Source organism: Mesorhizobium sp. L-8-3 (genome assembly GCF_016756615.1).
Taxonomy (GTDB): Bacteria; Pseudomonadota; Alphaproteobacteria; order Rhizobiales; family Rhizobiaceae.
The window spans coordinates 4,956,804-5,014,474 of the sequence record NZ_AP023262.1; the positions used below are offsets into that span (position 1 = coordinate 4,956,804).

A 57,671-nucleotide genomic window follows, 5' to 3' on the forward strand; every position below is an offset into this window, starting at 1 on the left:
AGCCTATCATTTCGACACGGCCGCCGGCCGCTACATCGTGCTTTGCTTCTACGGCTCGGCCTCCGATGCCGGCGGCCAGCAGATGCTCCGCATCCTGCAGGAGGAACGTGCGCTCTTCGACGACGACAGGGTCTGCTTCTTCGGGGTCGGTGTCGACCCGGCTGACGAAGCCGGCGGGCGCTTGAAGGAGCAACTCCCCGGCATTCGTTTCTTCCTCGACTACGACGCCAAGGTGAGCCGCCTCTATGGTGCCGCGCCCGTCGACGCCGCCCCGGGAGGGACGGTTCAGATCCGGCGCCTCTGGGCCGTGCTCGACCCGACGACGCGGGTGCGCGCCGTCTTCCCGAACCGACCGGACGGAAGCGAGCGCCACGAAGTGGCGCGCTTCCTCAAGGGGCTTCCTGCGGTCGACTCGCATGCGGGCTTCAGCGTCCAGGCGCCGATCATTGTGCTGCCCGATGTCTTCGAACGCGATTTCTGTGAGCATCTGATGGGGCTCTATCGAACGCATGGCGGCGAGGAATCGGGTTTCATGCGGGAGGTCGACGGTAAGACCGTCGCGGTCGTCGATCCCAGGCACAAGCGCCGGGCCGACTATACGATCGAGGACGAAGCGCTGAAGAAGCTGATCCAGCAGAAAGTGGTGCGGCGCGTCGTCCCCGAGATCGAGAAGGTGCATCAGTTCAAGGCTACACGCATGGAGCGCTATATCGTCGCCTGTTACGACAGCGAGAATGGCGGCCATTTCCGCGCCCACCGGGACAACACCACCAAGGGCACCGCGCATCGCCGCTTCGCCGTGTCGATCAACCTCAACAGCGAATTCGACGGCGGCGAGGTGAGCTTTCCGGAGTATGGCCCGCGGTCGTTCAAGCCGCCGGTGGGCGGAGCCGTGATCTTCTCCTGTTCGCTGCTCCATGCCGTCTCGCCGGTGACGCGGGGCAAGCGTTTCGCATTCCTGCCGTTCCTCTACGACGATGCCGCGGCGGCGCTCCGCGAGGCGAACAACAAATATCTCGACGAGAGCGTCGGCGCTTACAGCAGGCAGGCGTGACGGCCGGCGTCGTGCGCCACCCTTGACCTCGTCGCGCGACGCCTTTCATTTTGCACAATCCTTTGACAAGAAGCCTCCGAACGAGGCGGAAGGATTCGCATGCGCGCGGGAAGACTGGCGTTCGTCGTTGTCGGCATCTGGCTCGCCGCCATGGCCGTGGCGGTGAGATCATGGGCTCAGGAGGAGCCGAAAGGCGAGGGGCTGAGTGAAGTCCTGACCGATATGCTGCGTGGCGCGGAAGACGCCACCAACCCGGCAGTGGAGGGACTGGAGAAGCGTGTCCCCTTCGGTCGCGAGGACATGCAGCTCTCTTTCGCGCCGCTGGTCAAGAACACGGCGCCTGCTGTCGTCAATGTCTATGCGTCGAGCAAGGTGCAGGCGCGCTCGCCCTTCGAAGGCGACCCTTTCTTCGAGCGCTTCTTCGGCGGGCAGATGCCGCCGCGTGTCCAATCATCGCTTGGCTCCGGCGTGCTTGTGGACCCGTCGGGCATCGTGGTCACCAATTTCCATGTGATCCGCGACGCCGACGAGGTGAAGGTTGCGACGTCGGATGGGCGCGAGTTCGCAAGCAAGGTCTTGCTCAAGGACGAGCAACTCGACCTCGCAGTGCTCAAGATCGAGGCCAAGGATCCGTTCCCGGTGGTGCCGTTCGGCGATTCCGACGCGCTTGAGGTAGGCGATCTCGTTCTGGCCATCGGCAATCCGTTCGGCGTCGGCCAAACGACCACCAGCGGCATCGTGTCGGCGCTCGCCCGCACCCATGTCGGCGTGTCGGATTTCGGGTTCTTCATCCAGACCGACGCGGCCATCAACCCGGGCAATTCCGGCGGCGCCCTCATCAACATGGGCGGCCAGATGATCGGCATCAACACGGCGATCTACAGTCGCAGCGGGGGGTCGATCGGCATCGGTTTCGCCATTCCTTCCAACATGGTGCGCGCCGTGGTGGAGTCGGCGAAGAACGGCAGCGACTTCTTCGAGCGGCCCTTCATCGGCGCCGCATTCGAGGAGGTCGACGCCCAGATCGCGGAATCGCTGGGCATGGAACGCCCGTCGGGCGCTCTGGTCGGGTCGGTGACGTCGAACGGGCCGGCCGCTCGCGCCGGATTGAAGCCGGGTGATGTCGTTCTGTCCTTCAACGGTGCCGCCATCGAGCATGTCGACGCACTTGGCTACCGGCTGGCGACCCAGGCGATCGGCAACGTGGTGAACCTAGAGATCCTGTCCCAGGGCGACCGCAAAACCGTCGAGGTGGCGCTCGAGCGCGCGCCGGAAGGTGCGATCACGACGGAATTCACGATCGAGGGCCGCAACCCGTTCGCCGGCGCCAGGGTGGCAGCGCTGTCGCCGCGGCTGGCCCAGCGCCTGGGCATGGCCACCGACACTACAGGCGTGGTCATTATCGACATTGCCCGCAACTCGCCGGCGGCCGGTTTCGGCTTCATGCCGCGCGACATCGTGCGCGAGATCAATGGCGAGACGATCGATACGGCGGACAAGCTCCGTCAGGTCGCCGGAGTGAACACGCGCTGGTGGCGGTTTACGATCGAGCGCAAGGGGCAGATACTGCGCCAGATGCTGCGTTACTGACCCGAAGCCATGGCCGATCTTTTCAGCTCCGACCAGCCGGAACGGGCGCCGCCCGGACGGCCGCTGGCCGACCGGCTGCGGCCGAAAAGCCTCGGCGAGGTCGTTGGCCAGGAGCATCTGACCGGCGGCGATGGGGCGCTGACGCGGCTGATCCGGTCGGGTTCGCTGGGCTCGATGATCTTCTGGGGACCACCCGGCACGGGCAAGACCACGGTAGCGCGGCTGCTGGCGGGTGAGACCGGGCTCGCCTTCGAGCAGATTTCGGCGATCTTCTCCGGCGTCGCCGATCTGAAGAAGGTGTTCGAGGCGGCTCGTCTGCGCCGGCAGAACGGCCGCCAGACGCTGCTCTTCGTCGACGAGATCCATCGCTTCAACCGCGCCCAGCAGGACAGTTTCCTGCCCGTCATGGAAGACGGCACCGTCGTGCTGGTCGGCGCGACGACGGAAAACCCGTCTTTCGAACTCAACGCCGCCTTGCTTTCGCGCGCCCGTGTCCTCGTCTTCAAGTCGCTCGGGCCGGAAGACGTGGAGAAACTGCTGGCACGGGCCGAAGAGACGGAAGGCCGGAAGCTGCCGCTCGACGAGGACGCGCGGGCCGTCCTGATCCGCATGGCCGACGGTGACGGACGCGCTTCGCTCACTCTCGCCGAAGAGATATGGCGGGCGGCGAAACCGGGCGAGGTTTTCGACGCGGCGGCCCTGCAGCAGGTGGTTCAGCGCCGCGCGCCGATCTACGACAAGGGGCAGGACGGCCACTACAACCTGATCTCGGCGCTGCATAAGTCGGTGCGTGGCTCGGATCCTGACGCCGCACTTTATTATCTGGCCCGCATGTTCGACGCCGGCGAGGATCCGCTTTATCTCGGCCGCAGGCTGGTGCGCATGGCCGTGGAGGACATAGGGCTCGCCGATCCGCAGGCGCTCGTCGTCGCCAATGCGGCGAAGGATGCCTACGATTATCTGGGGTCGCCGGAAGGCGAACTCGCCTTCGCCCAGGCGGCCGTCTATCTCGCGACGGCGCCGAAGTCGAACGCCGTCTACACTGCCTTCAAGGCGGCGACCGCCGCAGCCAAGCAGCATGGTTCGCTGCTGCCGCCCAAGCACATTCTCAACGCGCCGACCAAGCTGATGAAGGATGAGGCCTACGGCGCCGGCTATCGCTATGATCACGACGAGCCCGACGCTTTTTCCGGTCAGGACTATTTCCCCGAAAAGATGGGCCGCCAGACCTTCTACGACCCGCCCGACCGCGGCTTCGAGCGGGAAATCAGGAAGAGGCTGGACTACTGGGCCAAGCTCAGGAAGGAGCGAAGCGAGGGGTAGCGCGTCCAGGGGCCGGCTAAATCGAAGCATTCTGCCGACGATCGATTTGGGGGATCGCTCCGGCCTCACCAAGAATTCAGTCGCCGGGTGCTGGCGCCCGGCGGCTGTGTCCCGTAGAGATCGCCGACTTATTTCAATCTTCCCGCGAGGTCCAAATGGACAAGACGTCTCTCAAGGCCTTCCGCAGGATCGGCATCGCGGTGCTGGTCCTGGCAGTCGCATTCTATTTCGTCCCGATCATAACCACGGTGTTCATCCTGTGCGGCCTGATCGACGTCCTGCGCAACGACCGCAAGGACCAGCGGCTGTTCAGCCTCTATTTCCTAGGCAACGGAATGTTCACGTGGTTCCTGTCACCTTTCAATCTCTTGGTCGATCTCGTTTCCTACAAGAACTGGGGCGTGTGGAAGCTCGACCAGTTTCCCGACGACTATCGCCGCGAGATCGACGAGGTGCTCGACATCTTCAAGACCAGGCAGGCGGAAATCATCGCAGACATCGACGCCAATTTTGAGAGCGGCCGCCGCGGCATGTATGTCTACCAGTGGTACGGCAAACCGCATATCGACAACGTGCCTGAATTCACCAAGCAGTTCAAATACATCCGCACCATCGCCGTGTCGGTGTTCAGCGGCCGGGAATCGACGTCGTTCCATTTCGGACCGCTGCGGCTCACCCTGCGGGTACTCTACAATCTGATCCCTGTGAAGACGGACCAGATCTTCATCGAATGCGGCGACGTGAAGAACTACTGGCATGAGAATCCGCTTTTCATCTTCGACGACACGCTGCTGCATCGCTCGGTCAACGAGCATGACGGCCGTCGTTATTGTGTGTTCGTCGATGTCATCCGTCCGTCCCCGGTGCCAGGGCTGCTGTCGGTGCTGCTGTCGGCCATCTCGGCCGGCGTTGCCCATGTGAAGGCCATCTTTTACAAGAACTGGAAGATGATCGATTCCCGCAAGCCAAAGGCCAGCCCGGCGAAATAAGGCCGCTATCGGTTAACCGATCGGCGGCCGTCCAAGCAGTTCGAGCAGTCGCCGGCGTCCTCGTTTGAGTCGCGGGTAGAGCCAGGCCGACCAGGAGGCGTCGCCTGTTGCCACAAGTATCGTGCGGCGTGCGATGCCGTGGTCCTTTCCGAGTCTGGCCATCATCCGGACGGCGTCCGCGCCGAAGTGGATCTTGCCGCCGATGTCGAGGATGATCCCCTCGTTGACATCAAAACCCTGGCTGCGCATTGCCGCGACGAGCAGCGGCTCGTGGCGGGCGTCGAGAACCTGGAACGACGGGTGAAGCTTTCGCAGTGCCGCGACCGCGACATAGGCGCTGCAGGCGGGACAGTCGCCGTCATAGAGCAGATAGTTGGTTTTCATCGCGGGCCCATTCCCCTTCGATATCGTCGTTCGCCGCCCCGACCGCAAGGCTCGGCGTGTATGAGTCACGGCGGCCGGGACTGAAAGCTTTGCCCCATCGGATCATACGCCGGCGCTTCACGCGGCAGAATGTTGCGGTGAGCACGGTCGGCAGATTCCGGGTGCGGTCTGCCCAGAATGCCCCATTGCAACCCCGCCCACGACGATCAGGGCCCCGCCTTCCCGCTCGATTTGCTGTGCTGTGGGGAGCAAGGCATTCCCTTTCCCTGCTTTGGCCTACGCATTGGCCAGCCTTGCCGGTTCGTTGCTCGCCCTGTTTGTGGGATTGTGGCTCGCGCGAAGCGCCGGCTGATGCTATCAGCGCCGCTTTGGAGCGGACGCATCGAAAATGGCAGGTGTCGAACAGATCACGGTGGAGGCCGGCGAGGCGGGCATGCGGCTCGACCGCTGGTTCAAGACCCATTATCCGGGACTGGGCTTCGGGCATCTGCAGAAGCTCTTGCGGTCGGGGCAGGTCCGTGTCGACGGCAGCCGGGCCAAGGCCGATACGCGCATCCAGCCCGGTCAGGTGATCCGTGTCCCGCCTCTCGAAGTGGATCGCCGCGACACCACGCCGCTGACGGCGCGCACGATGCGGTCCCGCCCCGACGCCGACGTGCTTTCCCAGATGCTGCTCTATGAGGACCCGAAGGTCTTCGTCTTCAACAAGCCGGCGGGGTTGGCCGTGCAGGGCGGCTCCGGGGTCACGCGCAGCGTCGACGACATGCTGGAGGCCTGGCGCAACCAGAAAGGGGAGAAGCCGCGGCTGGTGCACCGGTTGGATCGCGACACTTCGGGCGTGCTCGTGATTGCCCGTACCCGGCACGCCGCGATGAAGCTCGGCGAGGCTTTTCGCGAGCGCGAGACGAAAAAGACCTATTGGGCCCTGGTGAAGGGCGTGCCGAGGAAACGAGAGGACAAGATCTCGACCTGGCTCGTAAAAGACCAGACCCCCGACGGCGACCGCATGCGGATCGCCAGGCATGGCGAGGACGGCGCCGATCACGCCGTGTCCTTCTATCGCGTCGTCGAACAGGCCGGCCAGTCGCTCTCCTGGCTCGAGATGGAGCCCTATACGGGACGAACGCATCAATTGCGCGTGCACGCCGCCCATATCGGCTGTCCGATCATCGGCGATCCCAAATATTTCGAGGCCGACACCAACTGGGAGTTCCCCGGCGGAATCCAGAATCGGCTCCATCTCCATGCCCGGCGCATCATCATTCCTCACCCCGATGCGGGCGTCGTCGACGTGACAGCACCCCTGCCGCCGCATATGCGCCAGAGCTGGAACCTGCTTGGCTTCGACGAGGCGGCGGAGCGCGGCGCGTGAGCAGCGCCGCCGTCAAGCTCGAGCAGCACGACGCGATCGACACGGCCGCGGTCGCGCTTATGCTGCTGCTCACCTTTTCCTGGGGGCTGAACTGGGTTGCCGGCAAGGTCGCCAACACCGGCTACAATCCCGTGTTCCTCACCGTCGCGCGCTCAGCCATCGCTGCGGTCCTCGTGTTCCTTTGGTGCCGCTGGCGCCGTATTCCGCTGTTCGAACGCGACGGCACGCTCTGGGCCGGGCTGCTGGCCGGGCTGCTGTTCGGCGCGGAGTTCGTGCTGATCTTCCTCGGCCTCGACTACACCACCGTGGCCCGCAGCGCCCTGATGGTGAACGCGATGCCGTTCTGGGTTCTGGTCGGCGGCCATTTCCTGCTCGGAGAACGTATGTCGCTCGGCAAGCTGGCTGGGCTGGTGCTCGCCTTCGCCGGCGTGGCGGTGGTCTTTTCCGACGAACTCAGCCTGCCGGGCCCGGAAGCGATCAAGGGCGACCTTATGAGCCTCGCGGCGGGCATCTTCTGGGCCGCCACCACAATCGTCATCAAGGCCACCAGGCTCGGGCGCGCGAGCGCGGAAAAGATGCTGCTCTATCAGCTCGCGGTTTCGGCCGTTGTGATCCTGCCGCTCGTTCCGCTCGCTGGCCCGGTGCTGCGCGACGTGTCGTCGCTCGCCACCGCGGCGCTGCTGTTCCAGGCTGTCTACGTGGTCGCCTTCACCTATATCCTCTGGTTCTGGCTGATGCGGCGCTATCCGGCCGCGGGCCTGTCGAGCTTCGCCTTCCTGACGCCGGCATTCGGTGTTCTGCTGGGCGGGCTGCTGCTCGGCGAGCCGCTGACCGGCAGGCTGTTCCTGGCGCTCGGCCTGATCGCAGCCGGGCTGGCGATCGTCAATCGGCCGCAGCGGCCGAAGGAGGCATGAGATGCGCGATCTGTTGAGCGACCTTGAGGCCGGGAATCACCTGTCCGACCCCGACCCTGTGAAGCGTGCCCAGAACCAGATGAGGACCCCGCTCGCCAAGCGGTTCTATGAGAGGGTCGACGTGTGGGAAGGGCCCGAGGGTTTTGCCGTCCATCTCGACGGCAAGCCTGTGCGTACACCCGGCAAGGCTATGCTGCTCCTTCCGACCGAGCGTGCGGTGAAACTCGTTGCCGACGAGTTCTCCGCCCAGGGCGCGAGCATCGATCCCGTCACGATGCCGGTCATGCGGCTGGTCAACACGGCCATCGACGGTGTCGCGACCGATCCTCAGGCGGTGCTGGAGGATATATTGCGCTTCAGTTCGTCGGACCTTCTCTGCTATCGGGCCGACGGGCCAGAGAGGCTGGTCGAGCGGCAGGCCGAAGCCTGGGATCCGGTGCTCGACTGGGCGCGGAGCCGCCTGGGTGCGCGCTTCTTCCTGGCCGAGGGCGTGATGCATGTCGAGCAGCCGCGCGAGTCGATAGCGGCGGTCGGCATCCACCTGCGGCAGCGCGAGCAACCGCTGAAGCTGGCCGCCCTTCACGTGATGACGTCGATCACCGGTTCGGCGCTGCTGGCGCTGGCGGTCGAGGCCGGGTATCTGGATGTCGAGGCCGGCTGGCTGGCCGCGCATGTGGACGAGGATTGGAACGCGGAGCAGTGGGGCGAGGACTTCGAGGCTGCCGCCCGCCGCGCGAGCCGCAAGCGTGACTTCATCGCGGCTGCCGATCTGCTTGAAGCGCTTGCATGATCGGCGCTTCAAAGAGGCGGCGGTCCGACCTGTCTCAGCGGTTGTAGGGGCCGTTCGGATCAAGCACGGCGCCGTCGTCCGGAGTGCGGATCGCGTTGATGAAGCCTTCGACCTCGGCCGATGGCCCGCGGGTCACCACGGACACGATCACGATCGTCAGCAGGCCGGCCGGCGCTCCGAAGGCGGCGGCCGAAAGGCTTTTCACCCCCCACCAGTCGGCGATTGTCCGGGCATGCTCGTTAAGCTCGACCCGGGCCGCGGCCTTCGCGTCGCCGGCAGCCGCTAGCCAGGCCGCCTTCAACCGGGAGAACTCCGCCGCCGCCTCCGGTGAGGCGGAGGAGAAGCTGCTCCATATTTCGTAGAAGCCGACCGCTCCGTAGTGCGTGGCGAGCAGATAATAGAGGCAGACGCCGAAACCGACGAGCATGCCGGCTACGGCCCCTGCGGTCGTCGCACGCTTCCACCAGATGCCGAGCACCAGGGCGGGAAACAGGCCTGACGCGGCAAGCGAGGAGGCCCAGGACACCAGCGACACCACATCCGACGGACGGCTCGAAGCGGTGTGTGCGGCGAGAACGGCGGCGGCCAGCAGCATGACCCGCGAGACGACCAGCCGGCGATCGGGGGATGCCTCGCGGTCGATCATCTTGTGATAGACGTCATGCCCGAGCGCGTTGCCGATGGCCAGGAGCAGGCCGCCGGCCGCGGCGAGAGTAGCGGCCAGCGCGCCGGCCCCGACCAGCGCCGAAGCGACATAAGGCATGCCGACCATATCAGGCATGGCCAGAACGATCATGCCGGGAGCGAGCCTGATGTCGCCGGGGCCGATCGTCGAGACGCCCCGCTCGGCGCAGGCGATGACGACCGCGGCCGCGTCTGTGGCCGGGCTTCCGCAGATCTCGACCAGGCTAGGATCGATCGACGCCCACCGCATCAGCCAGGCCGCCTTGACGGGCAGGTTGTCCGGCGTGAGTCCCGAAGCGACGAGTTCGAGCAGCGCCCATCTGGCGAAGGCGGCGTAGGCCGGCGCGGCGGCACAGATGAGGAGGACGAACAGCAGTGCCCAGGCGGCCGAAAAGCGGGCAGCGCCGACCGAAGGCGTCGTGAAGCTGCGCATCAGAAGATGCGGCATCGATGCTGTTCCGACAGCGAGGCAAATGACCGGCAGCAGGAAGTCTTTCGCGTCGTGGCCCGGCGGCCCGAATGGTCCTTGCACGACCGGCTGTGCGGTCTCCATCAACCCGATCTGCCGGAGCGCCTCGCCATAAGCGAAATACGGCACCGGGTTGCCCGTCTTCGCGGTCGACATCCAGATCGCCGGCACGAGGTAGGCGAGGGCGAGCACGACATATTGCGCGACCTGGGTCCAGGTCAGGGCCCGCATCCCGCCGAACATCATGCAGGAGAGCACGACGCCCAGCCCGGCATAGATCGCGACATCGGCATCCATGCCGAGCACGAGCCCTGCGACGAGGCCGGCGGCGTGAAGCTGCGCCGCCGCAAGCAGGAAGCAGCAGCAGAGGAGCACGACGACACCGACCAGCCGTGCCGGATTGCCGCCATAGCGGGCGGCAAGGAAGTCGGGAACGGTAACTGCGCCTGATTTGCGAAGATAAGGCACCAGCAGGGCGGCGGCGAGCACGAAGCCTGCCGCCCAGCCGAGCATCAGGACGAGACCGTCCCGGCCGAGCAGGTAAAACGAAGCGGCGAGGCCCAGGAAGCCGCCGGCAGCCAACCAGCCGGCGGCGGTCGCCATGCCGTTGTAGACGGCCGGTATCCTGCGCCCCGCGACAAAGAAATCGCCTGCCTGCATAGTGCCGTTGGCGAGGCCGATCACGGCGAAGGCCAGGAGCGTGGAACCGATCAGCAAAGGGCCGACGACGCGGTCCGGCAGACCGATCGCGCCGAGCAAGGCCAGCAAAAGCGCGAGGGAGACGAAGCCCACACAATAGAGCAGGAAAGCGCCATTGATCTTGTCGCTTGAGCCGCGGCGATCGCCCAATTTCTTGCTCCTTTCAGTCCACACCGTGCTTCTCGTCGATCGAAGCCTGACTATCCGCGAACCAGAACAACGATACGACGAAGATGAGCGACAGGCTCTGAACGGTCATGTGGAAGGCAAGCGCAAAACCCGGCATGACGACCCGGTCGAGCCGCGGTGCAAGGACGATGCAGCCACGACGACCAGCGCCAAGCCTCGGCTGCGTTGCCAGTATGCGCTGCGGTCCGACGCTGCCATGACGGTCCCCCTTTTCCGCATGTCCCGTTCCGTCGTGCCGTCGGGAAGAGCTTCGACCTTCTGGACGGCGGCGACTCGCGAGACCAGCCCAGTGATACCATGTCGGCGAGGGAGCGGCACCGGAATGGCTGTCGCCTGTCGTGCGCCGGAATCCATCGCCTCGATAGTCAAGCGAGACTGAATGTCTCGCTGAAAGCGGCAATATCCATATTTATCAAAAGGTAATCTGGCTGTCGTGAACTTTCGCGTGATCTGAACCCGGCAGCTTGCACAGACAAAAAAACCCCGGCGCGATGGCCGGGGTCTTTCCTGGGTCGAGGTAGCCTTCAGACCGAGTAGTACATGTCGTACTCGACCGGGTGCGGGGTCATCTCGAAACGCATGACCTCGGCCATCTTCAGCTCGATGAAGGAATCGATCTGGTCGTCGTCGAAGACGCCGCCGGCCTTCAGGAAGCCGCGATCCTTGTCGAGGCTCTGAAGCGCCTCGCGCAGCGAACCGCAGACGGTCGGGATCTTCTTCAGTTCCTTCGGCGGCAGGTCGTAGAGATCCTTGTCCATCGGCTGGCCGGGGTGGATCTTGTTCTTGATGCCGTCGAGGCCGGCCATCAGCATGGCGGCGAAAGCGAGATAGGGGTTCGCGCCCGGATCGGGGAAGCGGACCTCGACACGCTTCGACTTCGGCGACGAACCGAAGGGGATGCGGCAGGAAGCCGAGCGGTTGCGCGCCGAATAGGCGAGCAGCACCGGGGCTTCGTAACCCGGAACCAGACGCTTGTAGGAGTTGGTCAGCGGGTTGGTGAAGGCGTTGATCGCCTTGGCATGCTTGATGATGCCGCCGATGAAGAACAGGCAGGTCTCGGAAAGACCGGCATATTCGTTGCCGGCAAAGGTCGGCTTGCCGTCCTTCCAGATCGACATATGGACGTGCATGCCGGAGCCGTTGTCGCCGAAGACCGGCTTGGGCATGAAGGTCGCGGTCTTGCCGTAGGCATTGGCGACCTGATGCACGACATACTTGTAGATCAGCATCTTGTCGGCATTGCGCACCAGGGCGTCGAACTTGATGCCGAGCTCGTGCTGGGCGGCGGCCACCTCATGGTGATGCTTCTCGACCCGTACGCCCATCTCGGCGAGCACCGTCAGCATCTCGGAGCGCATGTCCTGGCAGCTGTCGACCGGAGGAACCGGGAAGTAACCGCCCTTGATGCGCGGCCGGTGACCCATATTGCCGGTCTCGTAATCGGTGTCGTCGTTCGACGGCAGCTCGGTGGAGTCGAGCTTGAAGCCGGTGTTGTAGGGATCGGCCTTGTATTTGACGTCGTCGAACACGAAGAATTCGGCTTCCGGGCCGACATAGATCGTGTCCCCGATGCCTTCCGCCCTGAGATAGGCTTCGGCCTTCTTGGCCGTACCGCGCGGGTCGCGGTTATAGGCTTCGCCCGAGACGGGATCGAGAATGTCGCACAGGATGACCATCGTCGACTGCGCAAAGAACGGGTCCATATGGACCGTATCCGGATCGGGCATCAGCACCATGTCGGATTCGTTGATGGCCTTCCAGCCAGCGATCGAGGAGCCGTCGAACATAACGCCGTCGGCGAACATGTCTTCCTCGACCTCGGAGACATCCATGGTGACGTGCTGCAGCTTGCCCTTGGGATCGGTGAAGCGCAGGTCGACGAATTTCACGTCGTTGTCCTTTATCTGCTTCATGATGTCTTTGGCTGTCGTCATGTCATTTTCCTATCGTGATGACGTTTGAACAAAATAACTGGCCCGGCTGATGCGATCAGATCGCGTCGATGCCGGTTTCTCCCGTGCGGATGCGGACCACTTCCTCGATGTTCGAGACGAAGATCTTGCCGTCGCCGATGCGGCCGGTCTGTGCGGCCTTGCGGATGGCTTCAATCGCGGCCTCGACGGAATCGTCGCCGAGCACCACTTCGATCTTCACCTTGGGCAGGAAGTCGACCACATATTCGGCACCCCGATAAAGCTCGGTGTGTCCCTTCTGCCGTCCGAAGCCTTTCGCTTCGGTGACGGTGATGCCCTGCAGGCCGACTTCCTGCAGCGCTTCCTTCACCTCGTCGAGCTTGAACGGCTTGATGATCGCTTCGATCTTTTTCATTCGGAATTGGCCTCCATAAGGGGTCAGAACGGGTTGTAGAACCCCGCTTCCGCCTGTCTTAAGCATGAACCGTGCCAGTTCGGCCGACTGGGGGCGCAGGGCGTGATTTCTTGCTGCTGCCGCGAAAAAGTGAGCTTTGCACTGCCGCCTTTTGCGGCAGCGGCGAGCCGGCTGCACCTTGGTCGAAAAAGCGCCTGTACACAATTGCATAAATCTTGGGCAAGTTGCTTTTCAGGCGGGCAGGCATTTCTCTGGCCTGCAAGAGGCGAGCGGCCAATCTGCGCAAGAAACCAGATAGGCGTTTTGGGGTTCGATGCCCTATTGTCAGGCAAACAGGCGAAGGCGCATGGCGAACGAGATCCTGACATCGCGAGAGATGACGGAGACGGACCGCACTGCGATCGCCGCCGGTCCCTTGAGCGGCATCGCGCTGATGCGCAATGCCGGGAGCGGCATCGCGCAGGCCGTTCTCGCGCGCTACCCGCAGGCGTTGCGGGCACACATCCTGTGTGGTCCCGGCAACAATGGCGGCGACGGCTATGTGGTGGCGTGGCTGCTGCTGGAAGCGGGGTGGGCGGTGACGATGTGGGCGGACGCGCCGCCGCGCGCGGGAAGCGATGCGGCGATCGCCGCCGGCGAGTGCCCGGCGCCGGTGAGGCCGCTCGCCGAATTCGCGCCGGAGGCCGGGACGGTCGTGGTCGATGCGCTGTTCGGAGCAGGGCTGTCGAAGCCGGTCGAGGGCGCGGAGGCCCGCGCCATCGAGCTTTGCGCGCAAAGCGGCGTTGCCGTCGTTGCCGTCGACCTGCCCTCCGGCGTCTCGGGCGACACCGGCAAGGTGCTGGGGACGGCCTTCAAGGCCGATCTGACAGTGACCTTCGTGCGAAAGAAGCCCGGCCATCTGCTGCAGCCCGGCCGCTGCCTATGCGGGGAGGTCGAGCTTTGCGATATCGGAATATCCGATGCGATCGTCGCCAAGGCAGGGTCGCGCTGCTTTGAAAACGGACCCGACCTCTGGATCGAGCGGTTTCCGGTGCCTGATGTCGACGCCCACAAATATCGCCGTGGGCATGTCGGCGTGTTCTCGGGCGGGCCGTCGGCGACCGGCGCGGCAAGGCTGGCGGCGATGGCCGCCGCGCGCGCCGGCTCCGGCGCGGTGACCGTGCTCTCCCCCGGCGCCGCGCTGGCCGCGAATGCCGCGCATCTGACGTCGATCATGCTTCGAAAGGCCGATACGCTGGTGGAAGCCAAGGCCTTCCTCAGGGACCGTCGGCCCGACGCCCTGGTCTTCGGGCCTGGCCTCGACCCGGGCGCCGCTACCGCTGCCTTCGCGGTCGGCCTGATCGACGCGGCCGCCGGGGTGCCAGGCGCGCTCGTCGTCGATGCTAGCGCGCTGACGTCATTGGCACGGCAGCCGGCGGCCTTCTTCGCCGCGGCCCGGCGACCCGGAGTTCCCGTCGTCGTGCTCACGCCGCATGAGGGGGAATTCGCGCGGCTCTTTGCCGATATCGCCGGGGACGAGGCGCTGTCCAAGCTGGAGAAGGCGAGGGCGGCCGCGAAACGGGCTGCGGCGATCATCGTCTTCAAGGGGCCGGACAGCGTCGTCGCGGCGCCGGACGGGCGCGCCGTGATAAACGCCAACGGCACGCCGCTGCTCGCCACTGCGGGTTCCGGCGATGTTCTCTCCGGCATCGTGGCGGGGCTCGCCGCGCAGGGCATGCCGGCTTTCGAAGCCGCCTGCGCGGCCGTCTGGCTGCATGCCGAGGCGGCGCGGCGCTTCGGACCGGGCCTGATCGCCGAGGACCTGCCGCTGGCGCTGCTGCCGGTCCTGCGGGATCTCGTCACGTCGACGGCGGAACGGTCCTGATGCGATTGATCCCCGCTCTCTTCGCGCTGTTCCTCGCCGTCCTCGATGCGCGCGCCGGACAGCCGCTGATCTATCTCGACGATCCGGGACTGATGGCTCGGCTCGAGGCCAAAGGCTATGGCTTCGCCGCGGTTTTCGGCAACGGGGCCGCCGCCGACCTCGAGACGCTTTATCGCGAGGCCCCGGCCTATCGGCAGATCGTCGACGCAATCGCGGCCGACGTCGGCGACCTGCGCGCCGAGATGAAACGAGGCGGCCGGGAACTTCACGAAGTTACTGACGGCAATGTGGGGCGCGTCATCGACATGCGCTGGCTCAAGGCAGCCGCCTCGCGCTTCCGGCTCGTCGGTGTCGTCAACCGGCTCGACCGCCGCGATTTCGCGGCCCTGCGTGCGGAGCAAGGCTGCGGCGAGGTGCGCTTCATCTATCGGCTGGCTTACGCCTTCAAGCGGAAGGGCCGGCTGATCGCTTCGCGGCTGCCCTTCAACTTCAACGCGGTACACACGACGCGGCCGGACGCCGACGGCGGCTGCACCGGCGTGGCCGGTCGATGGAGCCCGATGATCGACGAAAGCGTCGATGCCGGCTGGCTCGCCGGAGGCCCCCTCGATCGGGATGGCCTCGCATTCAAACAGTTGGAACTCAATGCCCAGGTGGTGCGCTTCCCATCCGGCCAGGAAACGGAGTTCGGCGGCCAGGCCGCCTATCTCATGCGGATCTTCGGCATCGAAGGCGGCACCGCAACCGAAAGGCCGTTGGAGAACACGCCCGATGCAGAGAGACTTATTGGCGACGCCGCACTGAAAGCGCGGCTCGCCGCATGGCTGCGCGGCAATCTCGCGGCGATCGACCTCGGCGTCTATGACATGCCGGACGAGTTCCTGGCGCGCAAGGCGATCTCCTACTCGACCTTCGGCAGCGTCCGTTTGGCAAACCGTCCTTTCACGCCGCTGTTCGGGCCTGAGGACTTTTCCGGCCTGGACTTCTCAGGGCTCCGCCTGCTGCGTTCGCCGGAAGCTCTGGTCGAACGGCTGGACAATGGATCCTGCCAGGGATGCCATCAGGCAGGCTCCACCGCAGGCTTCCACTTCATCGGACTCGACGACGAGACGACGTCGCCGCTGAACCGCATAGAGGTCGGGATATCACCGCATCTGCGCGCCGAACTGCCGCGCCGTCAGGCCTATGTCGCGGCCGTTGCCAGGGAGCGCGAGCCCGACAGGTTCCGGCCCCTGTCCCTTGCGCCGCCGGCTGATTGGAACGGTGCGGTCGAATACCGGCCGGCAGGGATCGCCATGCCGTGCATGATGCCAGAGCAGGCGGGCCGGTTCGGCCAGGTCTGGCAATGCGCGGACGGTACCGTCTGCACGCCGGTGGCTTCCGCCTCGGGGGTCGGGGTGAAGCTTGCCCAATGCCTCTTGCCCTCCGGCGACAAGAGCGGCGCCATGTTCTCCGGCCATCCCTGCCTCGCCGGAACCATCGCTTCCGAAACGAAAGCGCCCTTCAACGACCGCATGACGATATCGGGGCAGTTCGCGGCCTTCGACAAGTACATCTCGCGGACCGGCTATACCTGCCGCCCGCCCGAGATCGGCGTGCCCGCGGGCCTCGCCTATCGCGGCTGCGACGAAAGGGACCGAAACTTTGCCGGCTTCAGACCCGGAAAGTCGATGCCGAACGAGATCTGCGGGCTGGTCGGCGGCAAGCGTTTCGATCTCTGCGTCGCGACCAATGATGTCGACCAATGCCTCGGCGGCGCCGTCAATCGCGGCAACAGGCAGGCATGCTCGGCCGACCATCACTGCCGCGAGGATTACATGTGTCAGTCGTTGCCGGCCGGTACGCCAGGCGCCGCGAAGGTCAAGGACATAGGCTTCTGCTCGCCGACATATTTCATCTTCCAGATGCGCATCGACAACCACGCGACGCCGTGGCGGAGCGAGGTCCGCCAGGAATAGACGGCAACGCGCCGGCGCGCGGAAAGGCCCTGCCGAAGGCTGGATATCACTCGTCCGGAAGATCAGGTGGATGGGCCTTGCCGCCCTTGCCGAATGTGTAGCCGGTTTCGACGGCCTTCTTGCCGAACTTCTCCCGGAGGCTGTCGATCGCCCCCTCGGCCATGGCGCGCTTGCGCGACCGGACGTCCACGAGATCGGGCGGATCGGCTCGGTCGGCATCGGTCAGATCGCTGACCCCGATGCCGAGCAGGCGATAGCGTGTGCCGTCGGTTTCCTTGTTCAGGAGCTGAAGGCCGGTCTGGAAGATCCGGTCGGCGAGTCGGGTCGGATCGCCGAGCTGGCGGTTGCGGGTGCGGAGCTTGAAGTCCTGGGTCTTCAGCTTGAGCACGACCGTGCGCCCGGCGATGCCGCCCTTCTTCAGCCGCGAGGAGACCTTTTCCGAAAGCGCGCGTAGCACCGGCACGAGATCTTCCGAAGAGGCGAGATCGGTGTCGAAGGTGGTTTCCGCCGAAACGCTCTTGGCCTCCTGGTCGGCATGGACGCCGCGATGGTCCTGGCCGCGCGACAGATGATAGAGCCGGTCGCCCATGGTGCCATAGCGGCGTATCAGTTCCCCGCGCTCCATCTTCTGCAACTGGCCGACCAGGCGGATGCCGTCGCGTTCCAGCGTCGCGGCGAACACCTTGCCGACGCCCCAGATCAGCGTCACCGGCTGGTCCGACAGGAAACCCATCGCCTCGGACTCGCCGATCACGGCAAAGCCGCGCGGCTTGCGGATGTCTGAGGCGACTTTGGCGAGGAACTTGCAATAGGAGAGCCCGACCGACACGCTGATGCCGATCTCCCGTTCCACGTCGAGGGCGAACTTGCCGAGCACCAGCGCCGGCGGGCGGCCATGCAGCTTCTCGGTTCCGGCGAGGTCGAGGAACGCCTCGTCGATCGACAGCGGCTCGACCAGCGGGGTGAGCGCCTGCATCATGGCACGGATCTCGCGGCCGACACGCACATATTTTTCCATGTCGGGCCGCAGGACCACGGCTTCCGGACAGGCTTCGAGTGCCTTGAACATAGGCATGGCCGAGCGCACGCCATGAATGCGGGCAATGTAGCAGGCGGTCGACACGACACCGCGCTTGCCGCCGCCGATGATCAGCGGCTTGTCCTTGAGCTCGGGATTGTCGCGTTTCTCGACCGCCGCATAGAAGGCGTCGCAGTCGATATGCGCGATGTTCAGCCCATAGAGTTCGGCATGGCGGAGCAGGCGCGGGCTGCCGCAGCGTGTGCAGCGATGCGTCTCCCCAGGCTGCAGGGCCAGGCAGTCGCGGCAAAAACCATGCTCGGGATTGTTGACAGCAGCTGCCATTGTTGAGAACATAGAGGGAACATCCCGAATGATACGCGACCGCGCCGAGCCGGGCAACGGCCAGCGAGGAAGAGAGCCATGACTGTTGTCAAACCGCTGACGCCGGATCTGTGGCCGGCATTCGAAGACCTGTTCGGCAAGCAGGGCGCCTGCTACGGCTGCTGGTGTACCCATTTCAGGCTACCGCCCGCGGTCCGCCGCGACAATGATCGCGGCCGCAACAAGGATTTCATCAAGGCGCGCATCGAGGCCGGGCCGCCGCCCGGCTTGCTGGCGTTTGACGGCGACGTTGCCGCTGGCTGGATGCAGATCGGGCCGCGCGCCGACGTTCCCGAATGGAACAATGCGGGGCGCGTCTCGGCGCCGCTGGAAGAGGGGCACGCGACAGATCCTTCGGTCTGGGCGATCTCCTGCTTCTTCGTGCGAACGAAGGCGCGCGGCAGCGGTCTTACGCACCGTTTGGTTGCCGCCGGCATCGACTTTGCCCGCGACGGCGGCGCACGCCTGCTGGAGGCCTGCCCGATGGACCATTCGAAGGATTCGCGCTCGGTCGGCCTGTTCGTCGGCTCCACGCGCGTCTTCGAGAAGGCCGGCTTCCTGCCCGCCGCGAGCCGGAAACCTGGCAGGCCGCTAATGCGGCTCGTGCTGTGATGGCGTATAAAGGCTCGCTGAATGCGCCCTGAGGGCCCGTCAGATGCCGAGCGCCTGGGCGATTCTGGGACCGGCGTCGCGCCAGCCTTCGACCACGATCGCTCCCTCAGGCGGCGGAGGCAAAAGCGCGCGCAGCGAATTGTCGGCCATCAGATGGAAGAGATACGCGTCGGCGACCGATTCCTGCGCCGAGGCGAGGTTCGTCGGCTGGTCGTCGACAAAGGCGACGGGGCGTCGCCCGGCGCCGCGCAGGGCGGCGATCGCCGGCCCCTTCGCCATTTCGGTGGTTAGCAGCGGATAGGCCAGGCCGAGCGCATCCAGATGGGCGCGGCGCGCTTGGCGATGGCGATGCGGCATGGCCGTCAGAAGCACGACCTCGGCGCTGCCGGACAGGCCGGCGATGGCCTCGGCAGCACCCTCGATCACTGTCTGCCAATCAGCCTGCGCCTGGAAGAAGGCATCGATCAGGGTAGAGACCTCCGCCTGTTCGGGAATGCGGCCGCTGGCCCGTTCGGCGATGTTGCCGGTCAGCCGGAACGAGGCGAGCTTCAGTTCGAAGCCCCGTGTTTCGAGATAAAGCGGAAAGGGCCGGACGAACTCAAGCAGCACGTCGTCGACGTCGAGCACGAGGAGCGGACGGTCGTCGAGCGACAGCTCGGCGATCTGGCGGGCGGTTTCTGGGTCGTCACTCATGTCGAAGTCTCGTAGCGCTCGTCGCCGTTCGGAAGTAAGCGTCGCGCCGCCATCACCTGCGCGGGGTCGTGCCCGCTCGCCTCGGCGAAACGCATCAGCGTCGGCTCATGCGCAAGCACGAAGTCGAGCACGCCCGCCAGGAATCCCGGCTCGCCGGCGGCGGCGCGGATCTGTTGGGGGTCGATCCCCGTGACCGCCAGGAAACGCCCCATCAGTTCGGCGTCCGACGCCACGAAGCCCAGCGCGGCGATCGCTGTTGCCTCGGCGTCATGACGTGTTACTTTCCGGCTTGTCACAGGCGGCATCGGTTGGACGGTGTGGAAGTCTCCATGCCGCAAGTAGCGTTTCGTTCGCGTTGCCGCAAGCATGTCACAGGGTCGCGGGCCGAAGGGAAGGCCGGTGAGGGGCACGAAGGATTACCGTTTCGTCAATCATCTCGCGCTATTGTCGAGACTGGGATTCGTGCTCCGTTGCGGGGGAGCACGCGGCAAGCGACGCGGTGTGACGGTTAGGATTGCCGCAGCCGGGCAGGGCGAAAAGTGATGCCGAAGAAGGTTATGATCGTCGAGGACAACGAGCTCAACATGAAGCTCTTCCGCGACCTTATCGAGGCGAGCGGATACGAGACGGTTCGTACGCGCAACGGGCTGGAGGTGCTGGAGCTTGCCCGCACCCATCGTCCAGATCTCATCCTGATGGACATTCAACTGCCTGAGGTTTCGGGGCTGGACGTTACCAAATGGCTGAAGGAAGACAGCGATCTGCATGTCATCCCTGTCATCGCCGTCACCGCTTTTGCCATGAAGGGGGACGAGGAGCGCATCCGCCAGGGCGGGTGCGAGGCCTATATATCGAAGCCGATCTCCGTACCGCGCTTCATCGAGACCATCAAATCCTATCTGGGCGACGCATGATGCGCCCCGCCACTTTCGCCCGGAGCCGTGCATGACCGCCCGCATCCTCGTCGTTGACGACGTGCCCGCCAATGTGAAGCTGCTGGAGGTCCGGCTGCTGGCGGAGTATTTCGATGTGCTGACTGCAACCAGCGGGCGGGAGGCGCTCGAGATCTGTGAGGGCGGCAAGGTCGACGTGGTGCTCCTCGATGTCATGATGCCCGGGATGGACGGCTTCGAGGTATGCCGCCGGCTCAAGGACGACCCTTCGACGGCCCATATTCCCGTGGTGATGATCACAGCGCTTGGCCAGACCGCCGACCGCGTGCGCGGATTGGAGGCCGGCGCCGACGATTTCCTCACCAAGCCGGTCAACGACCTGCAACTGATGACGCGGGTCAAGAGCCTGGTGCGCCTCAAGATGCTGACGGACGAGCTGCGCCTGCGCGCCGCCACCACGCGCAATATCGGCATCGAGGAGATGCTGAGCCGGCGCGGCGTGGCCGACGACTCCCGGCCGAAGGTGCTCCTGATCGACGAGCGCGAGGCTTCGTGCCGGCAGATCGAGGCTATGCTGGCGCAGACCATGACGCTCGACGTGGCGACCGACCCGCAGGCCGGTTTCTTCAAGGCGGCGGAAGCCGGCTATGAATGCGTCATCGTGTCGACCGTTTTCTCCGAATTCGATCCGCTGCGTCTCTGCTCGCAGCTGCGCTCGCTCGACCGCACGCGTTTCGTGCCGATCGTGCTGATCGCGGAGGAGGGCGAGGAGGCCAGGGTCATCCGCGGTCTGGAGCTCGGCATCAACGACTATCTGGTGCGGCCGATCGATCAGCAGGAACTGATCGCACGGCTGCGGACCCAGGTGCGGCGCAAGCGCTACAACGACCAGCTCCGGGCGAGCGTCACCCATACGATCGAGATGGCCGTGACGGACGCGCTGACCGGGCTGCACAATCGCCGTTATCTCGACAACCATCTGGAGACCCTGTTCAACCGCGCGGTGACGCGCGAGCGGCCGCTGTCGGTGATGATCACGGATCTCGACCGCTTCAAGACGGTCAACGACACCTATGGCCATGACGGCGGGGACGACGTGCTGCGCGAATTCGCCAAGCGGCTGCGACGTAACGTGCGGGGGATCGACCTTGCCTGTCGCTATGGCGGCGAGGAGTTCCTTGTCGTGCTGCCCGACACGGAGGGACATGACGCCGAGAGGGTGGCCGAACGAATCCGCGCCGAGATCGAGCGCACACCTTTCATCGTCGGTCGGGAAGGGATTTCCGTCAGCATCACCATCAGCGTCGGCGTCTCCTGCGTGAAGTATCCGCCTGACAGCGTCGAGGCTCTGATCAAGCGTGCCGACGTGGCGCTCTACGAGGCCAAGAGGGGCGGGCGCAACCGCGTGGTCGCCAAGGCGGCCTGACCGGGAGCGCAGAGTCGCGACCTCGATTCGGGTCCGGATGTCGAGCGCCGTTTACCTTAATCGCAGCGATTCGCTGGCGGTTGGTTAAGAAACGGTTGATTTTCAAGCGCTCTTGCGCAAATGTCATTTTCAAGAAAGACGACAGGCCGGGTGCGAGGGCGAAATCCGGTCCGTTGTTCGACACCCCATGATGCTCAGGTCCGCCGCATCTCCTGGGTCCGTGGGGTCGGCCGGCCGGCGCTGGCGCATAGTGGCCTCCTCGTACCGCTGCCAGACTGCCGACCGGCCCCCTTCGGGGTTGCGGCAATTCATCGCTTCAGCTCGAACGCTGCCAGGGTTTCGCTACCCAAAGGGGTCTTGAGGGGCTGATCTCGCTGACGAATTCTTCGATGGTCACGCGTCGGCGGTCGATTGCTCGCGGACCCGTGTCGTCGCGACAGAAGAAGACTGGGTATTTCTGGCAGGTCGGTTTGACTATGGTGACACGATCACGGTGACAGTGCGCGCTGTATTCGCGGTTCCTACGGCGCTTGGCATCCGGTGACGGCTCGCATCGCACGCATCGTCGTTGCCGGTCTGTCGCATCATGTCACCCAACGCGGCAACGGCCGCGCAAGGGTGTTCTTGTCAGATGGCGACTACACGCCTTGTCGCGACCTGCTGGTGGTGCATTGCGCCGCTGTCTGCGTGGCGATCCGGGGCCGGTGCCTCATGCCGAACCATGTGCATCTGATCTTCACGCCGGTGGACAGCGATGGCCTGCGCCGCGCTTTGCGCGAAGGTGCACCGCACTACGCCGGCATCATCTACGCGCGGCACAAGAGCGCGGTCACGCCAACGAAAAAGCCCGCTGCCGGGAGGAGGTGGCAGCGGGCTCTGATTTCAAATGCAGTGCGGGAGGAGGTGCACCGCATTCGCTGTGCCGGCATCGCATCTGGGAGGAGTAGATGGCCGACACCCAGACACTTACCTAGACCGAACTGATTCTGCAATGCACAAAAATTTTATCGCAAGTGCGAAATAGACCTTTCGATCCGCCGTCACACACCGGATTCAACACGCCATATCGTCATTTTCGGCAACAAGTCCGGTTATGGTTGTCGTTATGCTGGAATGCGGTGACGATAATAGAAACGATAGCTTCAGATGAAAAAACGCCGCCCGATGGGCGGCGTCGATCTGCGTCGTGTCGGAAACGAGGACTACTTGATCTTCGTTTCCTTGAACTCGACGTGCTTCTTGGCGATCGGGTCGTATTTGCGGAACGACAGCTTCTCCGTCTTCGTGCGGCTGTTCTTGCTCGTCACGTAGAAGAAACCGGTGTCCGCGGTCGACAGAAGCTTGATCTTGATGTTCGCAGCCTTGGCCATGATTCTCGTCCGTTGTTTCTTGAGTTTCGTACCGCTTGAGCACGGGAACGAAACCCGGACGCGGAAAACGTGGCGCGACTGATATAGAAGGCGGCCGAAAAGTCAAGTCCGGGACCGCGACGCGGCCAGCCTCCACGCGACCAAGGCGACATAGGCGGCGAAGAAGAGCGCCAGCGACCAGGCGAAACCCTGGTCGCCCAGGATGTCCATGCCGATGCCGATCGCCTGGGGGCCGAGCACCATGCCTAGCCCGTAGCAGAACACGAAGGCGGCGTTGGCTGAGGCGAGCTCATGGCCGGATAGGCGCGCGCCAAGATGGGCAAGCCCGATCGTGTAGAGGGCGGCGACTACGCCGCCCCAGAAGAACAGCAGAACCGCCAGCACATACCAGTTCCCGGCGAGATACGGCAAAGCAAGCATTCCGGCCAGACCGGTGAGCGCGCAGCCGAGCAGCAACTGGCGGCGGTCGCGTACGCGGTCGCTGATCATGCCGAGCGGCACCTGCATGACGACGTTGCCGAGGCCGATCATGCTGAGCAGCAAGGCGGCGTCGCTCTCCGAATACCCCATGCGGGCGCCGTAGACAGGGAAAAGCGCGAAGCCGCCCGTTTCGACCGCGCCGAAGACGAGCACCGCGGCGGTGGCTGTCGGCACCAGCCAGATGTAGCCGGCAAAGCTGCGCGATTCGTCGTCGGAGCGCTTGATCGCGGGGCTTTGCCGCCAGGCCGCGGCCACCGGGATCGCGGCGATCATAGTGACGGCGAAGGTCACGCCGAAGGGCAGGAACCCTTTGCTCCCGATCTGCGAGAACAGCCAGGGGCCGGCCGCGAAGCCGAGTGACAGCACCGTGGCATAAAGGCCCAGCACGAAACCGCGCCGGTGCGGCGGCGCCGAGACCGAAATCCAGAACTCCGACAGGATGAAGAGCACGGTCAAGGCCACGTGAAGGGTGACACGAAGCGGGAACCACATCCAGAAATGGGGCGCGAAATAGAAGCCGACGAAGGCGGAAGCGCCGGCCAGGATCATCGCCAGCATGGTCGGCACGACGCCGAAGCGCACCGCGAGCGGAATGGCCAGCGGCGCGGCCGCGATCGAGGCGACGCCGGCAACCGCCGTGTTCAGGCCGATCATCGAGGCCGAATGCCCACGGCTTTCGAGGATGACGCTGAGCAGGGGAATGCCGAGGCCGATCGCGATGCCGACCACGCTGATCGAGGCGATCGCGGCCGTGATCGCCAGCCAACGCGTATGCGCCAGCGCTGCGCTCTGGTGCGGCGTGTGCATGCCCGCCGACGCTGCCTAGACGATTTCCCGGCGGAAGCGGTTGTGCAGCATCCGGTAGAACGGAACCGGGCCGCCCGGGCCGAGTATCGGGTCGTCGGCCAGGCGCTGTTCGAGTTCGCCCAGGATCGTCCGGGTGATGGTGGGGATGTCGGCCTGCTTCGCCTCCTGCAGTGGCAGCCACACGAGTTCCTCGAGCTCGTTGGTCGGCCCGCCGTCGGGCAGGGCGACGGCGACATCCTCCCGCCACGCGGCGAGGAAACGGGTGTCGAAGCGGCGCACGCGTCCGGGCGGGGTGATGGCGCGGGCGATGAAGCGCAGCTTCTCCAGCGACGGACACACGCCCTGGCGCACGAATTCCTGCCACTCCGCCTTGGCCGTCGAGAAGGGGCCCTTGCGTCCGATCAGAAGGCCGGCTTCCTCGTAGGTCTCGCGGATCGCCGAGAGCGCGATGGCGCGGGCGCGGGTGGAGGAGGCACGATGGCCGGTGCCCGCCAGCCTTGTCTCTTCGGCAGGGTGGAGGCCCTCGGCGACGGGGATGCGGCTGTCCGTGGGATCGGTGCGGCCGCCGGGAAAGACGAATTTGCCCGGCATGAAGGCGTGCCGCGCATGACGCCTGCCCATCAGAACGAGGAACTGGTCGCGGCGACGGTCGAGCAGGATCAATGTTGCGGCGTCGCGCGGCCGCATCGGCTTGCCGCCCAGCGCGAAATCCTTCGATTCGGCCTTGTCGACCTCGGCCCTGGTCAGTCCTTCCATCGAGCTACCTCGATCCTTTCGTCAGGCTTCCGGATGTGCCTCGATGGCGTCTTCCTCGCCGCCGAAGCCGTGCATATAGAGCGCCCATTGCAGCCCGACGACAGCTCCCTTTACCGGGCGTATCAGCACCAGCGCGGACAGCACCGTCAAGGGGATCCAGATGGCGAGATGCTGCCATGTGGACAATGTGCTGGTGGCCTCGAAGGCCATGAAGGCGCCGACGATGATATGGCCCAGGATCACCACGACGAGATAGGCCGGCAGGTCGTCGGCGCGATGATGGTGCATTTCCTCGCTGCAGACCTCACAGCGATTCACCGTCTTGAGGAAAGAGGCGAACAGCCGGCCTTCCCCGCAATGGGGGCACCTGTTGCAGGCGCCGCGCAGCATGGCATCCCGGACCGGCCGGGCCGGCCGTGCGGATTTCTTTTGGCCGCCGAAAACCTGCTGTTCCATATTCATCTCCTGCCGCGGGGCCGCGGCTTTGCCGCGCGGCTGCGCGCCTTGCCTTTTGCCTTGTGGAACGACCGTCGCGAACCGGAAAGCGGCTTGGGATCGGTCAGCATCTCGAAACGCATCGCGCCCGCGAGCGGCGCGACTTCGACGAGGCGAACCTCGACGCGATCGGCGAGCTGATAACCCTTGCCAGTGCGCTCCCCATAGAGGGCGCGGGCGGTCTCGTCATAGATATAGTAATCACCCTCCAGGGACGACACCGGTATGAAACCGTCCGCGCCGTAGATGGGCAACTGGACAAAAAGCCCCGCCTTGGTGACGCCCGAAATACGGGCATCGAAGGTTTCGTCAACCCTTTCAGATAGATAGGATGCTATCAAGCGGTCGACCGTGTCGCGTTCGGCCGCCATGGCGCGGCGTTCCGACGCAGAGATGAGCGCTGAGGTCTCGTCCAGGCGTTCTTCCTCGCCGCGCGTAAGGCCGTCCGGCCCGAAACCGAGCGCAGCAATGAGGGCGCGATGCACGATCAGGTCGGAATAGCGGCGGATCGGCGAGGTGAAATGCGCGTAGCGTCGCAGATTGAGGCCGAAATGGCCGATGTTGTCGGGCGCGTATTCGGCCTGGCTCTGCGAGCGCAGCACCACCTCGTTGACGAGCGCCTCGTTGTCGGCGCCGCGCACCCGGTCCAGGATCGCGTTGAATTGCGCGGGCCGGAGCTGGGCTCCGCGCGCCAGCGACAGGCCGAGCGAAGCGAGGAACTCCCGCAACGATTCCTGCTTGGCGAGCGAAGGGCCGTCATGGATCCGATAGACCAGACGCTGGCGCTTCGCCTCGAGGGTCTCGGCCGCCGCGACATTGGCCTGGATCATGAATTCCTCGATCAGCTTGTGTGCATCGAGGCGTTCGGGAACGACGACCCTGTCCACGGTCCCGTCGGGCTTCAGCAGGATCTTGCGCTCGGGCAGGTCGAGTTCCAGCGGCTCGCGGGCCTGACGGCCGCGCTTGAGCACGGCATAGGCCTCCCAAAGCGGCTTCAGCACCGCTTCGAGGATCGGTCCGGTTCCGTCGTCCGGGCGGCCGTCGATCGCCGCCTGGGCCTGGGGGTAGGCGAGGCGGGCCGCCGACTTCATCATCACCCGGTGGAACGAGTGGCGGAGTTTCCGGCCGTCCGCGGCGAAGGCCATCTTGACGGCGATCGCAGGCCGGTCGACGCCTTCGCGCAGCGAGCAGAGGTCGTTGGAGATGCGCTCCGGCAGCATCGGCACGACCCGGTCGGGGAAATAGACCGAATTGCCGCGTTTCAGCGCTTCGCGGTCGAGAGCTGAGCCCGGGCGCACATAAGCGGCGACGTCGGCGATCGCGACGATGACCATGACACCGCCCGGGTTGTTCCCGTCCGGGTCGGGCTCGGCAAAAACGGCGTCGTCATGGTCCTTGGCGTCGGCCGGATCTATGGTCACGAGCGGCACGTCGCGCCAGTCTTCCCTCCCGGATAGCGTCGCGGGTTTGACGGCGTCGGCCTCGGCCAGCACTTCAGGCGCAAAGATGTGCGGGATCTCGTGGGCATGGATGGCGATCATCGAGACCGCCTTCTCGCTCGTGAGCGAACCGAGCACGGTCAGGATCCTGGCGCGCGGCAGGCCGTATCGTCCCGTCCGCGAGGGCTCCACCTCGACGAGATCGCCCGGTTTGGCGCCGTTCAGGAAATCAGGCTCGACCACGAGTTCCGGCTGGCGCCGCTCGGCCGGCTCTATGCGGAAACTGCCGTCGTCCGCCTGGCGCAGGACGCCGAGCACCGCCTCGCGCTGCCGGTCGATAAGCTTCATGACGCGGGCGGTGTAGGCCGGCCCTGTGATTTCCCGCGTCGGAAAGACCTTGGCCAGCACGCGGTCGCCGATGCCGGGCACCGGGCCCTTCGGCGCGCGCGGCAGGTTGATCGCAACGACAGGATTGGTGTCGTCGTCCTGACCGGCGCGCTCGACGGCGCGCGCCAGCAGGCCGCCGTCGGGGTCACGCCCGAAGATCTCCAGCACCACGACATGGGGCAGGGCGCCCGGCGTGACAAGCCGCTTGCGGTCCTTCTGCAGCAGGCCTTCATCCTGAAGGTCGCGCAGCAGGTCCTTCAGCCAGACACGGTCGCCGCCTTTCAGCCCGAAGGCCTTCGCGATGTCGCGCTTGCCAGCGAGATCGGGGTTTTCCGAAACGAAGCGCAGTATATCGTCGCGTGACGGCCGGAAGTCGACGCCTGCCGGCTTGTCGCCACGCGCCGGGGCCCCCTTGCGCCCGGATATGCTGCGCGCCAAATCGCTATTCCTTCTTCCTGGCGGCGGACTTCTTGGCCGCCGGCTTCTTCGCCGAAGCCTTGCGGACAGGCTTCTTTCCGTCGCCGCTTTTCGCCGCCCGTTCAGCGATGAGCGCAAGCGCCTCGTCGAGCGTCACGGACTGCGGGTCCTTGCCCTTGGGCAGTGTGGCGTTGATCTTGCCATGGTTGACATAGGGTCCGTAGCGCCCGTCGCGGACCGTCACGTTGCCTTCTCCGTCGGGGTGCGGTCCGAGGTCCTTCAATGCGGCCGGCGTGCCGCCGTTGCGACCGCCCTTCGCCTTGGACTGTTTCTCGGCGATCACGGAGACCGCACGGTTGAGGCCGATCGAGAAGACGTCCTCGACGCTTTCGAGATTGGCGTAGGTTCCGTCATGCAGGACGAAGGGACCATAGCGCCCGATGCCGGCCGAGATCATCTTGCCGCTCTCGGGGTGTTTCCCGACGTCGCGCGGCAGCGACAGCAACGCCATCGCCTTCTCATGGTCGATGGAGGCCGGGCTCCAGCCTTTCGGCAGGCTGGCACGCTTGGCGTCCTTGCCGTCGCCGCGCTGCAGATAGGGGCCGAAGCGGCCGCTCCGCAGCGTAATCTCCTCCTCGGTGTAGGGATCCTTGCCCAACACCTTGGTGCCTTCCTCGAGTCCGGCGGCGTCGTCGCCGCCGTTCGCCGGGCCGAACTGGCGGGTGTAGCTGCATTCGGGATAGTTCGAGCAGCCGACAAAGGCGCCGTTGCGCCCGAGCCGGAGCGACAGGTTGCCGGTGCCGCATTTCGGGCAGGTGCGTGGATTGCCGCCGTTCTCGCGCGCCGGGAACACGAGGGGCGCCAGTTCCTCGTTCAAGGCATCGAGCACGTCGGTGATGCGCAATTCCTTGATGTCGTCGACGGCTCCGGAGAAGTCCCGCCAGAAGTCGCGCAGGACTTCCTTCCAGGCGAGCTTGCCGTCGGAAATCTCGTCGAGCTTCTCTTCGAGCGAGGCGGTGAAGTCGTATTCGACATAATGCTCGAAGAAGCTCTCGAGGAAGGCCGTCACCAAGCGGCCCTTCGGTTGGGGAATGAGCCGCCGCTGCTCGATCTTCACATAGTCGCGGTCCTCCAGCGTCTTGAGCGTCGCGACGTAGGTGGACGGCCGGCCGATGCCGAGCTCCTCCATCTTCTTGATGAAGGTGGCCTCGGTGTAGCGCGGCGGCGGTTCGGTGGTGTGGTGGGTGACGTTGATGACCTCGCGCAGAAGCTGCTCGCCCGTGCGGATCTCGGGCAGGCGCCGGCTCTCCTCGTCCTCGTCGTCGTCCTCCTTCTGCTCGGTATAGGCGGCGATGAAGCCGTCGAAGCGGATCACCGAGCCCACCGCGCGCAGGCCTGCCGAGCGCGGTCCATTGACGGCTTCGATCTCGACCGTCGTCCGCTCGATCTCGGCCGGCTGCATCTGGCTGGCGATCGCCCGCTTCCAGATCATGTCGTAGAGCTTCTGCTGGTCGGGATCGAGATATTGCCGGATCGAGGCCGGGGTGCGCGTGAAATCCGTCGGGCGGATCGCCTCGTGGGCTTCCTGCGCGTTCTTGGCCTTGGTTGAGTAGTAGCGCGGCTTCTCCGGCAGGTACTTCTCGCCGAATTCCTTCTGGATCGCTGAACGCGCCGCGCCGATGGCTTCCGGCGCCATCTGAACGCCGTCTGTACGCATATAGGTGATGAGACCCGCGGTCTCGCCGCCGATGTCGACGCCTTCGTAGAGGCGCTGCGCGACCTGCATGGTGCGCGCCGCCGAAAAGCCGAGACGAGACGATGCCGCCTGCTGCAGGGTGGAGGTGGTGAAGGGCGGAGCCGGATTGCGCTTGGTCGGCTTTGCCTCGACGGAGAGCGCCCGGAAAGTCGCGCCGTCGAGCATCGCCTTGATGTCGTCGGCCTGCTCCTGGCTCGAAATGTCGAGCTTCTGCAACTTCTTGCCGTCGAAGGTGGTGAGACGCGCCTCGAACGTGTCCTGGCGCGGCGTCGCCAGGATGGCGGCCACCTGCCAATACTGTTCGCGTACGAAACGCTCGATCTCGGCCTCGCGGTCGCAGACGAAGCGCAGCGCAACCGACTGGACGCGCCCGGCCGAGCGGGCGCCCGGCAGCTTGCGCCACAGCACCGGCGACAGAGTGAAGCCGACGAGATAGTCGAGCGCGCGCCGGGCGAGATAGGCGTCCACCAGCGGCGGATCGATCTCGCGCGGATTGGCCATGGCGTCGAGCACGGCCTGCTTGGTGATGGAGTTGAAGACGACGCGCTTGACCGGCTTGTCCTTGAGCGCGCGTTTCTGCTTCAACACCTCCAGCACGTGCCAGGAGATCGCCTCACCCTCGCGATCGGGGTCGGTGGCGAGAATCAGGCCGTCGGAATCCTTGACCGCCTTCGCGATGTCGGTGAGCCGCTTGGAAGAGGGGCCGTCGACGTCCCAGGACATAGAGAAGTCCTCGTCGGGTTTGACCGATCCATCCTTGGCCGGCAGATCTCGGACATGGCCGAAGGAGGCGAGAACCTTGTAGTTCCGCCCGAGATACTTGTTGATGGTCTTCACCTTGTTCGGTGATTCGACGACGACGACTTCCATGAATTCTCGATTTTCCCCGCGATGCGCCGGAGCTTTGCGGTCGGCAAATTGCTTTTCAGTCGGCCCGTCAAATGGCTGCGGTTTTCAATCTGGTCAAGGGCAAGGGTTGAAATTGCTTCTCCGTGCCGCTGGTCGAAACAAGATCGGACTACCGATTTTTCCTATTCTCTGGCTGGTCTCTGCGCCCGATCTTGCACCGGGAGACGTCATCGACCGCCGTCCGGCAGCAGTGAAACCGCGCCGCCGGCGTGGCGCTCCAGGCGTCCGGCAAGGTCCAGTTCCAATAGGATCGTGAATACCTGAGCCGGATGCAGTCCGGAATGACGGATGATCTCGTCGAGGCTCACCGGCGTAGGGCCGAGCGCTTCGACGATGCCGGCGCGATCGTGATCGCCGGGTGGTGGCGCCGCCGAGTGGTCAGGCGGTTCCGCGAGACCGGCCGGCTGAGGTACGCTGTTCGAGAGAAGCGGCGTGATTTCCGCGACGATATCGCTGGCTTCGGTGACCAGTGTGGCACCCTGCTTCAGGAGCCAGTTCGTTCCGGCGGCGCGTGGATCGAGCGGTGAACCGGGCACGGCGAAGACCAGCCGGCCCATTTCTCCGGCGAGCCGGGCGCTGATCAGGGAGCCTGAACGATGTGCCGCCTCGACGACGACCAGCCCCAACGCCAGGCCGGCAATGATGCGGTTGCGTCGGGGAAAATCCCTGGCGCGCGGCTCCCAGCCGAACGGCATCTCCGAAACGACGGCGCCGCCCCGGGCCGCTATCCCGGCGGCGAGCTCTATGTTCTCCGGCGGGTAGGGCCGGTCGAGTCCGCCCGCCAGCACCGCGATCGTGCCGGTCGCGAGGCTCGCCTGATGCGCGGCCGCGTCGATGCCGCGCGCCAGTCCGGAAACGACCGCGTAGCCCTGGCCCCCAAGCTCGGCGGCGAGCATGCGCGCCATCTTGATGCCGACGAGAGAGGCGTTGCGCGCGCCCACGATCGCCACCGGCGGGCGCCGGAAGACGGATGGCTCGCCCCTGATTGCGATCAGTGGCTGAGGCTGGTCCATGCGTCGCAGCATGGGCGGATAGTCCGGCTCGCCGATCGCCACCAATTGCGCCCCGGCGCGACGCGCGATGTCGAGCTCGGCCTCGGCTTCGGCGACCGAGGGGATGCGCGGCAGGCGTCTTGCGCCGCCTGATATCACCAGTTCCGGCAGCATTTCGAGCGCCGCCTCGGCCGAGCCGAAGCGATCGACCAGGCCGCGAAAGGTGGCGGAACCGACATTCTCGGTCCGGATCAGCCGCAGCCAGCTTATGCGCTGCCGATCGCTGAGACGCCCATCCTCAACGGTCATTCCTTGGCCCCGATCTTCGCTTCCGTGCCCGCCAGCAGCCGCGATATGTTGGCGCGGTGCTTGATGACGACGATCAGGCTGAGAACGGCGAAGAGGGCGGCCACCTGGCCGTGTCCGAGAAGATAGAGCGCGATCGGAACCACGACGGCCGCGACGAGGGCGGCGAGGGAAGAGTAGCGCGTGGCAAAGGCGATCGCCAGCCAGACGGCGGCGAAGACCAGCGCCCCCGACCAGGCGAGCCCGATCAACACGCCGAGATAGGTCGCCACGCCCTTGCCGCCCTTGAAGCCCAGCCAGACCGGGAACAGGTGGCCAAGGAAGGCGCCAAGCCCGGCGGCGACGGCGTAGTCGACGCCCCACCGTCCGGCGACCAGCACGGCGGCAGTGCCCTTCAATGCGTCGAGCAGGAGCGTCAGCGCCGCCAGACCCTTGTTGCCGGTGCGCAGCACGTTGGTGGCGCCGATGTTGCCCGAGCCGATCTTGCGCACATCGCCGAGGCCCGCCGCGCGGGTGATCACCAGGCCGAACGGAATGGAGCCGAGAAGATAGCCGAAGGCCAGCGCGGCGATAAGATAGGGCAGGACAGCCTGCCATGTCGTTGCGTCAGCCACAGCGCCCCTCCCGCTGGTTCAAGCCGAAAACACTGTGCGGCCCGCCACCATGGTTTGCAAGACCTTCCCCTGCAGCCGGGCGCCCTCGAAGCAGGTGTTCTTCGAGCGCGAGCGGATGCTGGCTTCGGTGACCACCCAGGGCTCGCCGAGATCGACGACCGCCAGATCGGCCGGCGCGCCGGGCCTAAGCGTGCCGCCTGGCAGCCCGAACAGCCGCGCGGGCGCGGTGGACAGAAGCTCGACCAGCCGCAAAAGCGGCACGTCGCCATTGTGATAGAGCCGAAGTGCGGCGCCGAGCAGCGTCTCCAGGCCGATCGCGCCCGCGGCGGCGTCCGCGAAGGGCAGCCGCTTGGTGTCGACGTCCTGCGGGTCGTGTGAGGAAACGATGATGTCGACGGTGCCGTCCCTGACGGCTTCGATCATGGCCAGCCTGTCGTCCTCCTCCCGCAGCGGCGGCGACAGCCGGAAGAAGGTGCGATACTCGCCGACGTCGTTCTCGTTCAGCGACAGATGGTTGATCGACACGCCGGCCGTGACCCTGGAGCCGTCCGCCTTGGCACGGGCGATCGCCGCGGCCGACATGGCTGTCGAGACCTTCGCGGCATGGTAGGTGCCGCGTGTCAGCCGCGCCAGCGCGAGATCGCGCTCCAGCGGGATCGCCTCTGCCTCGCGCGGAATTCCGGAAAGACCGAGCCAACTCGCATAGAGACCTTCGTTCATGACGCCCGAGGAGGCGAGGTCGGCATCCTGCGTCTCATGGGCGACGACCGCCCCGAAGTCGCGCGCATAGGTCAGCGCGCGGCGCATGACCAGCGCGCTGGAGATCGTGCGGCGCCCGTCGGTGAAGGCGACCGCGCCTGCCTCGCGCAGTAGGCCGAACTCGGTCATCTCGCGTCCTTCCAACGCCCTGGTGATCGCCGCCGCAGGGAACACGTTGACCGAGGCTGTTTCGCGCGCCGTGCGCAGCACGAACTCGACCAGCGCGATGTCGTCGATGACGGGGTCGGTGTCCGGCATCATAACGATGGAAGTGACACCGCCGGCCGCCGCCGCGTGACTGGCCGATGCGATCGTTTCGCGATGTTCGGCTCCGGGCTCGCCGATGAAGACGCGGCCGTCGACCAGGCCGGGAATGATGGCCTTGCCGGAGCAATCGATCACCGTGGCGCCCTCAGGAACGCCCTGATTCCGGGCCGCGGCGCCGGCTGCGGCGATCTTCTTGCCCTCGACGACGACGCTGCCGGTCTCGTCGAGGCCGCGGGACGGGTCGACGACGCGGGCGTTGTGGAAGACCGTGACCATCATGCCGCTTCCTTGTTGCGGCGCGGATCAAGCAGCGCTTCCATGACCGCCATGCGCACCGCGACCCCCATTTCGACCTGCTCCTGGATGACGCTTTGCGGCCCGTCGGCGATCTCCGAGGCGATCTCGACACCACGGTTCATCGGACCAGGATGCATGACCAGGGCGCCCTCCCTGGCCGCCTTGAGCTTTTCGGCGTCGAGACCCCAGTAGCGGAAATATTCGCGCACCGACGGCACGAAGGCGCCGGCCATGCGCTCGCGCTGGAGGCGCAGCATCATGACGACGTCGGCGCCCTTCAGGCCCTCGGCCATGGATTGGGAAACCTCGACACCCATCCGGGCGATGCCGGAGGGAAGCAGCGTGGAAGGCGCGACGACGCGCACCCGCGCGCCGAGCGCATTGAGCAGCAAGATATTCGACCGTGCGACCCTGGAATGGAGGATGTCGCCGCAGATCGCCACGGTCAGCCGCGCGATGTCGCCCTTGGCGCGGCGGATGGTGAGGGCGTCGAGCAGGGCCTGGGTCGGGTGCTCATGCGCGCCGTCTCCGGCATTCACAACGGAGCAGCCGACTTTCTGGGCGAGCAGCGCGGCGGCGCCGGCCGACTGGTGGCGGATGATCAGGATGTCTGGCCGCATGGCATTGAGGGTCATGGCGGTGTCGATCAGGGTCTCGCCCTTCTTCACCGACGAACTGGCCACCGACATGTTCATCACATCCGCGCCGAGCCGCTTGCCGGCCAGTTCGAAGGACGACTGGGTGCGGGTCGAGGCCTCGTAGAAGAGGTTGATCTGCGTGCGGCCGCGCAGTGTGGATGTCTTCTTCTCGGGCTGGCGCGAGATTGCGACGGCGGCGTCTGCCCGGTCGAGCAGAAGCTGGATATCGGCGGGAGATAGGTCGCGGATGCCCAGCAGATGCCGATGCGGGAAGGGCGGGAAGATCGGCGGGGACGAAGCGTCTGTCATCTCAAGCGGCTGCTATAGGCGTGCCGGCTCCCGGCCGCAAGCCGTGCCGGGCGGCGTCGTTCCTTGTCCAACGGGATTTTGTTCGCGCCGCATGCTCCTTCGGCTATAAGTCGGCGCGGGCGCCCGGATTCGCGGCCGGCGCCGCGATCTTGGAGAGTCCTTTACGCGTCCCTTCGGGTGCGCAAAGAATGCTCCGGGAGCAAGTATCCACGCATCGTGCTTTCCGAATGTTTCGATCGGCCGATGCGGCAGCGGAAGGAATCCGGGTGAACCACGACGTCACGAACCAGCCGCCGCCGCTGACCGGTTCCAATGCGTGGCGGGGCGATCCGCTTCTGGTGCAACTGGCCGAGAACTTCTCGCCGGCCGTGCGCAAGGACCTCGACGCCCAAGGCCGATTCGTGATGAGCCAGGAGGCGCAGGATCTCGCCCGCCTGGCCAATTCCGAGACGCCGAAGCTGCGGACGCACGATCGCCAGGGCCGACGCATCGACCTCGTCGAATTCCACCCCGCCTATCACGCGCTGATGCGCCGGTCGGTGACGGTCGGCCTGCATTCCTCCGTCTGGGAGAACGGCGATGCGGAGACAGGCCGGCGCCATCAGGTGCGGGCGGCCCGCTTCTATTTGACCGCGGAGCTCGAATGCGGGCATCTGTGCCCGATCACCATGACGAGCGCCTCGCTGGCCGCGCTGATGGCGAGCCCCAAGCTCTTTCGCGAATGGGCGCCTCGGGTGACCACCCGCAAATACGACCAGAGCCAGAAGCCGCCGGTGGAAAAGGCCGGCCTCACGCTCGGCATGGGCATGACGGAGAAGCAGGGCGGCACCGACGTGCGCGCCAATTCGACCAGGGCCGAGCGGGCCGGCGGCGGCTTCTATCGCATCACCGGCCACAAATGGTTCATGTCGGCGCCGATGTCGGACGCCTTTCTGATGCTGGCGCAGGCGCCGGAGGGGCTCTCCTGCTTCCTGGTGCCGCGCCTCCTGGGCGACGGCAACGGCAACGGCCTCAACTTCCAGCGACTGAAGGACAAGCTCGGAAATCGGTCCAACGCGTCCTCCGAGGTTGAGATCAACAGCGCGATCGGCGAAATGGTCGGTGAGCCGGGCGCCGGCGTGAAGACGATCATGGACATGGTGACGCTGACCCGGCTCGACTGCGCGGTCGGCTCGTCGGGCATCATGCGCGCGGGGCTGGCCGAGGCCATCCATCATGCGCGCCACCGCAACGTCTTCGGCAAGGCACTGATCGAGCAGCCGCTGATGCAGAGCGTGCTGGCCGACATGGCGCTCGATGTGGCGGCTGCGACGGCATTGTCCTTCCGCTTGGCGCGGTCCTTCGACGAGGCAGCCTCCAACCGGGGCGAGGCAGCCTTCGCGCGCGCCATGACGCCTGTGGTCAAATACTGGGTGTGCAAGATCGCCCCGCCGCTGCTCTACGAGGCGATGGAGTGCCTCGGCGGCAACGGCTATGTCGAGGAGGCGCCGCTCGCCCGCTACTACCGGGAGGCGCCGGTCAACGCGATATGGGAAGGCTCCGGAAACGTGATGGCCCTCGACGTGCTGCGCGTGCTCGGGCGAGGGCCGGCACTGTTCGACGAGGTCCTGGCAGGAATCGAGAAGGATCTCGGCGGTCAGAGCGGGAAAGGCGCCACCGGCGTGCTGCGAGCGGCCATGCAGGTCGCGGCCTCGGACGAGGGTTCGGCGCGGATCCTCACCGAGCAACTCGCTTTGTCCGCCGCCGCCGCGGAGTTGCGCAGGCTGGGCGCGGGTCGTATCGCCGACGCCTTCATCGAGACCCGGCTTGCCGGCCAGTGGCGCGGCACCTACGGCATGCTCGACGCCCGCCATGACGCTCGGCTGATCATCGACACGCTTTATCCTGCGAACTGAGGCCGGGCCGGACGGCGGCCTATTTCCTGCTGAACTCGATCCGGGCGGTGACGATCCGCTCGCCGCTCCTGGGATGTGATTCGGAGGTGACGAGGCGCATGCGTCCGCTGCCGAGGCTCGCGACCTGCATTCGTGCGGTGCGGCCCGTGTCATTCCTTGCAGGCCAACGGATACGGAGGTCGAGCGTGCCGCCGTTGCGCGAGCCGGAAAGCGTGGCCGGGCCGCGGATCGACCCGACATAGGAGCCGGTGTAGCGAGCGCCCTGGGCCTGGAGATCCGCACCGATCCGTCGCGAGAACACGACGTTGGCCCGGCAGGCGCCCTGCATGCTGATCTCTTCGCCGTCGGCCCTTGAATCCAGCGTGCAGGACACGTGCATCGGCTGCGCATCGGGTTTCAATCGCACCTGACCTGTGCCCTGCCAGTTCCCGGAGAGGTCTGGAGAAAGTCACTTTCATCCGCGATGGCAGAGGAACCGGTGAGCGACGCCATGAGGATAGCGGGAAACACTCTGGTCGATCCGATCATCTGTTCACGCCTTTGCCGGCTGCGGTGCGGGATGCGGCTTCCTTCAACGCGGATTTCAACGCGGGCGAAAGCGGTCGGCTCCCGACGATCGGGTCACGTTCGCTTACACCGTCTCAGAATGCCGCGACGACCAACATCGGCCGTCGCTCGCCATCACGTGGCCGCGGCTTCCGCGCCGAAACGATGTCGCCACGTTTCCCTATTTGGGAGTAGGTGTCAAACACAAACGGACGAAATGAAAAGTAATTATGTTTCGATCTCATCGTTTATATCGATATTCTGGATGGATTGAGGCTGCGTGATCGTCTTCATCAGCCGGATGTCTCATATCTCCCGAAATCGGAAGGTGAAAGTCTGAAGTCGTTCGCAGAGTCGATAGAAGCGACGTCATAATACGTTGAAATATAATTTGAACAATTGTACAATGGCACCGTTTTGTAAAGCGCATATCAAGCAAATTTGACAGTGGCTGACACGAGGTTCGGACGATGTCGCGTGTGGGCGATGAGACTTTGCGTTCATTTCTTGCCGGTACGACTTCGTCGGGCGGTGTCGAAGAGCTCGTCGAGGCCGCGGGCAATTTCGAGTCCGCGAGAGGAACTGACCCGCTGAGGCGGCGGACTCTGGAGAAACTGGCCCGAGGGACGCCGCTCGAGCCGGATGAGCGTTTCCATCTGGAGGCGATCATCATCCCGGAGAAGCGTCCGGCAATCGACATCATCGAGGGCGACTATCAGGTACGGCATCCCGACTGGCTTCATTTCAACAACGAACCCGTGCGTTCCCGACTGCGCGCGGCGATCGCCGGCATTGGACGCATCGAGCTGCCCAACCATCCGACCTTGCCCTACGGAGGGACCGGCTTCGTGGCCGGCGACGGCCTCCTGATGACCAATCGGCACGTCGCCGAGATCTTCGCTGAAGGTTTGGGCACGGCGGGCCTTCGCTTCATCCCGGGACTCGAGGCCGGTATCGATTTCCTGAAGGAGCGGCGTAGCAGCAGGGAGCTTTTCCTGCGCGTGAAGCAGATCGTCATGATCCATCCCCACTGGGACATGGCGCTGCTGAAGGTGGAGGGCCTGCCCTCCGGCGTGCGGAAGCTTACCCTGTCCACGCTCGACCCGGGGGCCGTGGTCGGCCGCGAGGTGGCGGTGGTAGGCTATCCCACCTTCGATATCCGCAATCCGGCCGACGTCCAGAACATGGTCTTCGGCGGCGTCTACGGCGTCAAGCGGCTGCAGCCGGGGGAGATGAAAAGGGTCGCAGGCGTGGAGAGCTACGATCATTCGGTCGAGGCCGCGCTGCACGACAGTTCAACCCTCGGAGGCAATTCGGGTTCCTGCGTCCTCGATCCAGGCACAGGCGAAGTGGTCGGGCTGCATTTCGGCGGGCGCTACGCGGTCGCCAACTATTGCGTGCCCGCGGGCGAACTCGCCCGCGACGGCCGGGTCATCGACGCCGGCGTCGGCTTTTCGGCTCCCGTTACACGGCGCGCCACCAAATGGGACGAAGCCTGGCGCAGAGCCGATGCGCTCGCCCGGCCCAAGGAGGATACCGGCGGCGGCTTGACGGCGGCTGGCGCGACGCGGCCGTCGCTGGCCGGAACCGCAATGCCAGCCGGTGGCGAGACAAGCATCGTCATCCCGCTCGAAATCACCGTGCGGCTCGGGCAGGCGCGCGCCGGCGCGGAGGTCGGCGCCGCGGCAGCCGGCGCGCAGCCGGAGGCGGAGCGGGCGGTCGAGCCGATCCATGACGCCGACTATTCGACCCGCAAAGGCTACGATGCCCGATTCCTCGGGGTCGAGGTGCCTATCCCGGAACCACGCAACCAGGGCGATCTGGTGCGGATGGAGAATGGCAGCCACGTTATCCCGTACCACCATTTTTCCGTCGTCATGCACAAGAAGCGCCGCCTGGCGCTGCTTGTGGCGTCCAATGTCAGTGCCCGACCGGAAACCAAGAGACCAGGAAACAGGCCCGACTCCGACTATGGGCGTAAGGGCCTCGGGGGCCTGAGCAAGAACGACAGGGAGAAGTGGTTTTCCGACCCGCGCATCCTCGCAGAGGAGCAACTGCCCGACAAATTCTACAATCAGGACCGTAAAGCCTTCGACAAGGGTCACATCGCGCGCCGCGAGGACGTCGCCTGGGGTCAGACCTATGACGAGATGCGCAACGCCAATGGCGACACGTTCCATGTGACGAACTGCTCGCCCCAGATACTCGGCTTCAATCGCTCGTCCGAAGGTGCCGACAATTGGGGCGATCTGGAGAATCTGGTCCTGAGTGAGGCGAAGGCGGAAGGTCTCGCCGTCTTTGCCGGGCCCGTACTGGCGGCGGACGACCCGATCTTCTCGGGTGTGGATCTTCAAAGTCCGATCGCCGTGCGCATCCCGCGCCGCTACTGGAAGCTGATCGTGGCGGCCAAGGACGGCAGACCGCAGAGCTTCGGGTTCCTGCTCGAGCAGGATCTCTCGGCCGTCGACATGGAGTTCGCCGTTCCGCAGCGTTGGCGCCGGTTCATGGCCGGCGTCGGCGAAATCGAAGCCCTGGCCGGCATCGATTTCTCCGATGAGATACGCGTTGGCGACCAGTCCGGAACGGCTGGCGGTGCGCATATCCGCGAAAGCGCAGCCATCGAGGCGCTGCCTCGTCCCGCCAGAGAACCGCGATCGCCGAAACCGGTCCCAGCCTCGGTTGCGCCGCGGATCGATCTCAGCGAGATCCTCGACTTCTGGCGAGGGTTGCAGAAGGCCGGCATCCGCTCGCCCCAGGACGCACGCTTCGTCGTCGGCCTGGCCGAGCCGATATCCGATGCCACCATAGAGTCGATGACGAAGGCGGCGCTCGGGCTGGAGGTCGTCGTCGGTCCGCTGTTCGCGCCCGACCGCGAGCTCGACCGCTTTCGCGCAATCGATGTTCCCGGCGTCGTGTCCGACGATCGTTCCGACCTGTTCGATGTCGCCCGCGTCCTCAACGACGTGCTCGGCAGCGAAACGGTCGAGCCGGATCTGTCGACCCGCTACTACGAAGCGGACAGGGATATTCCGCCGGAGGGCAGCGCCGAAAGCGCGGACTGGGCCTTCTGGTGCTGGGTCAACGACGATCCGGCCAATCGGCCCGTCGACAGCGACTGGGCGATCAACAAGACCAAGGTACGCCAGGCATGGGTGTTTTCCGAGCAGGAGGGGCGGCCGCGCGGCGGCAAGGGCATCATCGTCTTCCAGCCGGACACCGGCGTAGTCCCCGGCCATCCCGAATTGCCGAAGAACATCCACAAGGACAAGCGGGCGGCGAATTTCGTCGAGATCGGCAAGCCGCCCGTCGATCCGATGAATGGGGGCGGCAACCCAGGTCACGGCACAGGTACCGGCAGTGTCGTGGCCAGTCCCGAAAAGGGAAGAATGAGCGGGTCGGCGCCCGACGCCACCCTGGTTCCCATTCGCTGCGTGACGTCGGTCGCTGTCTTCGACCAGAGCCGGGTGGCCCAGGCCATCGACCATGCCCGGCTGAACGGCGCCCATGTCATCACAATGAGCCTCGGCGGCGTGCTCAGCTCGGCGCTGCACGCCGCGGTGAAGAAGGCGGTCGCCGCGAACATCATCGTGGTGGCAGCCGCCGGCAACTGCGTCGGTACCGTGGTATGGCCCGCCCGTTATGACGAGATGATCGCCGTCGGCGGAATCAATGAGAAGTTCCGGCCGTGGATCGGATCGAGCCATGGCGGCGCCGTCGATATTTCGGGCCCGGCCGAACTGGTGTTGCGCGCCGACGCACGGGATCTGGTCGATCCCGGCAAAGTCGGCGGCGGCCAGGGAACCTCCTTTGCAACGGCCCATCTGGCGGGCGTCGCCGCTTGCTGGCTCGCCCATCACGGCCGCGACGCTCTCCTTGAGCGTCTCGGCCCCGGCATGACCCTGCAGGACCTTTTCAAATCGCTGATCCGGCGATCCGCGATCGTGCCCGCCGGCTTCAATACCGGCGAATATGGCGCCGGCATCGTCGACGCTGAAGCTCTGCTGCGAGCCGACCCGACCCCGTCCGGGGCGCTGGAAGCCATTGTCCCTTCACCGCGCACGAATGCCGAGCAGGTGCGCGATCTTCTGGCCGAAGTCGGTGGGAGAGGCCAGGCCGAAGCCGCCGGCCCTATGCTCACGGAAAGCCAGAATCTGCTCGAAATGGCCTGCATCGGGCTCGACATGGCGCGCATCCCCATGACGAAAAGGGCGCAGCTCGAATCGTTGCCGCCGCTGCGCATCTCCGGCGGCCTCAAGCGGCGCATGGACCCGGTCACCGCGCAAGTCGTGTTCAGGGGAGGCGTCAGATGAACGGCGTCGACGGATTGAAGCTTGAACGCACTGCCCGCTGGGCCCGGCGCCTGCTGATGCCGCGGGGCGGTGCGCAGGAGGCCGGCGGCGAGCTCGGCGTCGGGTACGAATCGGCCTCACCGGGAAGCGGGCTCGGCCAAGCGGACATTTCTGCTATCGCCAGCCGCCTTGCAAGCGCACGCACGTCGAAGGGCGAGACGGTGTCAAGGACGGAGGCCGAAGGCTTGGCGCGGAGCCTCGTTGCCGATGCGCGCAGGGGGCTGGAGAAGCTCGAGGGCGCCGCCGAGGGCGTTCTTGGACAGCCGGAAGCCGTTGCCCTGGAGGCCGTGCTTCTGACGCGCGGCCGCCCGGCAGTGAAGGTGATGGGCGCCGAACTTGAAGACATCAATGCGTATCCGGAGTCCGGCATGTGGGCCCAGCTGGTCGACGACCACCGGGCAAATGTCATGGCCGTCACTATGGCGACCGCTGCTGTGCGGGTGACCGATACGCTGCTGACGGACCGGCAGTGGGTCCAGGGCACCGCCTTCCTGATCGGCGACGGGCTGGCCATGACCAACCGGCATGTCCTGTTTCCACCCGGCCAGGGAACGCGCCTGGCGCGGCGCCTGCCCGGAACGACGAACGCCCGGATGAAAGGCGAATACGAGGTGCTTCTCGATTTCGCCTTCGACAGTGGCGCGCGGCGCGACCTGACCTATCGGATCACGGGCGTGCCTTTCGTTGCGGAGGATGCGGACCCCATCGACGCCGCCGTTCTCCAGGTCGAGCCGGTTGCCGGTGCGGCGAAGCCGCTGACGGTCTCGAAGAACAGCATCTTCGACATCGATCGTCTCTTCATCGTTGGCCATCCAGGGCGGGTCGGCAATGTACCGGACGATATCTTCGCTGTGTTCGGCGAGCCCGACGAGCGCAAGCGCGTCAGTTTCGGCACGCTGATGGACATGGTCGAACCCGGTCAGATCCACGTCGTGCATGACGCTTCCACGATCGGCGGCTATTCCGGCGCCGGCGTTCTCGGCTTCGCCACGGCGCAGGTGAGGGCGCTGCACTACTGGGGCGATTCGGTGTCCGGAAACCGAGCCATTGCGTCGGATGCCCTGCGCGCGCATAAGGTTCTTGGCCCAATGATCCCCTAGGGATGCGCCATGAAGTTGACACCCGCTGAGCTCGATGCCCTGGCCGCGGCTTGCACGGAACACCTCCATCCCGGCCGCCTCGAAACCGCAGCCCGTCAATATCAGATTGCCGTCGACATCGATGCCTTCATCAAGGCGCATTCGGCGGGGCGTTCCTCGGGTGAACTGAGTGTGGCGCGCGCTATCCTCGATGCGCTGAACGAGCTTGAGATCGCCTGCGACCTGGCCGAAAGGCTCTACTTCGAAATGGATACGGTCGAGGCCTTCCAGGCCGTGGTGGGTCCGCTGACCCGCTCCGCGAAGTCGAGCGAACAGGCTCACCAGGCATTCCTGCGCCGCCGCGACCATTCCCTGACTGTCCCGCGCCTCAAGCAGCTCAATGAAGAGATCGGCCCGAGAGTGTGCTGCATTGTCGGCGACTTCCTGCTGAACGGCGAGCGCAAGACGAGCCTCGGCACCGGGTTCCTGGTGGGACCCGACATCATCCTGACGGCGATGCATGTCGTCGACCTCCTGGTGCTTCGGCACAAGGAGGCCGAAGTTCCGCGCGCTTTCAAGGCCGTGTTCGACTTCGAGTCGGGCGACCCTATCGCGGGCCTTGAGAAGCTCAGCAACGCACGGTTCCTGCGCATCGTCGATTTTCACGCAACGGATTGGCTAAGGGCCAAGAGCGACAAGCTCGCGTGGGACGGAACCGTAAAGACGCCCGACCAGACCCAGATCGGTGAACTGAAGAGCCATCTGGACTTCGCGCTGATCCGGCTCGCCGAACCTGTCGGCAATCAACCGGTTCGCCCAGGCGCGGCAAGGCCGAGGGGCTGGATCGAAACACTCCTGCCGCCGGCGACGTCCTATGCCGACGGAGCACGGGTGATCATTCCCCAGCATCCGTTCGGCTTCGCGCGCAGGGTCGACTTCGGCGCCATCTCGAAATGCTGTGAATCGGGGACAAGGATGGTCTCCAGGATAGAAACGGAGGAGGGCACGTCGGGCGCGCCCTGTTTCGCCTGGGATCTGACCCTGATCGGCGTCCACAACGCTGCGTTCAAGCCCAACAAGGTCCTGGAGGGCAATCAAGCCATTCGCTTCGACGCCATCTGGCCGGCGATCAGCGCCGTCGTGCCGCAGGCGCCACCACCACCACTGCGAAAAAGGACCTGGCGTCTTGGCCGCCGGAACGGCGGGATCGCTCCGATCCTGGGCCGGACAAAGCTACAGGACTGGCTGAATGCCGCCCTTACCAAGGCAACTGCGGCGACTGGCCGGAGCCGCAGCGACCGCGTCTACGCAGCCGATGCGCCGTCGCTGGGCGCCGGAAAGACGTTCACCGTCGACGTCGTCAGGTCGATTCTGGCCAGTGAGCCCGATGACATCGTTATCGTCCTTGGCGGCGAGCGGGAACTTCTCCCCGACCGGCTGGAGGATTTCGTCGTCGCCCTTGCCGCGGGGTTCGGCCTGACCATCAAGCATGATGAAATCCCGGAACAGCCAAGTGCTGCCCTTCCCAGGGGGGATGGGGACAAGATCGACCGCTGGGCCTCGCAGAGAATGCCTTCGTGGTTCGCCGAGCGCCTTGCCGCCCATCGCGTCACGGCCGTGAACAAATCGCAACACGCCAGGGCCGCGAAGGCCGGCAACGACGCACTCGGCGTGGCGACCGACGCAGTCGTGCTGGAACTCGCCAATGCCGTTTCCGATGTCATCGAACCCAAGGATCGCTGGCGCAATACATGGATCATGATCGATGACCTCAACGTGCGGCCGATGTCGGCGCAGGTGAGAGGCTTTGTCGCCGGGCTGGTCGGTGCCGATGTCGACGAGAGCGCCATCATCGACGTGCGCGCGTCGCTGTATTGGCTCTTCCTGGGCGCCACGCCGGATTTTCTGGTGCCGGACGACTTCACCAAGGAGGCGCTTTCGGCCGACGACATCTCCGTCGATGATGTCGCGGTTTCGATCGGGGCGGCCTTCGACGAAGCCGAGATCACCGACGTCGAGCCGCCGTCACAGATCGAAGCGGCCGCGCTCAGGAACGCGATACCGGTGTTGCTGGACCGTCTGCGTCAGAGCGGCATCAACGACGAGACGTTCCTGACACTCGGTCAGCAACTGGTCGCGAGGCACATCGAAAGCGCCTATCAGAGGCACGGACGAACGCTATGAAATCCGGAGCAAATGACCTGCTCACATCCTTGCTGGCCAGCGAGGAGGTGCGTCAGGCGTTGGCGAAAACGGGGCCCAAGGTGCTGGAGACGATCTCGCGCCTGGCGCCTTCCACCCAAAGCGGCACGTCGCAGCGAGCGGACCCCGCAACGCCCCCCCAGTCGCCGACAGTCACGCGCGCGCTGGTGGCGGCGGCGGTCCGATACAATTTCGATCCGACCCTGCTCGATGGCGATCCGGCCGCGCGTGACCGCGCCTTGTCCCAGTCTTCACTGATCAGCGTGGGCGGCACCAAGCTGCTGCGGCTCTCCAATGCCGAACGCACGCGCATCCTCGATTCGCCGGAGATACAGGAACTGCTGCCGGCCTGCCTGGCTGAACTCGAACAGCCTGATGAGGTGGTCATCGGCTCAACGCACAGCAGTCCCGAAGCGTTGATCGATGCGTATCTGCGCGAAATGCTTCGCGGGCGGCTTGGTACGGGACCTCAAGGGTGGCCGCCTCAGCACTATCGGGCCATCAAGGCCGCCCGGGATGCCCTGGAGGGCGTGGCGCGTCTTGCGCCCTCGGTGCCCTCCGTGAACGATTGCCGGCGCCAGGCGGGACTCACCGATCTCCTCAGCCCGCTCGGTGTCATGATCGGCCTGGACGAGGCAAGTCCTCAGGGACGTACGGATCGGTTCGCCGGCCGCGCGGAGGAGCTCGAAATCCTGCGCAGCATCGTCGACGAGCTCGATTCGGAATCGGCGGTCGAATATGTCAGCCGGGCAGCTATCCGCGTGGGCGCCGCCGTTGCGCAGGCGGCGGGCGTGCGCCGCCCCCGCATGCTGACGATCAAGGCGCGCGGCGGACTTGGCAAGACTGCGCTGATTGCCAAGTTCATCCATGATCATGCCACGGCAGCCAACAGGAAGTTCCCGTTCGCCTTCCTCGACTTCGACCGGGCGGACCTGCAGCCGCGCAGCCCCGGGCTCCTCATCATCGAGATAGCCCGGCAACTCGCTCTGCAATATGCCGCCCAGGAGCCGGCGCTCGAACAGTTGCAGAATTCGATCCGGCGTTCGCTCACCGGACAGGAATTCACTATGCTCGGCGAATGGTGCGATGCCTTGCGAGCCGTCGTGCGCGATGCGCTTGCGGCGAGCAACGCGCGGACATTCCTTCTGGTGCTGGACACGCTCGAGATTGTCGATGCCGACCCCGAGGCCATGAACGGCACGATTACGTTGCTCAGGTTCTTGACGGAGGCGCCCTTTCCGGAACTGTGCGTGGTCGCTTCCGGCCGTTCCGGATTGGACGAGCTGGAAAACCCCGATGCCCCGCAATTCAGCGTTAAGACGAAAAACCTTGAACCGCTGTCGATGGCCGATGCCCGCGAGATGGTCGACAAGCTTGGCAGGCAGCTGATGGGCAGCGAATGGAAGGACGAATGGGTCCCGAAGATCGCGGGCCGCCGCCGCGACCCGGCCGCCCGACGCGAGCCGCTGACATTGCGCCTGGCCGTGGAACTCGTACGTGACGCATCGCCCGAGCAACGGGAGCCTCTTGTCAAGGAAATCCAGCTGCTGGGTGAAAAGGCTGACCAGGAGTTCGTCGGCGTGCTCTACGAGCGGCGTGTCCTCGATCACATACGCGACAAGCAGGCGCGCAAGCTGGCGTGGCCGGGCCTCGTGGCGCGAACCGTGACCCGGCAACTTGCAAGCGACGTGCTCGCGCCCGTTTGCGAGCTTACGCCGGAGCAGGCCGGCCAGGCTTTCGACAGCCTATCGCGCGAAGGCTGGATCGTCGAGCCGTTCGGTCATGCGCTGCGCCATAGGCGCGACCTGCGCGCCCGCACGCTGCCGCTGATGCGTCGGAAGCCGGAAAAATTCGACAAAGTCGTCGATGCATTGATCGACTATTATGGTGCGCCGCCAAACGACGACCCCGTCGAAAGGGCCTACTACATCTTTCTTCGCGGAAGAACTGAAGAGATAAGGCCCGATGCCTTTCCCGAGCAGGTGCTGACGGCGCTCGCACGCGACCTCGAGGATTTCGAACCGGGGTCTCCCGGCTGGTGCCTGCTCGAGGCCAAATTCTCCGAACGACCGCTCGAACTCGAGCATCTGCGTCGCCTGCCGGACGACTTGCTCTGGGACCATGTCGGGCGCACCGGAAGCGGCCTGCGCGGCATGAATGACCGAAAAATCGAACCTCGCGTGCGTTTCCTTCTCGACAAGGGGCAGCCATCCACCGGGGGCACAATCGGCGCGCACAGTGCCTGGCAGGCGATCCAGATGAAATGCGGCTTCTGGGGCCGCCTCGATCCGCGCGATCTGGTGATGCCGGCCGAACAATATGACCTGACGCAACTGGCATTCTACATTGCGCGGCTTTCGCTGGCAGGGCAGGTCGCGCCGGACTACTGGCTGAAGAAGTATCAGCCTTTGTATGACCGGATCACCGGTAGCCGCGGCAATGACAACTGGCATGCGCTTGCCCAGGCCCTTCTTACCGCGCATATGTACGATCCCGGACTGGCTACCCTTATCGACAGTCGCATCCGTGACGCGCTGGCAAGCTCGAGCGGCCAGGGCCGTCTGCGCGAATGCTCGTTGCGGCTGATCCTGCTTGTCGGGGCGGCGAGCAGGCGATCGGCGATCACCGCCTGGTGCAAGCTGGAAGCCGCGCGTATCGCAAACGGTATCTCGTTTGCCGAGTTCGCCATCCTGGCCAGTTCCGGGGGCGCACAGTGCTTGGCGGCGCCAAATGCCACCGTGCTCGATTATCTCGATGACGCCGAAAGGCTTCGCTATCCCCTGGAGGACCAGCAATTCAGCGAGATACCTCACCTGATCATCCAGAACCTCGACGTCATTGCAGCGGCGAGACAAATGATCGAATGGGTCGCCCTTCAGGACGACGATTGGGTCGCGCGCTTTGCCGGTTCCTATTGCTTCGTGCGCGAACCCGAGTGGATCGTCCCCTTCGCCTATCTGCTCGACAAGGTGCTGCCGAAAGCATGGCGCATGAATGTCAATCTGCCGGCCGACGCATACGATCCGGAAGCCAGCGGCTTGTTCAAGCGCCTCACGACCACGCTGCTCGGAGCGCAGACTCCATCCGATCTTCTCGGCTTCCTCGGCTGGGCGGACCGGGCCGGGGATTTCGGACGTACGGTGAACCTGCTCGGCAGACTCCTTCGCGGCGGCGAGGCAAGCGAACTCGGCGCGCTCATGGCGGTTCGGGACGCGTCTCGTGCACGATTGCGGGAGTTGCAATCGCGCCTGCAGGGATCGCCGGCGAACTGACTTGCGCGGTGCTGTGGGACTATGCGCCCGAGGCGGTCCGCCATTAACCTTAACAGATGGTTTAGATTGCGGCGGACGGCGGCAGGGGCCACAGTCCTTCGATGCGTCAGACTTTCGCGCCATTCCTGGCCTTCCAGCCGATGAGCGGCCTTGCCTTGCCGGCGATGGCGGTCGGGAGCGGCAGAGCATGTGCGGCATTCGATTGCTTGGGCGTCACGACCGTCGACGGGCATCCGCCATCCGGTGCCGGTGGCCGCGCGGCCGCTGTGGAGGGGGCCATATCTTCGCGCACTTCCGAATGCGCCGACGTCAGTTTCGATGAGGAGCGGTCATGAAATACATCCTAGCCGCCTGGGCGATGCCGCTCATCCTGTTCTGGGGCTGGTATTTTCTGTCCCTGAACGACATCAATTTCGGCTACGTCATGCTGAGCCGTCAACTGCACGATCTCGTCTTCGAACTCTATGGTGAAATACTGGGAATCGATCCGGCAACCATACCGGCGCTCGTTGCCAGGGCCTGCGCGATCGATACGCTGCTGCTCTGCGCCATATGGGCCTTTCGGCGCCGCCGCGAACTGCGCACCTGGTGGCGGACGCGCCGTGTCACGACCTGGGGATCAATCCCCTCGCAGGGACTTCAGCCGGTCGAGAACGCCTTGGAGGATGAAGGCCGCGGCAGCCGAATCGATGCGCGTCTCCCGCTTCTTGCGGGAGACGTCCATCTCGAGCAGCGCCCGTTCGGCGGCTACCGTGGACAGCCGCTCGTCCCAGAAGGCAAAGGGTAGATCGCTCATCCGTGCGATGTTGCGGACGAAGGCGCGCGAAGCCTGTACGCGCGGACCTTCGCTGCCGTCCATATTGACCGGCAGGCCGATGACGACGGCGCCGGCATTGTCCCGGGTCAACTGCTCGAGCAGAACGGCGGCATCGATCGAGAACTTCTTGCGCAGGATCACCTGGCGCGGATGGGCGAAGGAGAGCCCGACGTCCGAAACGGCCACGCCGATCGTCTTGTCGCCCAGGTCGAGGCCGGCCAGCGTCTTGCCGCGCGGCAGCCAGGCAGGCAATTCCTCTATCGCGATGACGGGCAAAAGCGGGGCTTCCCATTGATTTGGTCGTCCGCCGTTCTATCCTCGCGTCGAACCGAAATCGAGGAGCAAGTCCCATGAAAATCACCTGGTATGGTCATTCCGCGTTCCGCGTCGAGGCCGGCGGGGCAAAAATCCTGATCGATCCGTTCCTTACGGGCAATCCTTCATGGGGTAAGGGATGGGAGGAGGCGGCAGAGGGCGTGACCCATGTGCTGCTCACCCACGGCCACAACGACCATGTCGGCGACGCCGTGCCGATCCTGCAGAAATCAGGCGCCATGCTTGTGGCCAATTTCGAGATCTGCATGTTCCTTGTCGGAAAGGGCGTGAGCGACAAGAAGATCAATCCCGGCAATCACGGCGGAACGGTCGACTGCGGCGGCTTCACCACGACATTCGTGCAGGCGCTCCATTCCTCGTCCTTCGGCGGCGAGCGCGGCGCCAACACTTATCTCGGCAATCCGGGAGGACTGGTCCTGCACTTCCCGGAAGAGCCGACGGTCTACCATATGGGCGACACCGACATCTTCTCCGACATGGCGCTGATCAACGAGTTGCACGAGCCCAAGATCGGCATGGTGCCGATCGGCGACCGCTTCACCATGGGCGGCGCAGTGGCTGCGCACGCCTGCCGCCGCTTCTTCAATTTCGAGACCGTTATCCCCTGCCACTACGCCAGCTTCGGCATCATCGACCAGACGGCCGACAAATTCGTCGCGGGCATGGAGGGGTCCAAGACGCGGGTCGCACTGACGAAGGTTGGCGAGGCCTTCACCATCTAGCAAGCAAAGCGGCACCGCGGTCTTCCGACAAGAACCTGCGGCAAGAGATGCGGTCAGGCAGGAAGCGGAAGTGAGGCTACGCAGATCGAATTCGGGAAAATAACACATGGTCATTGGCTTGGGAGGCTTTTCTCTAGCGATTCTTGCGCTCGCGTCGACCATGCCCGCGGTCGCGGCGGACGATTTCATCTCAGGGGTCTATGCGCCGAGCGAGGATCTCTGCGCCCAGGCGAGAACGGAGGGTCTCCAGACCGTGCTGGAGGCCGGTAACGTCCTGCTCACCGCCCGCGGCTTCGAGGGCATCGAATATCACTGTGAATTCCTCGATGTGACCAAGGCGGCGCGATCCGCAGGCTGGCTGGCGAACGCCCTGTGCGAGCAGCCCGGACATGCCTTTCCGGATGTGGTGTCGATCATGCCGCGGGCCGAGGGGCAGTTGGAAATCACCTCGGTGCGCGTCGCCGATCCCGACGACGCCGGCGGCAATGGCGGCACCTATTTCCAGTGCGAGGGCGTCGAGGCGCCCTGAAGCGCGCGGCGCCGCCGCTGTTGCGGCGCGTCGGCGGGCCATGCCGGTTGCGCGTGGCGCGCCACGAAGCTATAGCCCGGCCTGATCCTCCTTTGACCGCCGAGGCGAGAGAATGTCCGTCGATACCGATACTGTAAAACGCGTCGCGCACCTTGCCCGCATTGCCGTCACGCCGGAGGAGGCGGAACGCATGACCGGCGAGCTCAACGCCATTCTGGGCTTCGTGGAGCAACTGAACGAGGTCGACGTGACCGGCGTCGAACCGATGACGTCGGTGATCCCGATGGAGATGAAGAAGCGCCAGGACGTGGTGACGGAGGGCAACAAGGCGGCCGACATCGTCGCCAATGCGCCGGCCACCGAAGAGAATTTCTTCCTGGTGCCGAAAGTGGTGGAATAGGCCATGGCGATCGAGATCGCGGCCGAAAGCCCGTTGCAGGAGGAGGTCCGCGCGCTGATCGCCGAGCTCAACGCGGCCTTGCTCGAATTGACCCCGCCCGAATTCTGCTTCCACATGACGGTCGAGGAGATGGCGCAGTCCGACACCACGGTCTTCGTCGCGCGGGATGAGGGCGTCGCCGTCGCCTGCGGTGCCCTGAAGCGGCACGAAGACGGCGTCGGCGAGGTGAAGCGCATGTATACGCGCCCTTCGCACCGTGGCCGGCGGATCAGGGTGGCGATCGTCGCGCGCATAGAGGCGCTGGCGCGAGCCGAAGGCATGACACGACTGGTGCTCGAAACCGGCGATCGCCACCCGGCGGCCTGGACGGTTTACGAGTGGGCCGGTTTCTCTCGTTGCGGACCGGTGCTCGACTACCCGGATTCGCAGTGGTCGGTATTTTATGCAAAGCCGCTCGTTGCCGAAGTGGCCTGAACGGATGTCCAGATGACCAACCTGACCAGACTGACCATCGCAGAAGCACGCGCGAAGCTGCGCTCCAGGGAAATTTCCGCGGCCGAACTGACCGACGCCTATCTCGCGGCGATCGATGCGGCCAATCCGCAGCTCAACGCCTATGTCGCCGTCACCCACGACAAGGCGCGGGACATGGCCAAGGCGTCGGACGCGCGGCTCTCCAGGGGCGAAGCCGGTCCGCTGGAAGGCATTCCGGTCGGCATCAAGGACCTGTTCGCGACCGAAGGCGTGCACACCCAGGCCTGCAGCCATGTGCTCGACGGCTTCAAGCCACGCTACGAATCGACGGTGAGTGCCAATCTGTGGGCCGACGGCGCCGTCATGCTCGGCAAGCTCAACATGGACGAGTTCGCCATGGGCTCGTCCAACGAGACGTCCTATTACGGGCCGGTGATCAACCCCTGGCGCCGTTCGCGGACGATGACGACGGTGACGCCGTCGACCCATATGGGCGAGGGCGGTTTCGTCTCCGGCGGCGGCGGCGTGCGCGCCGCGCGTTCCCTCGACAATGCCCAGCTCGTGCCGGGCGGCTCGTCCGGCGGCTCGGCCGCAGCGGTCTCGGCCTTCCTTTGCGCCGGCGCGACCGCGACCGATACGGGCGGCTCGATCCGCCAGCCCGCCGCCTTCACCGGCACCGTGGGCATCAAGCCGACCTATGGCCGCTGCTCGCGCTGGGGCATCGTCGCTTTCGCCTCGTCGCTCGACCAGGCGGGCCCGATCGCGCGCGACGTGCGGGATGCGGCGATCCTTCTGAAATCCATGGCGTCGGTCGACCCCAAGGACACTACCTCGGTCGACCGCCCGGTGCCGGACTACGAGGCTTCCGTCGGCCAGTCGATCAAGGGGCTCAAGGTCGGCATCCCGAGGGAATACCGCATCGACGGCATGCCGCAGGAGATCGAGGAGCTCTGGCGCAAAGGCATCGCTTGGCTCAAGGATGCCGGCGCCGAGATCGTCGACATCTCGCTGCCGCACACCAAATACGCCCTGCCGGCTTACTACATCGTTGCGCCGGCCGAGGCGTCCTCGAACCTGGCGCGCTACGACGGCGTCCGTTACGGGCTGCGCGTTCCCGGCAAGGACATCGTCGACATGTATGAGAAGACCCGCGCCGCCGGCTTCGGCCGCGAGGTCAAGCGCCGTATCATGATCGGCACCTATGTGCTCTCCGCGGGCTACTACGACGCCTACTATCTCCAGGCCCAGAAGGTCCGCACCCTGATCAAGCGCGACTTTGAGCAGGCGTTCGACGCCGGCGTGGACGTGATCCTGACGCCGGCCACGCCGTCGGCCGCCTTCGGCGTCGCCGACCAGGACATGAACGCCGACCCCGTCAAAATGTATCTCAACGACATCTTCACCGTGACGGTGAACATGGCAGGGCTTCCGGGTATCGCCGTCCCGGCGGGGCTCGACGAGAAGGGCCTACCGCTCGGCTTGCAGCTCATCGGCCGGCCGTTCGACGAGGAGACGCTTTTCCGGGCCGGTGACGTCATCGAGAAGGCCGCCGGGCGTTTCGAGCCCGAGGTCTGGTGGGCCTGAGCCTGGGGGGATTTTTGCGTTTCGGGCCTGTGGGGCAAGCGCTGTCGCAATCTGCGTGTCGACGTTGCCGCGGGCTTCGCCATAGGTCCTTGATCCACTGCGTGAAGGATATCCGCCCCGGACGCAGGACCGCTCCGGCACTGGCACCGGCCGAATTCGAGGGTGGGACAACGGCGATCGGGCGGGACGTTCCTCGCCGGACGTCCCCCGCGGCTTTGGGAATGTTCGAGGCGTTGCAGGACAGCGTCTGGTCCGGTGCCCGCTTTCAATTGCTCCACTCAATGCTCTACGAAGTCGCCAGATAGCTGAGCCGCGGGGGCGCGCATGTTCTTCGTCATCTCAAAGATCTTCTGGTTCTTCGCCCAGCCCGCCAATCTGGCGGTGCTGCTGATCCTGACGTCCCTTGCCGCCACGGTGTTGGCGTGGCGGCGGCTTGCTTTCTGGACCGGCAGCGGGGCGGCTCTCGTGCTGGCGCTGTCCGTCTGGTCGTCACTCGGCGCCAATCTCCTCGGGCTTCTGGAGGATCGCTTCCCCAGGCCGGATGCTCTGCCCGAGCGCATCGACGGCATCGTCGTGCTGGGCGGCGGGCTCGAGGGCGGCATCAACAAGGTTCGGGGCGGCTACGAGCTGAACAGTTCAGGCGACCGTTTCGTCGAGACGGCGATCCTTGCGCGGCGCTATCCAAATGCAAAGATCCTCGTCTCGGGCGGCTCGGGTGAGCTTCTGCTCGATGGCGAGGCCGACGCCGACACGGCGCCGCGGTTGCTCACCGCGCTCGGTGTCGCGCCGGAGCGGCTGATCCTGGAGAACAGATCGCGCAACACCGACGAGAACGCGCGCTTCTCGCAGAGACTGGTCGAGCCGCAGCCAGGTGACACCTGGCTGCTGGTGACATCGGCCTTCCACATGCCGCGCTCGGTCGGCCTGTTTCGAAAGGCCGGCTTTCCCGCGATTCCCTGGCCGGTCGACTACCGGACGTCAGGGGAGGAAGGGGCCGGATTCTTTGTCGACAATGCGATGGATTCGCTGCAGAACACCACGCTCGGCATCCGCGAGTGGATCGGTCTGTTCGTCTACTGGATAACCGGCCGGATCGATCAGCTCTTGCCCGGCCCGGGCTGATCGCCGGCTTCGAGCACTGTCCGCCGCGCGGCTGAAAAGAACTGACGTCGGATGAGAACGCCGAGCACCAGTATGGTCGCGACCACGAACGGCCCGGGCCCGACGAACCAGCCGAGATAGCCGATCGAAAACAGGATGCCCCGCAGGCCGGTGTTGAAGTGCTTGCCGGCGAGGATGTTCATGCGCGCAGCACGCCGTTCGGCCAGTTCGACCTCCGTGTCATTGCCGCCGTCTTCGCCTCGCATCGGCACGGCGCCGATCAGGATGGAGCAATAGTTGAACAGCCGGTACGACCAGGCGAACTTGAAGAAGGAATAGGCCATCAGCACGGCGAGGCCGAGAACCTTCATCTCGAAGACGCCGCGCACGGGTTGCGTGACGTAAGGCAGGTCCGAGAGCACGACCAGAACCTTGTCCGATTGCTGGAGCAGAGCAAGGCTTCCCCCGAGCGCGATCAGCGAGGTCGAGGCAAAGAAGGCCGTGCCCTGCTGCAGGCCGATCATGATGCTGGTGTCGACCATGCGCAGATCGCGCCTGGCCATCGTATGCATCCAGACTTCGCGCTGCACGTTCATGGCGCGCGTCAGCGATGTGCGGGAAAAAAGCCTGCCTTCGACCGCCAGCGCATAGAACGCCCACACAACGAGAAAGAAGACGAGTGCGAGAACGTCCATCGCGGCGAGCGGAAAGGAATCGGCCATGTCCGGATTTCTACCATAGATGATCGGCCGGGGCGCTGGTGCGGGCGTCCGGCGCGCGCCTTGCCTCCGCCACAACTCTTGCCGGTTCCTTTACGAAGAGTTGAGGTCAAGCTTCTGATTTCATTAAACTTGTGAGGGGCATGAGAAGATGTCGCAGGACGGTTGCCCAGATTTCGCCTCTTTTGTCGTTGCGAAGCCCATGCGAAGCGCGTATCTAGCGTGCGGGCATTGGGAGTGGAAACGGAACGGTGAGTCTGGCGTTTCCCGGCTGATGAGCAAAAGGAAATCATGGAAGACAGCGTGAACAAATCCTGCTGGGGCTTGACGGCCAAGGCAGTGGTCGGCTTTGCGGGCATCATCCTGCTGGCCTGGCTGGTCGGCGGTTCGGAAACCGCGGCGGTGCTTGCGACGGCCGGTTGATCTTCACGGTATCGTTTCGGCGGGCGCGGGAGCTTCCTCGCGCCTTTTTGTTTGCCTATCTGTAGGGTTGGCGATCCATCCCGGCCGATGTCGCGCCGGGATCAGCCGAGGTCGGCCCGCGCGCAGCGCGCGGTCTCGAACAGGCGGATAGATCGCGGATCAACCGGAGGCTTTGCCGTTGTTCCTTTCCGTCTTCGACTTGTTCAAGATCGGCATCGGTCCGTCGAGCTCGCACACGATGGGACCCATGACGGCAGCCGCGCGGTTCCTGGACGAGATCCTGTCGGGCGACTGGCCGCGGCCTGCCGGCTCCAAGGTGTCGCGCTTGGGCGCGAGTTTGCACGGCTCGCTCGCCTATACCGGCATCGGGCACGGCAGTGACAGGGCGGTCGTGCTCGGGCTCGCCGGCCAGACGCCGGTGACCGTCGATCCCGACACGGCAGACGTGATCGTCGAACGGATCGGGGCCGAAAAGTGCATTTCGCCGCCGGGGCATCCAACCTATCGCTTCGATCCGGCGGTCGATCTCGTCCTCGACAAGAAGACGCCGCTGGCGGGCCATGCCAATGGCATGACCTTCTACGCCTATGACGCGGTGGGCGAACTGCTTCTCAGGCGCATCTATTATTCGATCGGCGGCGGCTTCGTCGTTTCCGACGAAGAGCTGCAGCGCATGAAGACGCGTGGCCCTCAGGCCCCGGGCAGGCCTGTGCCATATCCGTTCCGGAGCGCAGCGGAGATGCTTGCCATGGCCGCGAAGAGCGGCCGCTCGATCGCCGCCATGAAAAGAGCCAACGAGGAGGTCCATATGTCGCGGGCCGAGCTCGATGCCGGCCTGGATGCCGTCTGGGCAGCGATGAAGGGCTGTATCGATCGCGGCCTTTCGCAGGAGGGCATCATGCCCGGCGGCCTGAAGGTTCGGCGGCGCGCTCGCCAACTCCACGACAAGCTGCAGGAGGATTGGCGGAGCAACCGTCCGAATCCGCTGCTCGCCAACGACTGGCTGTCGATCTATGCCATGGCGGTCAATGAGGAGAATGCGGCAGGCGGCCGTGTCGTCACCGCGCCGACCAACGGGGCCGCGGGCGTTGTGCCGGCGGTCATGCGCTACTGGCTGCACTTCCATGTCGAGGCGGATCAGGGTTCGATCCGCGACTTCCTGCTGACGGCCGCAGCCGTCGGCGGCATCATCAAGCACAATGCCTCGATCTCCGGGGCCGAGGTCGGCTGCCAGGGCGAAGTCGGTTCGGCCTCGGCCATGGCCGCGGCAGGCCTTTGCGCGGTGATGGGCGGCACGCCCGAACAGGTCGAGAATGCGGCCGAGATCGCGCTCGAGCACCATCTCGGCATGACCTGCGATCCCGTCGGCGGGCTCGTCCAGGTGCCGTGCATCGAGCGCAACGCACTGGGCGCGGTGAAGGCGGTCACCGCCGCGTCGCTCGCCATCAAGGGTGACGGCAAGCATTTCGTGCCGCTCGATGCCGCGATCGAGACCATGCGGCAGACCGGCATGGATATGAGCGAGAAGTACAAGGAGACCAGCCTCGGCGGACTCGCCGTCAACGTGGTCGAGTGCTGACGAGGGGGGATCCTGTGCAAAACCGGCACTGCCGTTGAAGCGCCCCACCGCTGCCGCTAGTTTGGGACCATGGCACTGAACCTGATCAAACTCTGCGTCGGCTGCGAGAGCGTCGAGGACCTCGAACAATGGATCGCAATGCGACTTGCCGACCGTCGCCGCGCCGGCGACCCTGTCGAGCAATATCACACCACGCGCATGGTTCCGACTCGCGGCGCCGAAATCACCGAAGGCGGCTCGCTCTACTGGGTCATCAAGGGCAATGTGCAGTGCCGGCAACTGATCACCGAGATACGCCCGTTCACGGATGACGAAGGTATCGGCCGCTGCCATCTGGTTCTCGATCCGCTCGTCGTGCGGACCGAATGGCAGCCGCGGCGGGCTTTCCAGGGGTGGCGCTACCTGAAGCCGGAGGATGCTCCGGCCGATCTCGGCAAAGGCAGGGCCGGGCTTGCGGAGATGCCGCCGAAACTGAGGCAGGAACTCGCCGAGCTCGGACTTCTCTGAGCGCATCGCCGCCAGCTCCGGCTTGCGCGCCGCCTGGGCCGCGATCGCTCTGGCCGGCGATCTTGCAAGCCGGGCCTTCACGCCACATGTTGATTGTCATGAGCGACAAGTCGACGCCTGTTCCGCGTAATGCCCGGTCTGCCCCGGCCAAGCCGAAATCCGATGCGCGCGATATCGCCGCGTTCCTGGAGCAGGCACGCGCCCTGCAGGCGGTTTCAGCGGGCAACGGCCGGCTGATCCTGGCACTTGACGCCACCATGAGCCGGCAGCCGACCTGGGATCTCGCCTGCCGCCTGCAGGCCGAGATGTTCGATGCCGTCGGCAAGTCGGGAAAGCTGTCTGTCCAACTCGTCTATTTCCGGGGAATCGGCGAGTGCCGCGCCTCGAAATTCGTCTCCGATACCGAGGCACTCAAGGACCTGATGGTGCGGATCGATTGCCGCGGCGGACACACGCAGATCGGCAAGGTGCTGTCCCATGCATTACGGACGACGGAGCAGGAGAAG

49 protein-coding genes and 1 pseudogene (2 of these 50 cut by a window edge) are annotated in these 57,671 nt (G+C 65.2%); 29 read left to right on the forward strand and 21 right to left on the reverse strand.

Going from position 1 to position 57,671, the window contains the following annotated elements; genetic code table 11:
* The 4 genes from JN302_RS23000 to JN302_RS23015 all read left to right on the forward strand — a co-directional run.
* A protein-coding gene (locus JN302_RS23000; RefSeq protein WP_202305437.1) for a 2OG-Fe(II) oxygenase crosses the window boundary here: on the forward strand, window positions 1-1,054 show its 3' portion. It extends 71 nt beyond the left edge of the window; only the last 1,054 of its 1,125 coding nucleotides appear in the window; the start codon falls outside the window, past its left edge; it ends in the stop codon at window positions 1,052-1,054.
* A gap of 99 nt (window positions 1,055-1,153) precedes the next feature.
* A complete protein-coding gene (locus JN302_RS23005; RefSeq protein WP_202329278.1) occupies window positions 1,154-2,644 on the forward strand; it encodes a DegQ family serine endoprotease in 1,491 nt (496 codons plus the stop codon).
* 9 nt (window positions 2,645-2,653) lie between these two features.
* Complete coding sequence (locus JN302_RS23010; protein ID WP_202329279.1) at window positions 2,654-3,967, forward strand: replication-associated recombination protein A; 1,314 nt, start codon at window positions 2,654-2,656, stop codon at window positions 3,965-3,967.
* Window positions 3,968-4,122: 155 nt separating this feature from the next.
* Window positions 4,123-4,956: an aspartyl/asparaginyl beta-hydroxylase domain-containing protein gene (locus JN302_RS23015; protein ID WP_202329280.1), complete on the forward strand. Its 834-nt coding sequence runs from the start codon at window positions 4,123-4,125 to the stop codon at window positions 4,954-4,956.
* Between the two features lie 12 nt (window positions 4,957-4,968).
* Here JN302_RS23015 and JN302_RS23020 read toward each other — a convergent pair whose 3' ends face one another.
* Window positions 4,969-5,340 (reverse strand): DCC1-like thiol-disulfide oxidoreductase family protein, encoded by a 372-nt coding sequence (locus JN302_RS23020; RefSeq protein ID WP_202329281.1) that lies wholly within the window; start codon window positions 5,338-5,340, stop codon window positions 4,969-4,971.
* A 388-nt stretch (window positions 5,341-5,728) separates the two neighbouring features.
* On the opposite strand from JN302_RS23020, the gene JN302_RS23025 reads away from it, so the two are divergent.
* Genes JN302_RS23025 through JN302_RS23035 form a run of 3 tightly spaced genes read left to right on the forward strand, consistent with a single transcriptional unit; the run spans window position 5,729 to window position 8,416 of the window.
* Window positions 5,729-6,712: an RluA family pseudouridine synthase gene (locus JN302_RS23025; protein WP_202305442.1), complete on the forward strand. Its 984-nt coding sequence runs from the start codon at window positions 5,729-5,731 to the stop codon at window positions 6,710-6,712.
* A complete protein-coding gene (locus tag JN302_RS23030; RefSeq protein WP_244845831.1) occupies window positions 6,709-7,626 on the forward strand; it encodes a DMT family transporter in 918 nt (305 codons plus the stop codon). The genes JN302_RS23025 and JN302_RS23030 overlap by 4 nt, the downstream gene beginning before the upstream one ends.
* Window position 7,627: 1 nt before the next feature.
* Complete coding sequence (locus tag JN302_RS23035; RefSeq protein ID WP_202329282.1) at window positions 7,628-8,416, forward strand: ATP12 family chaperone protein; 789 nt, start codon at window positions 7,628-7,630, stop codon at window positions 8,414-8,416.
* A 34-nt stretch (window positions 8,417-8,450) separates the two neighbouring features.
* On the opposite strand, the gene JN302_RS23040 is transcribed toward JN302_RS23035, so the two are convergent.
* The 4 genes from JN302_RS23040 to JN302_RS23055 all read right to left on the reverse strand — a co-directional run bounded on the left by JN302_RS23040 (window position 8,451) and on the right by JN302_RS23055 (window position 12,785).
* The gene (locus tag JN302_RS23040; protein ID WP_202329283.1) at window positions 8,451-10,418 is read right to left on the reverse strand and encodes a VC_2705 family sodium/solute symporter; all 1,968 of its coding nucleotides are present in this window, start codon (window positions 10,416-10,418) and stop codon (window positions 8,451-8,453) included.
* Between the two features lie 13 nt (window positions 10,419-10,431).
* The gene (locus tag JN302_RS39650; protein ID WP_274609025.1) at window positions 10,432-10,857 is read right to left on the reverse strand and encodes a DUF4212 domain-containing protein; all 426 of its coding nucleotides are present in this window, start codon (window positions 10,855-10,857) and stop codon (window positions 10,432-10,434) included.
* A gap of 124 nt (window positions 10,858-10,981) precedes the next feature.
* A complete protein-coding gene (gene glnA / locus JN302_RS23050) occupies window positions 10,982-12,391 on the reverse strand; it encodes a type I glutamate--ammonia ligase (RefSeq protein ID WP_202305456.1) in 1,410 nt (469 codons plus the stop codon).
* Between the two features lie 55 nt (window positions 12,392-12,446).
* Window positions 12,447-12,785 carry a P-II family nitrogen regulator gene (locus JN302_RS23055; protein WP_202305458.1) on the reverse strand — a complete coding sequence of 113 codons (339 nt, stop codon included), beginning with the start codon at window positions 12,783-12,785 and terminating at the stop codon, window positions 12,447-12,449.
* Between the two features lie 346 nt (window positions 12,786-13,131).
* Here JN302_RS23055 and JN302_RS23060 point away from each other — a divergent pair, with 346 nt between their 5' ends.
* Entirely contained in the window at window positions 13,132-14,649 is a 1,518-nt protein-coding gene (locus JN302_RS23060; protein WP_202329284.1) for an NAD(P)H-hydrate dehydratase, read from the forward strand.
* Window positions 14,649-16,607, forward strand: coding sequence for a hypothetical protein (locus JN302_RS23065; protein ID WP_202329285.1), 1,959 nt, complete (start codon window positions 14,649-14,651; stop codon window positions 16,605-16,607). Before JN302_RS23060 ends, JN302_RS23065 begins: the two co-directional genes overlap by 1 nt.
* A gap of 46 nt (window positions 16,608-16,653) precedes the next feature.
* Here the strand turns inward: JN302_RS23065 and JN302_RS23070 are convergent, their stop codons facing one another.
* A complete protein-coding gene (locus JN302_RS23070; RefSeq protein ID WP_202305464.1) occupies window positions 16,654-17,982 on the reverse strand; it encodes a DNA polymerase IV in 1,329 nt (442 codons plus the stop codon).
* 66 nt (window positions 17,983-18,048) lie between these two features.
* Here JN302_RS23070 and JN302_RS23075 point away from each other — a divergent pair, with 66 nt between their 5' ends.
* A complete protein-coding gene (locus JN302_RS23075) occupies window positions 18,049-18,621 on the forward strand; it encodes a GNAT family N-acetyltransferase (protein WP_202305466.1) in 573 nt (190 codons plus the stop codon).
* Window positions 18,622-18,660: 39 nt separating this feature from the next.
* On the opposite strand, the gene JN302_RS23080 is transcribed toward JN302_RS23075, so the two are convergent.
* Together JN302_RS23080 and JN302_RS23085 are read right to left on the reverse strand one after the other, a co-directional pair.
* Window positions 18,661-19,314, reverse strand: a complete 654-nt coding sequence (locus JN302_RS23080; RefSeq protein WP_202305468.1) for a hypothetical protein — start codon at window positions 19,312-19,314, stop codon at window positions 18,661-18,663.
* Entirely contained in the window at window positions 19,311-19,610 is a 300-nt protein-coding gene (locus JN302_RS23085) for a DUF3572 domain-containing protein (protein WP_244741909.1), read from the reverse strand. Before JN302_RS23085 ends, JN302_RS23080 begins: the two co-directional genes overlap by 4 nt.
* A 261-nt stretch (window positions 19,611-19,871) precedes the next feature.
* On the opposite strand from JN302_RS23085, the gene JN302_RS23090 reads away from it, so the two are divergent.
* The 3 genes from JN302_RS23090 to JN302_RS23100 all read left to right on the forward strand — a co-directional run bounded on the left by JN302_RS23090 (window position 19,872) and on the right by JN302_RS23100 (window position 22,617).
* On the forward strand, window positions 19,872-20,228 hold the full coding sequence (locus JN302_RS23090; protein ID WP_342215992.1) for a response regulator: 357 nt from the start codon (window positions 19,872-19,874) through the stop codon (window positions 20,226-20,228).
* 31 nt (window positions 20,229-20,259) lie between these two features.
* Complete coding sequence (locus tag JN302_RS23095) at window positions 20,260-21,633, forward strand: PleD family two-component system response regulator (protein ID WP_202329286.1); 1,374 nt, start codon at window positions 20,260-20,262, stop codon at window positions 21,631-21,633.
* A gap of 540 nt (window positions 21,634-22,173) precedes the next feature.
* Complete coding sequence (locus JN302_RS23100) at window positions 22,174-22,617, forward strand: transposase (RefSeq protein WP_202305489.1); 444 nt, start codon at window positions 22,174-22,176, stop codon at window positions 22,615-22,617.
* Window positions 22,618-22,835: 218 nt separating this feature from the next.
* Here JN302_RS23100 and rpmG read toward each other — a convergent pair whose 3' ends face one another.
* The 10 genes from rpmG to JN302_RS23150 all read right to left on the reverse strand — a co-directional run bounded on the left by rpmG (window position 22,836) and on the right by JN302_RS23150 (window position 34,631).
* Window positions 22,836-23,003, reverse strand: coding sequence for a 50S ribosomal protein L33 (gene rpmG / locus JN302_RS23105; protein ID WP_188256947.1), 168 nt, complete (start codon window positions 23,001-23,003; stop codon window positions 22,836-22,838).
* Between the two features lie 102 nt (window positions 23,004-23,105).
* The gene (locus JN302_RS23110) at window positions 23,106-24,290 is read right to left on the reverse strand and encodes an MFS transporter (RefSeq protein WP_202329287.1); all 1,185 of its coding nucleotides are present in this window, start codon (window positions 24,288-24,290) and stop codon (window positions 23,106-23,108) included.
* Window positions 24,291-24,305: 15 nt separating this feature from the next.
* On the reverse strand, window positions 24,306-25,046 hold the full coding sequence (locus tag JN302_RS23115; RefSeq protein WP_202305587.1) for an NUDIX hydrolase: 741 nt from the start codon (window positions 25,044-25,046) through the stop codon (window positions 24,306-24,308).
* A 21-nt stretch (window positions 25,047-25,067) separates the two neighbouring features.
* Window positions 25,068-25,502: a DUF983 domain-containing protein gene (locus tag JN302_RS23120; protein WP_202305589.1), complete on the reverse strand. Its 435-nt coding sequence runs from the start codon at window positions 25,500-25,502 to the stop codon at window positions 25,068-25,070.
* Between the two features lie 2 nt (window positions 25,503-25,504).
* Complete coding sequence (gene rnr / locus JN302_RS23125) at window positions 25,505-27,805, reverse strand: ribonuclease R (protein ID WP_202329288.1); 2,301 nt, start codon at window positions 27,803-27,805, stop codon at window positions 25,505-25,507.
* Between the two features lie 4 nt (window positions 27,806-27,809).
* The gene (gene topA / locus JN302_RS23130) at window positions 27,810-30,410 is read right to left on the reverse strand and encodes a type I DNA topoisomerase (protein ID WP_202329289.1); all 2,601 of its coding nucleotides are present in this window, start codon (window positions 30,408-30,410) and stop codon (window positions 27,810-27,812) included.
* A 206-nt stretch (window positions 30,411-30,616) separates the two neighbouring features.
* Window positions 30,617-31,750, reverse strand: a complete 1,134-nt coding sequence (gene dprA / locus JN302_RS23135) for a DNA-processing protein DprA (RefSeq protein WP_202329290.1) — start codon at window positions 31,748-31,750, stop codon at window positions 30,617-30,619.
* Window positions 31,747-32,361, reverse strand: coding sequence for a glycerol-3-phosphate 1-O-acyltransferase PlsY (gene plsY, locus JN302_RS23140; RefSeq protein WP_244741937.1), 615 nt, complete (start codon window positions 32,359-32,361; stop codon window positions 31,747-31,749). The genes dprA and plsY overlap by 4 nt, the downstream gene beginning before the upstream one ends.
* A gap of 18 nt (window positions 32,362-32,379) precedes the next feature.
* Window positions 32,380-33,666, reverse strand: a complete 1,287-nt coding sequence (locus JN302_RS23145) for a dihydroorotase (RefSeq protein WP_202329291.1) — start codon at window positions 33,664-33,666, stop codon at window positions 32,380-32,382.
* Entirely contained in the window at window positions 33,663-34,631 is a 969-nt protein-coding gene (locus tag JN302_RS23150; RefSeq protein ID WP_202329292.1) for an aspartate carbamoyltransferase catalytic subunit, read from the reverse strand. The genes JN302_RS23145 and JN302_RS23150 overlap by 4 nt, the downstream gene beginning before the upstream one ends.
* A gap of 227 nt (window positions 34,632-34,858) precedes the next feature.
* On the opposite strand from JN302_RS23150, the gene JN302_RS23155 reads away from it, so the two are divergent.
* Window positions 34,859-36,526: a DNA alkylation response protein gene (locus tag JN302_RS23155; protein WP_202305624.1), complete on the forward strand. Its 1,668-nt coding sequence runs from the start codon at window positions 34,859-34,861 to the stop codon at window positions 36,524-36,526.
* 19 nt (window positions 36,527-36,545) lie between these two features.
* Here the strand turns inward: JN302_RS23155 and JN302_RS23160 are convergent, their stop codons facing one another.
* On the reverse strand, window positions 36,546-36,932 hold the full coding sequence (locus JN302_RS23160) for a hypothetical protein (RefSeq protein ID WP_202329293.1): 387 nt from the start codon (window positions 36,930-36,932) through the stop codon (window positions 36,546-36,548).
* Between the two features lie 634 nt (window positions 36,933-37,566).
* Between JN302_RS23160 and JN302_RS23165 the strand changes: the two genes are divergently transcribed.
* The 5 genes and pseudogenes from JN302_RS23165 to JN302_RS39245 form a co-directional block, all read left to right on the forward strand.
* Window positions 37,567-41,382 carry a DNA/RNA non-specific endonuclease gene (locus JN302_RS23165; RefSeq protein WP_202329294.1) on the forward strand — a complete coding sequence of 1,272 codons (3,816 nt, stop codon included), beginning with the start codon at window positions 37,567-37,569 and terminating at the stop codon, window positions 41,380-41,382.
* Window positions 41,379-42,521 carry a trypsin-like serine peptidase gene (locus JN302_RS23170; RefSeq protein ID WP_202305630.1) on the forward strand — a complete coding sequence of 381 codons (1,143 nt, stop codon included), beginning with the start codon at window positions 41,379-41,381 and terminating at the stop codon, window positions 42,519-42,521. Before JN302_RS23165 ends, JN302_RS23170 begins: the two co-directional genes overlap by 4 nt.
* Before the next feature lie 9 nt (window positions 42,522-42,530).
* A complete protein-coding gene (locus JN302_RS23175) occupies window positions 42,531-44,684 on the forward strand; it encodes a trypsin-like serine peptidase (protein ID WP_202305632.1) in 2,154 nt (717 codons plus the stop codon).
* Window positions 44,681-47,974 carry a hypothetical protein gene (locus JN302_RS23180; protein ID WP_202329295.1) on the forward strand — a complete coding sequence of 1,098 codons (3,294 nt, stop codon included), beginning with the start codon at window positions 44,681-44,683 and terminating at the stop codon, window positions 47,972-47,974. The genes JN302_RS23175 and JN302_RS23180 overlap by 4 nt, the downstream gene beginning before the upstream one ends.
* 331 nt (window positions 47,975-48,305) lie before the next feature.
* Window positions 48,306-48,605 (forward strand): annotated as a pseudogene (locus JN302_RS39245) (DUF6105 family protein); the annotation flags it as partial.
* Here JN302_RS39245 and ruvX read toward each other — a convergent pair.
* Window positions 48,594-49,067, reverse strand: coding sequence for a Holliday junction resolvase RuvX (ruvX, locus tag JN302_RS23185; protein WP_202305636.1), 474 nt, complete (start codon window positions 49,065-49,067; stop codon window positions 48,594-48,596). The pseudogene JN302_RS39245 and the gene ruvX sit on opposite strands and share 12 nt — an antisense overlap.
* Window positions 49,068-49,141: 74 nt before the next feature.
* On the opposite strand from ruvX, the gene JN302_RS23190 reads away from it, so the two are divergent.
* The 6 genes from JN302_RS23190 to JN302_RS23215 all read left to right on the forward strand — a co-directional run bounded on the left by JN302_RS23190 (window position 49,142) and on the right by JN302_RS23215 (window position 53,958).
* Complete coding sequence (locus JN302_RS23190; protein WP_202329296.1) at window positions 49,142-49,849, forward strand: metal-dependent hydrolase; 708 nt, start codon at window positions 49,142-49,144, stop codon at window positions 49,847-49,849.
* A gap of 106 nt (window positions 49,850-49,955) precedes the next feature.
* Window positions 49,956-50,378 carry a hypothetical protein gene (locus tag JN302_RS23195; RefSeq protein WP_244741941.1) on the forward strand — a complete coding sequence of 141 codons (423 nt, stop codon included), beginning with the start codon at window positions 49,956-49,958 and terminating at the stop codon, window positions 50,376-50,378.
* A 112-nt stretch (window positions 50,379-50,490) separates the two neighbouring features.
* A complete protein-coding gene (gene gatC, locus JN302_RS23200; RefSeq protein WP_202305640.1) occupies window positions 50,491-50,778 on the forward strand; it encodes an Asp-tRNA(Asn)/Glu-tRNA(Gln) amidotransferase subunit GatC in 288 nt (95 codons plus the stop codon).
* 3 nt (window positions 50,779-50,781) lie between these two features.
* Window positions 50,782-51,252: a GNAT family N-acetyltransferase gene (locus JN302_RS23205; RefSeq protein WP_202329297.1), complete on the forward strand. Its 471-nt coding sequence runs from the start codon at window positions 50,782-50,784 to the stop codon at window positions 51,250-51,252.
* A gap of 12 nt (window positions 51,253-51,264) precedes the next feature.
* Window positions 51,265-52,836: an amidase gene (locus JN302_RS23210; protein WP_202305651.1), complete on the forward strand. Its 1,572-nt coding sequence runs from the start codon at window positions 51,265-51,267 to the stop codon at window positions 52,834-52,836.
* 324 nt (window positions 52,837-53,160) lie between these two features.
* Window positions 53,161-53,958 (forward strand): YdcF family protein, encoded by a 798-nt coding sequence (locus JN302_RS23215; protein WP_202329298.1) that lies wholly within the window; start codon window positions 53,161-53,163, stop codon window positions 53,956-53,958.
* Here the strand turns inward: JN302_RS23215 and JN302_RS23220 are convergent.
* Entirely contained in the window at window positions 53,934-54,659 is a 726-nt protein-coding gene (locus tag JN302_RS23220; protein WP_202305655.1) for a DUF599 domain-containing protein, read from the reverse strand. The two genes, JN302_RS23215 and JN302_RS23220, sit on opposite strands and share 25 nt — an antisense overlap.
* A gap of 288 nt (window positions 54,660-54,947) precedes the next feature.
* On the opposite strand from JN302_RS23220, the gene JN302_RS39655 reads away from it, so the two are divergent.
* From JN302_RS39655 to JN302_RS23235, 4 genes are all read left to right on the forward strand, one after another.
* On the forward strand, window positions 54,948-55,079 hold the full coding sequence (locus tag JN302_RS39655) for a hypothetical protein (protein ID WP_274609298.1): 132 nt from the start codon (window positions 54,948-54,950) through the stop codon (window positions 55,077-55,079).
* Window positions 55,080-55,257: 178 nt separating this feature from the next.
* Window positions 55,258-56,658, forward strand: a complete 1,401-nt coding sequence (locus JN302_RS23225) for an L-serine ammonia-lyase (RefSeq protein WP_202329299.1) — start codon at window positions 55,258-55,260, stop codon at window positions 56,656-56,658.
* Between the two features lie 69 nt (window positions 56,659-56,727).
* Window positions 56,728-57,165 (forward strand): DUF1489 family protein, encoded by a 438-nt coding sequence (locus tag JN302_RS23230; RefSeq protein ID WP_202329300.1) that lies wholly within the window; start codon window positions 56,728-56,730, stop codon window positions 57,163-57,165.
* A gap of 98 nt (window positions 57,166-57,263) precedes the next feature.
* Window positions 57,264-57,671: the 5' portion of a VWA domain-containing protein gene (locus JN302_RS23235; RefSeq protein ID WP_202329301.1), read on the forward strand. Its footprint extends 327 nt past the window's final position; the window shows 408 of its 735 coding nt (coding positions 1-408); its start codon is at window positions 57,264-57,266; its stop codon lies off the right edge, out of view.

Coding starts and splice junctions, on each gene's coding strand:
- topA (WP_202329289.1), bottom strand. CDS start 30,410: ATGGAAGTCGTCGTCGTCGAATCACCGAACAAGGTGAAGACCATCAAC.
- rpmG (WP_188256947.1), bottom strand. CDS start 23,003: ATGGCCAAGGCTGCGAACATCAAGATCAAGCTTCTGTCGACCGCGGAC.
- glnA (WP_202305456.1), bottom strand. CDS start 12,391: ATGACGACAGCCAAAGACATCATGAAGCAGATAAAGGACAACGACGTG.
- JN302_RS23115 (WP_202305587.1), bottom strand. CDS start 25,046: ATGGAAGGACTGACCAGGGCCGAGGTCGACAAGGCCGAATCGAAGGAT.
- JN302_RS23090 (WP_342215992.1), top strand. CDS start 19,872: ATGATCGTCGAGGACAACGAGCTCAACATGAAGCTCTTCCGCGACCTT.
- JN302_RS23220 (WP_202305655.1), bottom strand. CDS start 54,659: ATGGCCGATTCCTTTCCGCTCGCCGCGATGGACGTTCTCGCACTCGTC.
- JN302_RS23080 (WP_202305468.1), bottom strand. CDS start 19,314: ATGAGTGACGACCCAGAAACCGCCCGCCAGATCGCCGAGCTGTCGCTC.
- JN302_RS23145 (WP_202329291.1), bottom strand. CDS start 33,666: ATGATGGTCACGGTCTTCCACAACGCCCGCGTCGTCGACCCGTCCCGC.
- JN302_RS23095 (WP_202329286.1), top strand. CDS start 20,260: ATGACCGCCCGCATCCTCGTCGTTGACGACGTGCCCGCCAATGTGAAG.
- JN302_RS23005 (WP_202329278.1), top strand. CDS start 1,154: ATGCGCGCGGGAAGACTGGCGTTCGTCGTTGTCGGCATCTGGCTCGCC.
- JN302_RS39655 (WP_274609298.1), top strand. CDS start 54,948: ATGGAAGACAGCGTGAACAAATCCTGCTGGGGCTTGACGGCCAAGGCA.
- dprA (WP_202329290.1), bottom strand. CDS start 31,750: ATGACCGTTGAGGATGGGCGTCTCAGCGATCGGCAGCGCATAAGCTGG.
- JN302_RS23075 (WP_202305466.1), top strand. CDS start 18,049: ATGACTGTTGTCAAACCGCTGACGCCGGATCTGTGGCCGGCATTCGAA.
- JN302_RS23175 (WP_202305632.1), top strand. CDS start 42,531: ATGAAGTTGACACCCGCTGAGCTCGATGCCCTGGCCGCGGCTTGCACG.
- JN302_RS23065 (WP_202329285.1), top strand. CDS start 14,649: ATGCGATTGATCCCCGCTCTCTTCGCGCTGTTCCTCGCCGTCCTCGAT.
- JN302_RS23010 (WP_202329279.1), top strand. CDS start 2,654: ATGGCCGATCTTTTCAGCTCCGACCAGCCGGAACGGGCGCCGCCCGGA.
- JN302_RS23020 (WP_202329281.1), bottom strand. CDS start 5,340: ATGAAAACCAACTATCTGCTCTATGACGGCGACTGTCCCGCCTGCAGC.
- JN302_RS23070 (WP_202305464.1), bottom strand. CDS start 17,982: ATGTTCTCAACAATGGCAGCTGCTGTCAACAATCCCGAGCATGGTTTT.
- JN302_RS23025 (WP_202305442.1), top strand. CDS start 5,729: ATGGCAGGTGTCGAACAGATCACGGTGGAGGCCGGCGAGGCGGGCATG.
- JN302_RS23195 (WP_244741941.1), top strand. CDS start 49,956: ATGGTCATTGGCTTGGGAGGCTTTTCTCTAGCGATTCTTGCGCTCGCG.
- JN302_RS23210 (WP_202305651.1), top strand. CDS start 51,265: ATGACCAACCTGACCAGACTGACCATCGCAGAAGCACGCGCGAAGCTG.
- JN302_RS23110 (WP_202329287.1), bottom strand. CDS start 24,290: ATGCACACGCCGCACCAGAGCGCAGCGCTGGCGCATACGCGTTGGCTG.
- JN302_RS23155 (WP_202305624.1), top strand. CDS start 34,859: ATGTTTCGATCGGCCGATGCGGCAGCGGAAGGAATCCGGGTGAACCAC.
- JN302_RS23060 (WP_202329284.1), top strand. CDS start 13,132: ATGGCGAACGAGATCCTGACATCGCGAGAGATGACGGAGACGGACCGC.
- JN302_RS23120 (WP_202305589.1), bottom strand. CDS start 25,502: ATGGAACAGCAGGTTTTCGGCGGCCAAAAGAAATCCGCACGGCCGGCC.
- JN302_RS23150 (WP_202329292.1), bottom strand. CDS start 34,631: ATGACAGACGCTTCGTCCCCGCCGATCTTCCCGCCCTTCCCGCATCGG.
- JN302_RS23180 (WP_202329295.1), top strand. CDS start 44,681: ATGAAATCCGGAGCAAATGACCTGCTCACATCCTTGCTGGCCAGCGAG.
- JN302_RS23230 (WP_202329300.1), top strand. CDS start 56,728: ATGGCACTGAACCTGATCAAACTCTGCGTCGGCTGCGAGAGCGTCGAG.
- JN302_RS23215 (WP_202329298.1), top strand. CDS start 53,161: ATGTTCTTCGTCATCTCAAAGATCTTCTGGTTCTTCGCCCAGCCCGCC.
- JN302_RS23190 (WP_202329296.1), top strand. CDS start 49,142: ATGAAAATCACCTGGTATGGTCATTCCGCGTTCCGCGTCGAGGCCGGC.
- JN302_RS23015 (WP_202329280.1), top strand. CDS start 4,123: ATGGACAAGACGTCTCTCAAGGCCTTCCGCAGGATCGGCATCGCGGTG.
- gatC (WP_202305640.1), top strand. CDS start 50,491: ATGTCCGTCGATACCGATACTGTAAAACGCGTCGCGCACCTTGCCCGC.
- JN302_RS23170 (WP_202305630.1), top strand. CDS start 41,379: ATGAACGGCGTCGACGGATTGAAGCTTGAACGCACTGCCCGCTGGGCC.
- JN302_RS23205 (WP_202329297.1), top strand. CDS start 50,782: ATGGCGATCGAGATCGCGGCCGAAAGCCCGTTGCAGGAGGAGGTCCGC.
- JN302_RS23035 (WP_202329282.1), top strand. CDS start 7,628: ATGCGCGATCTGTTGAGCGACCTTGAGGCCGGGAATCACCTGTCCGAC.
- JN302_RS23055 (WP_202305458.1), bottom strand. CDS start 12,785: ATGAAAAAGATCGAAGCGATCATCAAGCCGTTCAAGCTCGACGAGGTG.